53 protein-coding genes (1 of these 53 only partly in view) are annotated in these 56,186 nt (G+C 70.2%); 25 read left to right on the forward strand and 28 right to left on the reverse strand.

Going from position 1 to position 56,186, the window contains the following annotated elements:
• Nucleotides 1-30: 30 nt before the first annotated feature.
• From ABD269_RS22435 to gadC, 3 genes are all read right to left on the reverse strand, one after another.
• Nucleotides 31-2,328 carry an NHL repeat-containing protein gene (locus ABD269_RS22435; RefSeq protein WP_344120361.1) on the reverse strand — a complete coding sequence of 766 codons (2,298 nt, stop codon included), beginning with the start codon at nt 2,326-2,328 and terminating at the stop codon, nt 31-33.
• A 435-nt stretch (nt 2,329-2,763) separates the two neighbouring features.
• Nucleotides 2,764-3,633, reverse strand: coding sequence for an alpha/beta fold hydrolase (locus ABD269_RS22440; RefSeq protein ID WP_301894509.1), 870 nt, complete (start codon nt 3,631-3,633; stop codon nt 2,764-2,766).
• A 192-nt stretch (nt 3,634-3,825) separates the two neighbouring features.
• Nucleotides 3,826-5,325, reverse strand: a complete 1,500-nt coding sequence (gadC, locus tag ABD269_RS22445) for a glutamate/gamma-aminobutyrate antiporter GadC (RefSeq protein ID WP_344120363.1) — start codon at nt 5,323-5,325, stop codon at nt 3,826-3,828.
• Between the two features lie 133 nt (nt 5,326-5,458).
• On the opposite strand from gadC, the gene ABD269_RS22450 reads away from it, so the two are divergent.
• Both ABD269_RS22450 and ABD269_RS22455 read left to right on the forward strand, forming a co-directional pair.
• Nucleotides 5,459-5,881 (forward strand): DUF6153 family protein, encoded by a 423-nt coding sequence (locus ABD269_RS22450; protein ID WP_344120365.1) that lies wholly within the window; start codon nt 5,459-5,461, stop codon nt 5,879-5,881.
• Nucleotides 5,882-5,967: 86 nt separating this feature from the next.
• Nucleotides 5,968-7,527 (forward strand): multicopper oxidase family protein, encoded by a 1,560-nt coding sequence (locus ABD269_RS22455; protein WP_344120367.1) that lies wholly within the window; start codon nt 5,968-5,970, stop codon nt 7,525-7,527.
• Nucleotides 7,528-7,604: 77 nt separating this feature from the next.
• On the opposite strand, the gene ABD269_RS22460 is transcribed toward ABD269_RS22455, so the two are convergent.
• The gene (locus ABD269_RS22460; RefSeq protein WP_344120369.1) at nt 7,605-8,138 is read right to left on the reverse strand and encodes a DUF4234 domain-containing protein; all 534 of its coding nucleotides are present in this window, start codon (nt 8,136-8,138) and stop codon (nt 7,605-7,607) included.
• A gap of 169 nt (nt 8,139-8,307) precedes the next feature.
• Here ABD269_RS22460 and ABD269_RS22465 point away from each other — a divergent pair, with 169 nt between their 5' ends.
• Nucleotides 8,308-10,062 (forward strand): NAD+ synthase, encoded by a 1,755-nt coding sequence (locus ABD269_RS22465; RefSeq protein WP_344120372.1) that lies wholly within the window; start codon nt 8,308-8,310, stop codon nt 10,060-10,062.
• 165 nt (nt 10,063-10,227) lie between these two features.
• Here ABD269_RS22465 and ABD269_RS22470 read toward each other — a convergent pair whose 3' ends face one another.
• The 6 genes from ABD269_RS22470 to ABD269_RS22495 form a co-directional block, all read right to left on the reverse strand.
• On the reverse strand, nt 10,228-10,479 hold the full coding sequence (locus tag ABD269_RS22470; protein ID WP_301887846.1) for a hypothetical protein: 252 nt from the start codon (nt 10,477-10,479) through the stop codon (nt 10,228-10,230).
• Complete coding sequence (locus tag ABD269_RS22475; protein WP_301887845.1) at nt 10,476-10,730, reverse strand: DUF2277 domain-containing protein; 255 nt, start codon at nt 10,728-10,730, stop codon at nt 10,476-10,478. Before ABD269_RS22475 ends, ABD269_RS22470 begins: the two co-directional genes overlap by 4 nt.
• Nucleotides 10,731-10,783: 53 nt before the next feature.
• Nucleotides 10,784-12,013 (reverse strand): MFS transporter, encoded by a 1,230-nt coding sequence (locus ABD269_RS22480; protein ID WP_344120376.1) that lies wholly within the window; start codon nt 12,011-12,013, stop codon nt 10,784-10,786.
• A gap of 142 nt (nt 12,014-12,155) precedes the next feature.
• A complete protein-coding gene (locus ABD269_RS22485) occupies nt 12,156-13,097 on the reverse strand; it encodes an endonuclease/exonuclease/phosphatase family protein (protein WP_425572961.1) in 942 nt (313 codons plus the stop codon).
• Nucleotides 13,098-13,403: 306 nt separating this feature from the next.
• On the reverse strand, nt 13,404-14,060 hold the full coding sequence (locus tag ABD269_RS22490) for a TetR/AcrR family transcriptional regulator (protein ID WP_344120379.1): 657 nt from the start codon (nt 14,058-14,060) through the stop codon (nt 13,404-13,406).
• Entirely contained in the window at nt 14,057-15,667 is a 1,611-nt protein-coding gene (locus ABD269_RS22495; RefSeq protein WP_344120381.1) for an MFS transporter, read from the reverse strand. Before ABD269_RS22495 ends, ABD269_RS22490 begins: the two co-directional genes overlap by 4 nt.
• A gap of 157 nt (nt 15,668-15,824) precedes the next feature.
• Here ABD269_RS22495 and panB point away from each other — a divergent pair, with 157 nt between their 5' ends.
• The 3 genes from panB (at nt 15,825) to ABD269_RS22510 (ending at nt 18,628) form a co-directional block, all read left to right on the forward strand.
• A complete protein-coding gene (gene panB, locus ABD269_RS22500) occupies nt 15,825-16,694 on the forward strand; it encodes a 3-methyl-2-oxobutanoate hydroxymethyltransferase (protein ID WP_344120383.1) in 870 nt (289 codons plus the stop codon).
• 84 nt (nt 16,695-16,778) lie between these two features.
• Nucleotides 16,779-17,801, forward strand: coding sequence for an ATP-binding cassette domain-containing protein (locus ABD269_RS22505; protein ID WP_344120385.1), 1,023 nt, complete (start codon nt 16,779-16,781; stop codon nt 17,799-17,801).
• Entirely contained in the window at nt 17,798-18,628 is an 831-nt protein-coding gene (locus ABD269_RS22510) for an ABC transporter permease (protein ID WP_301887838.1), read from the forward strand. Before ABD269_RS22505 ends, ABD269_RS22510 begins: the two co-directional genes overlap by 4 nt.
• A gap of 23 nt (nt 18,629-18,651) precedes the next feature.
• Here the strand turns inward: ABD269_RS22510 and ABD269_RS22515 are convergent, their stop codons facing one another.
• A complete protein-coding gene (locus ABD269_RS22515; RefSeq protein ID WP_344120388.1) occupies nt 18,652-22,125 on the reverse strand; it encodes an AfsR/SARP family transcriptional regulator in 3,474 nt (1,157 codons plus the stop codon).
• Nucleotides 22,126-22,298: 173 nt separating this feature from the next.
• Here ABD269_RS22515 and ABD269_RS22520 point away from each other — a divergent pair, with 173 nt between their 5' ends.
• Nucleotides 22,299-23,105, forward strand: coding sequence for a site-2 protease family protein (locus ABD269_RS22520; protein WP_301887835.1), 807 nt, complete (start codon nt 22,299-22,301; stop codon nt 23,103-23,105).
• On the opposite strand, the gene ABD269_RS22525 is transcribed toward ABD269_RS22520, so the two are convergent.
• Both ABD269_RS22525 and npdG read right to left on the reverse strand, forming a co-directional pair.
• Entirely contained in the window at nt 23,098-23,292 is a 195-nt protein-coding gene (locus ABD269_RS22525; RefSeq protein ID WP_301887834.1) for a hypothetical protein, read from the reverse strand. The genes ABD269_RS22520 and ABD269_RS22525 overlap by 8 nt on opposite strands.
• Nucleotides 23,293-23,592: 300 nt before the next feature.
• Entirely contained in the window at nt 23,593-24,297 is a 705-nt protein-coding gene (gene npdG / locus ABD269_RS22530) for an NADPH-dependent F420 reductase (RefSeq protein WP_344120391.1), read from the reverse strand.
• A gap of 297 nt (nt 24,298-24,594) precedes the next feature.
• On the opposite strand from npdG, the gene ABD269_RS22535 reads away from it, so the two are divergent.
• Both ABD269_RS22535 and ABD269_RS22540 read left to right on the forward strand, forming a co-directional pair.
• On the forward strand, nt 24,595-25,221 hold the full coding sequence (locus tag ABD269_RS22535; RefSeq protein WP_344120516.1) for a hypothetical protein: 627 nt from the start codon (nt 24,595-24,597) through the stop codon (nt 25,219-25,221).
• A 56-nt stretch (nt 25,222-25,277) separates the two neighbouring features.
• Nucleotides 25,278-26,615 carry an MFS transporter gene (locus tag ABD269_RS22540; RefSeq protein WP_425572958.1) on the forward strand — a complete coding sequence of 446 codons (1,338 nt, stop codon included), beginning with the start codon at nt 25,278-25,280 and terminating at the stop codon, nt 26,613-26,615.
• A gap of 144 nt (nt 26,616-26,759) precedes the next feature.
• Here the strand turns inward: ABD269_RS22540 and ABD269_RS22545 are convergent, their stop codons facing one another.
• Nucleotides 26,760-26,987: a hypothetical protein gene (locus tag ABD269_RS22545; RefSeq protein WP_301887833.1), complete on the reverse strand. Its 228-nt coding sequence runs from the start codon at nt 26,985-26,987 to the stop codon at nt 26,760-26,762.
• Between the two features lie 69 nt (nt 26,988-27,056).
• On the opposite strand from ABD269_RS22545, the gene map reads away from it, so the two are divergent.
• From map to ABD269_RS22560, 3 genes are all read left to right on the forward strand, one after another.
• Nucleotides 27,057-27,914 carry a type I methionyl aminopeptidase gene (gene map, locus ABD269_RS22550; protein WP_301887831.1) on the forward strand — a complete coding sequence of 286 codons (858 nt, stop codon included), beginning with the start codon at nt 27,057-27,059 and terminating at the stop codon, nt 27,912-27,914.
• Nucleotides 27,915-28,059: 145 nt separating this feature from the next.
• Nucleotides 28,060-28,722, forward strand: coding sequence for a biliverdin-producing heme oxygenase (locus tag ABD269_RS22555; RefSeq protein ID WP_344120394.1), 663 nt, complete (start codon nt 28,060-28,062; stop codon nt 28,720-28,722).
• A gap of 95 nt (nt 28,723-28,817) precedes the next feature.
• The gene (locus ABD269_RS22560) at nt 28,818-29,291 is read left to right on the forward strand and encodes a hypothetical protein (protein WP_344120396.1); all 474 of its coding nucleotides are present in this window, start codon (nt 28,818-28,820) and stop codon (nt 29,289-29,291) included.
• 168 nt (nt 29,292-29,459) lie between these two features.
• Here ABD269_RS22560 and ABD269_RS22565 read toward each other — a convergent pair whose 3' ends face one another.
• Together ABD269_RS22565 and ABD269_RS22570 are read right to left on the reverse strand one after the other, a co-directional pair.
• Nucleotides 29,460-29,645, reverse strand: coding sequence for a DUF397 domain-containing protein (locus ABD269_RS22565; protein WP_344120398.1), 186 nt, complete (start codon nt 29,643-29,645; stop codon nt 29,460-29,462).
• Nucleotides 29,557-30,492, reverse strand: coding sequence for a helix-turn-helix domain-containing protein (locus ABD269_RS22570; protein WP_344120400.1), 936 nt, complete (start codon nt 30,490-30,492; stop codon nt 29,557-29,559). The genes ABD269_RS22565 and ABD269_RS22570 overlap by 89 nt, the downstream gene beginning before the upstream one ends.
• Nucleotides 30,493-30,625: 133 nt before the next feature.
• On the opposite strand from ABD269_RS22570, the gene ABD269_RS22575 reads away from it, so the two are divergent.
• The 3 genes from ABD269_RS22575 (at nt 30,626) to ABD269_RS22585 (ending at nt 31,444) form a co-directional block, all read left to right on the forward strand.
• The gene (locus ABD269_RS22575; protein WP_344120402.1) at nt 30,626-30,853 is read left to right on the forward strand and encodes a hypothetical protein; all 228 of its coding nucleotides are present in this window, start codon (nt 30,626-30,628) and stop codon (nt 30,851-30,853) included.
• Nucleotides 30,854-31,066: 213 nt separating this feature from the next.
• Entirely contained in the window at nt 31,067-31,285 is a 219-nt protein-coding gene (locus ABD269_RS22580) for a hypothetical protein (protein ID WP_344120404.1), read from the forward strand.
• Between the two features lie 15 nt (nt 31,286-31,300).
• Nucleotides 31,301-31,444, forward strand: a complete 144-nt coding sequence (locus ABD269_RS22585; RefSeq protein ID WP_344120406.1) for a hypothetical protein — start codon at nt 31,301-31,303, stop codon at nt 31,442-31,444.
• A gap of 161 nt (nt 31,445-31,605) precedes the next feature.
• On the opposite strand, the gene ABD269_RS22590 is transcribed toward ABD269_RS22585, so the two are convergent.
• Both ABD269_RS22590 and ABD269_RS22595 read right to left on the reverse strand, forming a co-directional pair.
• Nucleotides 31,606-33,276, reverse strand: coding sequence for an HtaA domain-containing protein (locus ABD269_RS22590; RefSeq protein WP_344120408.1), 1,671 nt, complete (start codon nt 33,274-33,276; stop codon nt 31,606-31,608).
• 581 nt (nt 33,277-33,857) lie between these two features.
• Nucleotides 33,858-34,103: a hypothetical protein gene (locus ABD269_RS22595; protein WP_344120410.1), complete on the reverse strand. Its 246-nt coding sequence runs from the start codon at nt 34,101-34,103 to the stop codon at nt 33,858-33,860.
• 558 nt (nt 34,104-34,661) lie between these two features.
• Between ABD269_RS22595 and ABD269_RS22600 the strand changes: the two genes are divergently transcribed.
• Together ABD269_RS22600 and ABD269_RS22605 are read left to right on the forward strand one after the other, a co-directional pair.
• Complete coding sequence (locus tag ABD269_RS22600) at nt 34,662-35,480, forward strand: helix-turn-helix domain-containing protein (protein ID WP_344120412.1); 819 nt, start codon at nt 34,662-34,664, stop codon at nt 35,478-35,480.
• Between the two features lie 16 nt (nt 35,481-35,496).
• Nucleotides 35,497-35,706 (forward strand): DUF397 domain-containing protein, encoded by a 210-nt coding sequence (locus ABD269_RS22605; RefSeq protein ID WP_344120414.1) that lies wholly within the window; start codon nt 35,497-35,499, stop codon nt 35,704-35,706.
• 202 nt (nt 35,707-35,908) lie between these two features.
• Here the strand turns inward: ABD269_RS22605 and ABD269_RS22610 are convergent, their stop codons facing one another.
• From ABD269_RS22610 to ABD269_RS22645, 8 genes are all read right to left on the reverse strand, one after another.
• On the reverse strand, nt 35,909-36,079 hold the full coding sequence (locus tag ABD269_RS22610) for a hypothetical protein (protein WP_344120416.1): 171 nt from the start codon (nt 36,077-36,079) through the stop codon (nt 35,909-35,911).
• A 62-nt stretch (nt 36,080-36,141) separates the two neighbouring features.
• Nucleotides 36,142-36,303 (reverse strand): hypothetical protein, encoded by a 162-nt coding sequence (locus ABD269_RS22615; protein ID WP_344120418.1) that lies wholly within the window; start codon nt 36,301-36,303, stop codon nt 36,142-36,144.
• A 59-nt stretch (nt 36,304-36,362) separates the two neighbouring features.
• Nucleotides 36,363-40,382: a hypothetical protein gene (locus tag ABD269_RS22620; protein WP_344120420.1), complete on the reverse strand. Its 4,020-nt coding sequence runs from the start codon at nt 40,380-40,382 to the stop codon at nt 36,363-36,365.
• A gap of 194 nt (nt 40,383-40,576) precedes the next feature.
• Nucleotides 40,577-41,668 carry a hypothetical protein gene (locus ABD269_RS22625; RefSeq protein WP_344120422.1) on the reverse strand — a complete coding sequence of 364 codons (1,092 nt, stop codon included), beginning with the start codon at nt 41,666-41,668 and terminating at the stop codon, nt 40,577-40,579.
• Between the two features lie 77 nt (nt 41,669-41,745).
• Nucleotides 41,746-42,306 (reverse strand): RICIN domain-containing protein, encoded by a 561-nt coding sequence (locus ABD269_RS22630; protein ID WP_344120424.1) that lies wholly within the window; start codon nt 42,304-42,306, stop codon nt 41,746-41,748.
• Nucleotides 42,307-42,334: 28 nt separating this feature from the next.
• Nucleotides 42,335-42,862, reverse strand: a complete 528-nt coding sequence (locus ABD269_RS22635; RefSeq protein WP_344120426.1) for an RICIN domain-containing protein — start codon at nt 42,860-42,862, stop codon at nt 42,335-42,337.
• A gap of 42 nt (nt 42,863-42,904) precedes the next feature.
• Complete coding sequence (locus ABD269_RS22640; RefSeq protein ID WP_344120429.1) at nt 42,905-44,470, reverse strand: AbfB domain-containing protein; 1,566 nt, start codon at nt 44,468-44,470, stop codon at nt 42,905-42,907.
• Between the two features lie 1,001 nt (nt 44,471-45,471).
• Nucleotides 45,472-46,854, reverse strand: a complete 1,383-nt coding sequence (locus ABD269_RS22645; protein ID WP_344120432.1) for an HtaA domain-containing protein — start codon at nt 46,852-46,854, stop codon at nt 45,472-45,474.
• Between the two features lie 114 nt (nt 46,855-46,968).
• Between ABD269_RS22645 and ABD269_RS22650 the strand changes: the two genes are divergently transcribed.
• From ABD269_RS22650 to ABD269_RS22680, 7 genes are all read left to right on the forward strand, one after another.
• On the forward strand, nt 46,969-48,003 hold the full coding sequence (locus ABD269_RS22650; RefSeq protein ID WP_425572959.1) for a heme/hemin ABC transporter substrate-binding protein: 1,035 nt from the start codon (nt 46,969-46,971) through the stop codon (nt 48,001-48,003).
• A gap of 34 nt (nt 48,004-48,037) precedes the next feature.
• Complete coding sequence (locus ABD269_RS22655; RefSeq protein ID WP_425572962.1) at nt 48,038-49,087, forward strand: FecCD family ABC transporter permease; 1,050 nt, start codon at nt 48,038-48,040, stop codon at nt 49,085-49,087.
• A 127-nt stretch (nt 49,088-49,214) separates the two neighbouring features.
• Nucleotides 49,215-50,060: a heme ABC transporter ATP-binding protein gene (locus ABD269_RS22660; protein WP_425572960.1), complete on the forward strand. Its 846-nt coding sequence runs from the start codon at nt 49,215-49,217 to the stop codon at nt 50,058-50,060.
• A gap of 148 nt (nt 50,061-50,208) precedes the next feature.
• Nucleotides 50,209-51,339 (forward strand): iron uptake system protein EfeO, encoded by a 1,131-nt coding sequence (efeO, locus tag ABD269_RS22665; RefSeq protein WP_344120436.1) that lies wholly within the window; start codon nt 50,209-50,211, stop codon nt 51,337-51,339.
• A 15-nt stretch (nt 51,340-51,354) separates the two neighbouring features.
• A complete protein-coding gene (efeB, locus tag ABD269_RS22670; protein ID WP_301887807.1) occupies nt 51,355-52,638 on the forward strand; it encodes an iron uptake transporter deferrochelatase/peroxidase subunit in 1,284 nt (427 codons plus the stop codon).
• A gap of 34 nt (nt 52,639-52,672) precedes the next feature.
• Nucleotides 52,673-53,644 carry an iron uptake transporter permease EfeU gene (efeU, locus tag ABD269_RS22675; RefSeq protein WP_344120440.1) on the forward strand — a complete coding sequence of 324 codons (972 nt, stop codon included), beginning with the start codon at nt 52,673-52,675 and terminating at the stop codon, nt 53,642-53,644.
• Nucleotides 53,553-54,503, forward strand: coding sequence for an SCO2278 family lipoprotein (locus tag ABD269_RS22680; RefSeq protein WP_486387817.1), 951 nt, complete (start codon nt 53,553-53,555; stop codon nt 54,501-54,503). The genes efeU and ABD269_RS22680 overlap by 92 nt, the downstream gene beginning before the upstream one ends.
• A 28-nt stretch (nt 54,504-54,531) precedes the next feature.
• On the opposite strand, the gene ABD269_RS22685 is transcribed toward ABD269_RS22680, so the two are convergent.
• Nucleotides 54,532-55,260 carry a bifunctional DNA primase/polymerase gene (locus ABD269_RS22685; RefSeq protein ID WP_301887804.1) on the reverse strand — a complete coding sequence of 243 codons (729 nt, stop codon included), beginning with the start codon at nt 55,258-55,260 and terminating at the stop codon, nt 54,532-54,534.
• Nucleotides 55,261-55,379: 119 nt separating this feature from the next.
• Entirely contained in the window at nt 55,380-55,988 is a 609-nt protein-coding gene (locus ABD269_RS22690; RefSeq protein WP_301887803.1) for a TetR/AcrR family transcriptional regulator, read from the reverse strand.
• Between the two features lie 126 nt (nt 55,989-56,114).
• Here ABD269_RS22690 and ABD269_RS22695 point away from each other — a divergent pair, with 126 nt between their 5' ends.
• Nucleotides 56,115-56,186, forward strand: partial view of a DUF6243 family protein gene (locus tag ABD269_RS22695; protein ID WP_344120444.1) — the 5' portion only. Its footprint extends 111 nt past the window's final position; the window shows 72 of its 183 coding nt (coding positions 1-72); its start codon is at nt 56,115-56,117; its stop codon lies off the right edge, out of view.

The following is a 56,186-nucleotide window of genomic DNA, read 5'->3' on the forward strand; positions in this document are numbered from 1 at the left end:
CGGCACCCCTCATGGCACGGGATCCGGGCGCTACGCCTCGACGGTGACGGCGGCCGCTCCGGAGGCGAAGGCCGGGCTGCCCAGCTGGAAGCCGACCGACACCACGCCGAGCGGGGCCGCCGGGTCGACCTCCAGCTCCGGGTAGAGCGTCGCCGTCTTCCCCGGGTCCAGCTCCAAGGCGGAGGCGCGGACGGTCAGGGTGCGGCTGTCGGCCGACCGCTCGGCGACGTTGACGGTCTCCCTGGGTGCGTCGTCCTGCCGGGTCATGACCAGCCGGTTCTCCGTGAACCGCAGGCCCTCCGGAGCGGTGAGGACGATCTGCTGGGTGCCGATCCGGCTCTGCCCGGTGTTCGTCACCTTGAAGACCGCCGGATACACCCACTGCTGCCCGCGCCGCACCTTGGCCCGGTCCCGCTGGAGCTGCTCCACCCGGGCGCTCCCGGCGGAGGCGCTGGTGACCTTGGCCGCGATCTGCACCGGCTGCCGCTTGCCGATGGTCGCGGAGCCGTCCGTCCGCAGGCCCGGGGCGGAGCCGGGCAGGGCGAGGAGCGGGATGGAGTAGACGAAGGAGCCGGTGTCGGTGGGGGTGGTGTTCAGGTGCGGATTGGCCGCGATGATCAGCGTGCGCCCGCCGTCGATGACCTGGAAGTCGAGGTCGCCGGAGATCACCCCGTGGGAGGCGGTGTGGTACGCGTAGACCGGCTTGCCGGTGAAGACGAATCCGGTCGGGGCGGTGTAGCGCTGGATGACGACCCCGGGGTTGACCGGACGGCTGGTCGGCGACAGGAAGCGCAGGTCGACGCGCGCGCTCTGGCCCGGCGCGGCCTCCGGGACGGTCTCCTGATAGATCGTCAGTGCGGTCTCGTCCCCGACGGGCGCGGGCACCACGATGGAGACGGGCAGCGTGTAGGTGTTGTCCTTGAGGTTGAGCTCGCCGCCGTACTGGATCTCCAGCGTCGACTCGTACGTGCCCGGGATCAGGCCGTTGGGAGCGGTCACCCGGAACACCCCGTCCAGCGAACCGGCGTTGGGGAAGAGCTGTGCACCCGTGAAGGTGCGGGTGAGGCGGCGGCCGCTGGTGCCGGGTCCGCCGAGCAGGCCCTCCGCCAGGGTGAGGACGACGGTCACGTCCCCGCCGTCGACGGTCGCCGGACCCCGGCTGCGGATCCGGGCACCGAGGTCGAACTCCTGGCCGCGCGGCACGGAGACGGGGTGCACGACCTCGCCGTAGAGGTCGGCCGCCGGGGGCGTGGGCGGTACGACGGCGGCGGCGCCGTAGACCTTGCGGATGCGGTGGTTGGAGTAGTCGGCGATGTACAGGGACCCGGCGGTGTCCACCGCCACGCCGATGGGGCCGTACAGCCGCGTGCCCACGGCCGGACCGCCGTCCGCGACATAGCCCGCGACGCCGTCGCCCGCGACGGTCGTGATGATGCCGTCCGTGTCGACCTTCCGCACCCGCTGGTTGCTGTACTCGGCGATGTACAGGGACCCGGCGGCGTCGACCGCCACGGCCCCGGGGACGTTGAGCCGCGTGGCGACGGCGGGGCCGCCGTCCGAGACGTAGCCCGCGACGCCGTTGCCGGCGACCGTGGTGATGATCCCGTTCGTGTCCACCTTCCGCACCCGGTGGCCGCCCCACTCGCCGATGTAGAGGTTTCCGGCCGCGTCCACCGCCACCCCGGTCGGGGTGCTGAGCCTGGTGGCGATGGCGGGGCCGCCGTCGGAGACGAAGCCCGCCTGACCGTTGCCCGCCACCGTGGTGATGATCCCGTTCGGGGACACCTTCCGCACCCGGTGGTTGCCGGCCTCGGCGATGTAGAGGTTCCCGGCCGCGTCCACCGCTACGCCCTGCGGGCTGTTGAGCTTGGTGGCGACGGCGGGCCCGCCGTCGGAGACGAACCCGGCCTGACCATTGCCCGCGACGGTCGTGATGATCCCGTTCGGGGACACCTTCCGCACCCGGTGGTTGTTGGTGTCGGCGATGTAGAGGTTCCGCGCGCCGTCCACCGCCAGACCGATGGGGTTGTTGAGCGAGGTGCCCAGCGCGGGCCCGCCGTCCGAGACGAAGCCCGCGGTGCCATTGCCCGCGACCGTGGTGATGATCCCGTTCGGGGACACCTTCCGCACCCGGTGGTTGCTCTGGTCGCCGATGTAGAGGTTGCCCGCCGCGTCCACTGCCACACCACGCGGGTAGTAGAGGCTGGTGCCGGCGGCCGGGCCGCCGTCGGCGACGTATCCCGCGGTGCCGGTGCCGGCCACGGTGACGATCGTGCCGTCGGGGTAGGGCGATGCGGCTAAGGCGGACGCGTTGGCGTTCGTGGTCATCACGGTCTCCTGTCAGGGTGGAGTGGGCTGCTGCGCAGGGGAATTCCGGGCATGCCTCGGGGAATCGGGAACGCGAAAGGAGAAACCGCCGCGCTCCAGCGGCATCGACTACGGCAAAGACGCGCAGGGGCCGCGGAGTTCGGGAGGATGACACCCCGAATTCGGCCCGGGATCGCGGTACTCCACGCCTCGCACCATCGCCCGAAAATTCACTCGACGAATCCGCCGTCCTTGATCAGATGCATGACCACCCGAAATCCACGAACTCCGCAGCCGTACAAGGAGAATCGAGCGGTGACCACCGAGTCAATACGGCCGCCTCGGACACGGGCGAACATCGGCCATGAATACCGGCCAGCCAACGCACGCTATTTCGCCAGTGGTTGAAAGGGGAGCCCGGGTGCGGCGCCCATGAGCGACCGCACCCCCTGCCCCTCAGGTGCCGTCGGGCACCATCGGCATGGCCAGCACCGCCGCCGCGATCGACTGCGGGCGGTCGTACATCAGCAGGTGGCCCGCCGGTGCCACTGCCTCGAAACGGCCGTCGAGGCGGGTCGCGAGGGCGCGCTGGCGCTCCAGCCAGCGGCGCTCGACGGCGGAGCCGGTGCCCGGGGAGGCCGCGAGGACGGTCACCGGCACGGGCGGCATCGGGTGCCGGTCCCGCAGCTCGTGGAGCTCGGCGGCCACGTCGCGGTAGCGGGCGTTCTCCATCAGCAGGGCGCGCAGCACCCGGCCGGTTCCGTAGGTGCGGCGCACCAGCTCGGCGGAGGCCGGGTCCTGGCGGGTGACCGAGGCGGCCCGGACCGTCAGCTTGCGCAGGGAGGGGCCCAGCGCGCGGGGCAGCCCCGTGGCGGCGAGCACCAGGCCCCGGGCGTGCGCGGCGGTGGTGCGGAGCTCACGGGCGGGTGCGGGTCTTGGCTCGTCCTCCACGCTGCTGTCGACGAGGACGATCCCGGTCGTGCGCTCCGGGTGCAGCCGGGCGAACGCCTCCGCGTGGAAGCCCGCGAGGGAGTGCCCGACGACCGTCGCCGGTTCCTTCAGCCCCAGGGCGTCGAGGACGCCCGCTATCCGCGCGGCCTCGCCCGCGGCGGTGGGCGGTTCCAGGGGCGGCGCGCTGAAGCCGAGCCCCGGCCGGTCGAAGCGGACGACGGTGCGGTGGTCGGTGAGCAGCGGCACGACGGGTTCCCAGTCGAACCAGCCCATGCCGAGCCCCGCGCTCAGCACGCACACGGGCCCCGACCCCTCGCACACCACGTGCAGCGGCACCCCGCCGACCCTCAGCATGTGCCCTGGTGGCCGCTCCATACCGTCCACACTGTCCCCCTTGTCGCCGTCCGTCCACACCGCGCCCGCCGGGAAGACACCCGCCGGCCGGGGGCGGAAGCCCACCGGCCGGAGCGCGACGAGACGACCGTACCGGCGCGCGGCGGGTGCCCGCGCCACACCCCCTCGGCCGACCGGCCTGTTCGCCACGTACACGCAGTCGGGGGCGGGTCGTCACACCCCGGCGTCCGCCTTCGGCCGCTGCGGTGCGCCCTGCTCCGGTTCGCGGTGTTCGGGCGCCACCCAGTGCGGCTTGCGGAACTTCAGCAGGGCGAGCGGCGCGAGGAAGCCGATGACCAGCAGGCCGCCTCCCACGGTGAGGACGTAGCGCCACAGCGGCCCGCCGCCGAACTGGTCCGGCGGGACGAAGCCGATGCACATGGCCGCGAGCGACGCCGCGAAGCCGACGCCCGCGACCAGCCGCACAGCCGGGACGCGGAAGCCGCGGGGCCGGTCCGGCTGGGTGGTGCGCAGCCGGACGACGGCGGCGAACATCAGCAGATAGACGACCAGATAGATCTGGGTGGTGATCACCGAGAAGATCCAGTAGGCGCTGGAGACATCGGGGATGAAGGCGTAGAGCAGCGCGATGAGCGTGGTGAGCACGCCCTGGGCGACCATGATGTTGCGCTGCACGCCGTGCTTGTTGAGCTTCTGCAGGACGGGCGGCAGATAGCCCTCCTGCCGGGCGACCATCAGCAGGCCCTTCGAGGGGCCCGCCAGCCAGGCGAGCATGCCGCCGAGCGCGGCCACCACGAGCATCACGCCGACGACCTTGGTCAGCCAGCCCACGTGGAAGTGGTCGAAGAAGCCCTGGAACGCCTGCATCACGCCCGCGGTCAGGCTGAGGTCCTCACCCGGCATCACCCAGCTGATGGCGAGCGCCGGGAGGATGAAGATCAGCAGGACGAGTCCGGTGGCGGCGAAGACCGAGCGCGGGAACTGCCTGCCGGGTTCGCGCAGCGAGGCGACGTGCACGCCGTTCATCTCCATGCCCGCGTAGGACAGGAAGTTGTTGACGATCAGTACGAGGCTGGCGAGCCCGGTCCACGGCGGCAGGAAGTGGCCGCTGTCCATGGGTGCGGCGGAGGCGTTGCCCTGGCCGAGGAAGACCAGCCCGAGCACGACGAGGACCGCGCCGGGGATCAGCGTGCCGATCACCAGGCCCGCCCCGGCCAGCCCGGCGACCGCCTTCGTGCCGCGCGAGGAGATCAGCACGCCCGACCAGTAGACGACGACGATGACCAGGGCGATGTAGAGGCCGTTGTCGGCGAGCCTGGGGTCGATGACGTACGCGAACGTGCTGGCCACATAGGCCAGCAGGCTCGGGTAGTAGGCGATGGTCATCGCGAACTGGCACCAGACGGCCAGGAAGCCGAGCGGCTTGGAGAGCCCTTCGCTCACCCAGCGGTAGACGCCGCCGGTCCAGCCGGAGGCGAGCTCGGCGGAGACGAGCGCGGTCGGCAGCAGGAAGACCACGGCGGGTACGACGTAGAGGAAGACGGCGGCGAGGCCGTAGATCGCCATGGACGGCGAGGGCCGCAGGTTGGCGACCGACGCCGTGGTCATCATCGCGAGGGTCACCCACGAGATGAACTGCGGCTGGGTGGCGCCCGGGGTGGCGGCGCCCGTGGCGAGGGGACGGTCGTCCCTCACCTGGTCCGTGATGGTCATGTGAGGTGGAGCGTCCTTTATGCGGGCGTCGATCGTGTGCGCCCCAATGATCCCATCAACGGCGCCTGGAGGAGGTATACCCCGAGGGGGTAAGGTGCGACGGAGTTGTCGCAGGGGCCTCGGGAGACGCGTGATGGACGGACAGCGGAAGGCCACCGCCTGGTGCGGGCGCCTGCTGCTGTTCGCCGCGCTGCTGCTGGGCATCGTGACCATGCACACGCTGGGTCACCCGGCGGGGCACGGCGGGAGTCGGGGGACGGCGTCGCACGCGATGGCGCCGATGACAGGCGATCCGGCCGTCGCTCCGCACACGACGACCGACCACCGCGCCGCCTCCGTCGACGGCGAGAGCCACGGCATGGACCCTATGTCCGTCTGCCTCGCCGTACTCGGATCCGCCCTGCTGGCGCTCGTTTCGCTGCTCGGCGTGGCCGCGCTGCGGCGCCTCGCCCCGGCCCTGGCCGTCGTCCGCGCGCGGCTGCTCGCCGTCCTCCGGCCGATCCCTCCCCCGCCACGGCACAAGGCCCTCGCCCGGCTGTCGGTACTGCGCGTGTAGCAGCGCGTGCCGCTGCGCTTCCGCGCGCAGTGGCACGCGCCGCGACCACGTCCCGCAGGACCCGACACCACGAGGTGCCTTTCCCCATGCGTTCCACCACCCGCCGCGCCGTGCTCGGCGCGGGGCTCGCCGCTGCCGGAAGCGGACTGCTCGCCGCCTGTTCCGGGGGCTCGGACAGCGGCTCGTCCGCCGCCACACCCTCCGCCGACTACCTCGCCCCGGACGGGCGGGAGGTCGCCGCCGCCGAGGCGAAGCGCGGCACCGGGCCCGTACGGAAGGTGACCCTGACGGCCACCCCGGCCCGCCTCGACCTGGGCGGGCTCACGGTCGACTCCTGGGCGTACGGCGACCGGCTGCCCGGCCGGGAGATCCGGGTCACCGCCGGTGACACGCTCGCGCTGACCCTCGCCAACCACCTGCCCGAGGCCACCTCGCTGCACTGGCACGGGCTGGCGCTGCGCAACGACATGGACGGCGCCCCGGGCGTCACCCAGCGCCCCATACGCGCGGGCGCGTCGTTCGACTACCGCTTCACCGTCCCGCACCCCGGCACGTACTGGGTCCACCCGCACTCGGGCGTCCAGCAGGACCGGGGGCTGTACGCGCCGCTGATCGTGGAGGACCCCAAGGAGCCGCTCTCCTACGACAAGGAGTGGGTGGTCGTCCTGGACGACTGGGTCGACGGCGTGGACGGCAGCACGCCGGACGCGGTGCTCGCCGAACTCAGCAGGGGCATGGGCGGCATGGACCACGGCGGGCACGGCATGTCGAAGATGCCGGGCATGGCGATGAGCACCGGGAAGCCCGGCCCGTCCGGCCCGCCCCGGATGATGATGGGGGCGGCCAGTCCGCTCCTCGGCGGGGACGCGGGCGACGTCGCCTATCCGCACTACCTCGTCAACGGGCGCACGCCGGACGCCCCGGAGACCTTCACCGCGAAGCCGGGCGACCGGATCCGGATCCGTTTCCTCAACGCGGGCGGCGACACGGCCTTCCGGGTGTCTCTCGGCGGCCACCGGATGACGGTCACGCACACGGACGGCTTCCCCGTCGAGCATGCGGAGACGGACACGCTGCTGCTGGGCATGGGCGAGCGGTACGACGTGCTGGTCGAGGCGGGGGACGGGGTGTTCCCGCTGGTCGCGCTGGCGGAGGGCAAGAAGGCCGCGGCGCTCGCCGTGCTGCGTACGGGCGGGGGCGCCGCGCCCGACGCGTCCGTACGCCCGCGGGAGCTGGACGGCACCCTGCTGACCGCCGACCGCTTGAAGGCCGACCGGAGCGTGCTGCTCAAGGACCGCCGCCCCGACCGGACGCTCACACTCCGTCTCACCGGCGGGATGGCGAAGTACGACTGGGCGATCAACGCGAGGAAGTACGCGCCCGGCCGGCGCTATCCGGTGGCGGCGGGCGAGCGGGTCCGGCTCGTCTTCGTGAACGACACGACGATGTGGCACCCCATGCACCTGCACGGCCACACCTTCGCGCTGCCCGGCGGCGGGCCGCGCAAGGACACCGCGATCGTCCGCCCGGGGCAGCGGCTGGCGGTCGACTTCGACGCCGACAACCCGGGGCTGTGGATGCTGCACTGCCACAACGTCTACCACGCGGAGTCCGGGATGATGACGGTCCTCGGCTACCTGCGCTGACCTCCGACCGACCGAAGAACCGCGGGGCCCGCGTCCGGTACCGGACGCGGGCCCCGCGGGCTGTCGTACGGCGTGGCTCAGACGGCCAGCGGCACCTGGGTGCCGGGCTCGACCTTGCCGTAGTGGTCGACGACCTTGTTCAGCTCGAACTGGTAGTAGAGCGCGTGGAAGCCGATGAACGCGAGCAGCAGGCCGATGCCGCCGCTGCACGAGGGCGTCAGGCCCGCGGCGCGCTGGGCCTCGGAGATGCGCCCGCCCGTGTTGAAGACCGAGACGAGCGGCGGAATGAACAGGAAGGCGCCCAGCGTGATCGCCAGCACCGACATGGCGGGGTTGATGTGCCGCCGGCTGTCGAACTGCGCCATCTCCTTGTTGACCTTGTAGTGCCAGACGATGCTGTAGATGCCGAGGGTGATGATCGGCAGACCCAGCCAGGCGGCGAAGGGGTTGCGGCGCTTCATCGCCAGGCCGTAGGCGGCGGGGCCCGGGGCCGGGTAGCCCATCGGCGCCTGCTGCGGGTAGCCCGAACCGTACGGGTTCTGAGGCGGCACGGCCGGGGGGTAGGGGCTCTGCGGCGCGGGCTGGCCCCACTGCGGCGGCTGCGTGCTCAACGCGGTCTCCTAGGAAGAACTTCGACAAGACATGCCTGAGGCATATGCCTCAGGCAGATGGCGAAGCTTGTCACAAGATCACATGCGCCCGCCACGATATGGCGCCGCTCACAGCGCACTCACAGCGCTCCTCATAGATCGCGTCAGACAGACGATTACACTGGACGTCGTGGCTCAACTTCGTCTCGCTCTGAATCAGGTCGACTCCTGTGTCGGCGACCTCGCCGGGAACGCCGAGTCGATCGTCCGCTGGGTGCGGCACTCCGCCGAGCAGGGCGCCCATCTGGCGGCCTTCCCCGAGATGGCGCTGACGGGCTACCCCGTCGAGGACCTCGCGCTGCGCTCCTCCTTCGTCGAGGCCTGCCGGGAGACGCTGCGCGCCCTCGCCGCCCGGCTCGCCGCCGAGGGCCTCGGCGAACTGCCGGTCGTCGTCGGCCACCTCGACCGCAGCGAGGAGACGCAGCCCCGGCTGGGCCGCCCCGCGGGCGCGCCGCGCAACGCCGCCGCCGTGCTGCACCGGGGCGAGGTGGCGCTGTCCTTCGCCAAGCACCACCTGCCCAACTACGGCGTCTTCGACGAGTTCCGCTACTTCGTGCCCGGCGACACCATGCCGGTGGTGCGGGTGCACGGCGTCGACGTCGCGCTCGCCATCTGCGAGGACCTGTGGCAGGAGGGCGGCCGGGTGCCCGCCGCCCGCTCCGCCGGCGCCGGTCTGCTGCTGTCGATCAACGCCTCCCCGTACGAGCGCGAGAAGGACGACACGCGGCTGGAGCTCGTCCGCAAGCGCGCCCAGGAGGCCGGCTGCACGACCGCGTACCTCGCGATGACCGGCGGCCAGGACGAGCTGGTCTTCGACGGGGACACGATCGTCGTCGACCGCGACGGCCAAGTCATCGCGCGCGCCCCGCAGTTCGAGGAGCGCTGCGTGGTGATCGACCTCGACCTGCCGGCCGCCGCGGCCGAGGCGCCGGCCGGGGTGGTGGACGACGGCCTGCGCATCGACCACGTCGTGCTCTCCGCCGACCCGCTCCCGCCGTACGGGGCGAAGTGGCCCGGCACGGTCGCCGAGCGGCTGGGCGACGCCGAGGAGGTGTACGAGGCGCTGGTCACCGGCCTGCGCGCGTACGTCACCAAGAACGGCTTCCGCAGCGTCGTGATCGGGCTCTCCGGCGGCATCGACTCCGCGCTCGTCGCCGCCATCGCGTGCGACGCGCTCGGCGCGGCGAACGTCCACGGCGTGGCCATGCCGTCCCGCTACTCCTCCGAGCACTCGATCGCCGACGCCGAGGAGCTCGCCCGGCGCACCGGTCTGCACCTGCGGACCGTGCCGATCGCCCCGATGTTCGACGCGTACATGGGGGCGCTGGGGCTCACCGGGCTCGCGGAGGAGAACCTCCAGTCGCGGCTGCGCGGCACGATGCTGATGGCGGTCTCCAACCAGGAGGGCCACATCGTGCTCGCGCCGGGCAACAAGTCCGAGCTGGCCTGCGGTTACTCCACGCTCTACGGCGACTCCGTCGGCGCGTACGGGCCGATCAAGGACGTCTACAAGACGTCCGTCTTCCGGCTCGCCAAGTGGCGCAACCGGGCGGCCGAGGAGCGCGGCGAGACCCCGCCGATCCCGGAGAGCTCCATCACCAAGCCGCCGAGCGCCGAGCTGCGGCCGGGCCAGGTGGACACGGACTCGCTGCCGGACTACGACGTGCTGGACCGGATCCTGGAGCTGTACGTCGACCGGGACCGCGGCCGCGCGGAGATCGTGGCGGCGGGCTTCGACGCGGAGCTGGTCACGCGGGTGCTGCGGATGGTCGATGCCGCGGAGTACAAGCGGCGGCAGTATCCGCCGGGTACGAAGATCTCCGCGAAGGGTTTCGGCAAGGACCGGCGGTTGCCGATCACCAATAAGTGGCGCGAGACGTTGTAACGGGGCCTCGGACGCCGGACGGGCTGAAATCAGCCCGTCCGGCAATTTCTCAGTAGTGACCCGGCCCGTTCGCCTCCGGGCAGACCACTACCGAGCCGTCCGGCTGTGCGATGAGGCCCTTGCCCTCGCAGTGCTGGCACGGCTGCTGCTGGCGTTCGTCACCGCTCATGTCTGCTCCCCCCGTGGGATCTTGAAGACGTGCCCGCATCCTTCATAGGTGATCCGCCCGCCCGCGAGCGTGCCCGGCTCCAGCATCACGGACGACGGCAGCCGGCCGCACGCGGGACACGTGGGGAATCCACTGCGCACCGGGATGACGACCGGCACCCCGGACGACATCTCCAGGTGGATGCCGCCCCGCACACAGAACTGGCGGATCTCTGAAACCTGTCCTTCGGTGAGCGTCGGCTGTGTCATGGCCTGACGGGACCACTCCTTCCCTTTTCGCTTCGGGGCCGCGCGCCGCCGCGCACCTCAAGCCCGTCGAGCAGCGCCTTCGTGGCCAGCGCGACCGCGTCCACGGCGTGCTCGAACACCGCCTGGTTGTGCGCGGCGGGCGCCCGGAAGCCGGACACCTTCCGTACGTACTGCAGGGCCGCCGCGTGGATGTCCTCGTCGCCCACCTCGGGCGTCACCGGCGGTCTGAGCGTCTTGATGCTGCGGCACATGCTCCCAGTGTGCCGCGCACCACTGACGGCCCGCCGCCCATGGCCAAGGGCTGTCAGTGACGGATGCCGGCGGATTCCGGTGCCCGGTCGCCCTGCCGCTCGCCGGAGGCGACCACCCGGGAGCCGCCCGCGGTGGTGGGGCGGTCGCGGTCCAGCAGGCCCGCGGCCACCGCGACGGCCAGGCCGACGACGGCGAGCGCGGCGCCGACCAGGGTCGGGGAGGTCCAGCCCCAGCCGGCGGCGATGGCGACGCCGCCCAGCCAGGCGCCACCCGCGTTGGCCAGGTTGAACGCCGAGTGGTTGGAGGCGGAGGCCAGTGTGGGCGCCTGCCGCGCCTTGTTCATGACCAGCATCTGGAGCGGTGTGGTGGTCATGAAGCCGACCGCGCCCAGGATCACGACGGTGACGAGCGCCGCCCACTTCACGTGGACGGTGAAGTCGAAGGCGACGAGCACGGCGGCGAGCGCGGCCAGCGATCCGTACAGCGTGGGGCGCAGCGCCCGGTCGGTCAGCGGTCCGGCGACGAGCGCGCCGAGGGTCATGCCGATGCCGAAGAGGGCGAGCACGATGGTCACGGAGGATTCGGCGAAGCCGGTGACCTCGGTCATCATCGAGGCGAGGTAGCTGTAGACGGCGAAGACCCCGGCGAATCCGAAGACGGCGGTGAGCAGGCCGAGCAGCACCTGCCGGTCGCCGAGGGCGCGCAGCTCCTGGCCGAGGCCCTCGCCGCGCTCGCGCGGGATCCGCGGGACGAGGGCGGCGAGCGCGGCCATGGCCACCAGCCCGATGACCGCGACGACCAGGAAGGTGGCGCGCCAGCCGAGGTGCTGGCCGAGCAGGGTGGCGGTGGGGACGCCGACGATGTTGGCGACCGTGAGGCCGAGGAACATCGTGGCGACCGCCCGCGCCTGGCGGCCCTCGCTCACCAGCCGGGAGGCGACGACCGCTCCGACGCCGAAGAAGGCGCCGTGCGGCAGGCCCGCGAGGACCCGGCCGGCGATGAGCAGTCCGTAGGTCGGGGCGAGCGCGGAGGCGAGGTTCCCGATGGTGAAGAGCGCCATCAGGAGCACCAGCATGAGCTTGCGCGGGACGCGGGAGCCGAGGGCGGTGAGCAGCGGGGCGCCGACGACGACCCCGAGGGCGTAGGCGGAGACGAGGTAGCCGGCGGTGGGGACGGACGTGCCCAGGTCGTCGGCGACGTTGGGCAGCAGCCCCATCATCACGAACTCGGTCGTGCCGATACCGAAGGCGGAGACCGCGAGGGCGAGCAGCGCCAGGGGCATGAGGGGACAGCCTTTCGAGGGGGTGTGTTCCTGCGGGGACGTGGGCCTGCCGCCCACGGAAAGTTCCCCCGAAGAACAAAGCCTCTCAGGCAGTTGTTCCCACTGTCGTTCCCTTTTGCGAACGATCAGGTGAACAGGTCGGTCAGATCTTCATCCGCGCCGCCACCGGCAGGTGGTCGCTGCCCGTCTTGGGCAGGGTCCAGGCGGAGACGGGGTCCATGCCGCGCACCATGATCTGGTCGATGCGGGCCATCGGGAAGCTCGCGGGCCAGCTGAAGCCGAAGCCGTCGCCCGCGGCGCCCTGCGCGGAGCGCAGCTGCGAGGTGATGGGGGCGAGCGAGCGGTCGTTCATGGTGCCGTTGAGGTCGCCGAGGAGGAGGACCTTCTTCTCGGGCTCCTTGGCGATGGCCTCGCCGAGCGCCTCGGCGCTGTTGTCGCGCTGTCCGGCGGTGAAGCCCGCGTTGAACTTCACGCGCACCGACGGCATGTGCGCGACGTAGACGGCGACGGGGCCCTGCGGCGTCTTGACCGTGGCGCGCAGCGCCCGGGTCCAGCCCATGCGGATGTCGACGGGCTGGACGAGCTGCAGCGGGTACTTGCTCCAGATGCCGACCGTGCCCTGCACGGAGTGGTACTTGTAGCTGCTCGCGAGCGCCTGCTCGTACGTCGGGACGGCCGACGCCTTGAGCTCCTCCAGCGCGACGACGTCGGCGCCGGAGGCGGCGACGTCCCTGGCGGTGCCGGCCGGGTCGGGGTTCTCGGCGTTGACGTTGTGGGTGGCGACCGTGAAGTTGCCGCCCTTGCCGGACTTGTCGGTGAGCAGCCCGCCGAAGAGGTTGACCCAGGCGACCGCCGGCAGCAGCAGGGCGATCAGCGCGGTCGCGGAGCGGCGCAGCACGGCGAGGACGAGCAGCACCGGTATGCCGAGGCCGAGCCACGGCAGGAAGGTCTCGGTGAGGCTGCCGAGGTTGCCCACCCGGTTGGGGAGGTGGGTGTGCAGCAGCATCAGCAGGCCGAGGAGGGCGGCGATCGCGGCGACGACCAGGCCGCGCCGCCAGACGCCCGGGCCGCGCCACTGGCCCATGAGGCGCCGGGCCCGGGCGCCGGCCCGCTCCGGACCGGTCCCGTCTCGGCCCGTCTCCTGCATGTGCGCCTGCGCCATCGACTGCCCTCACTGATCATCCGCTGTGGCCCCCGCACGACGATAGGTGATCACCGGTGCCGGGACGTTCCGTCCGCCCCGGGTGGGGCGTCGGTCTGGAGGACGTGTGTGCGGCCCGCCCGGGTTCCGGTGGGCGGGCCGTGCGGGCGGGCTGTGACACAACGGGCATATTCGAGCGCGCACCGCTGTCCCGCGGATCTTCGCGGGCCGCGGCCGGGCCGGGCGCGGTCAGCCGGCGGGCCGCTCCGCCCTGGGCCGCGCGCCCTCCATGACAGCGTCGACGATCTCCTCGGCCAGCCCCTCCGGCAGGTCGTGCCACTCGTGGAGCATGGCCCGGGAGAGCATCGGGCTGACGAAGAGGTCGGAGAGCAGCTGGACGTCGACGTCGGAGCGGAGCTCGCCGGTGGTCATGCCGCGGCGCAGCACCGCGTGGACCGTCTCGCGCCGGGCGAGGATGACCGTCTCGTGGTACTCCTTCCAGAGCCTGGGGTGGGCCTGGACCTGGCTGATGACCGTGCGCAGGACGGCGGAGGAGCGCTTGGCGAGGCCGCGCCTGCGTAGCATTTCCAGGAGGACGACGAGGTCGTCGCGGGCCGAGGTGCCGGGGAGCTCGGGGTCGGCGTCCTCCATGGAGCGCAGGACGTCGAGCATCAGCTCCTCCTTGCCGGACCAGCGCCGGTAGAGGGTGGCCTTGCCGACACCCGTCTCGCGGGCGATCCGCTCCATCGACAGCTCGCCCATGGTGACGCCCTCCTCGAGGAGGCGCAGGACGGTCTCGACGACGGCGGTGTCGACGGCGGCGTTGCGCGGGCGGCCGCGCCGCTCGGCGGGCAGCGCCGCCGCTGCCGGCGTGGTCGTCGTACCGCCCTGTGCCCGGTCGGTCATGCGCCCGCCCCCGCCTGTTCCTTCTGAGCGTCCGGCCGGGTGTCCGCGCCGTCCGTGCGGGTGGCCTTGCGGCCGGGCAGGAAGAGCGCGACGACGGCCGCGCCGAGCAGGGCGACGGCCGTGGAGCCCATGACGGTGACGTGCATGGCGTGGATGAAGGCGTCGTTGGCCGGGCCGATGAGCGCCTTGCCCTGCGGGCCGAGCTTCTCGGCGACGCCCAGGGTGGCCTCGATGGACTCGCCCGCGGCGTGCCGCGCGGAGTCGGACAGGCCGGGGACGGCGTCGAGCTCGCCGGAGATGCCGTCGCGGTAGGTGGTGGAGAGCACGGAGCCGAGCACCGCGACCCCGAGCGCGCCGCCGACCTGCCGGAAGGTGTTGTTCACGGCGGAGCCGGAACCGGCCTTCTCGCGGGGCAGCGACTGCATGATCGAGACGGTGGCGGGCGGCATGATGTGCGCCATCCCCGTGCCCTGGAGGAAGAACAGCACCTCGAGGACCCAGATCGGGGTGTCGGTGCCGAGCAGCAGGAAGCCCGCCGTGGTGGCGGCGACCAGCAGCATGCCGACGGTGCACACGGCCTTGGCGCCGTACTTGTCGACGACCAGGCGGGCGCGCGGCGCGAAGAACATCTGGGCGGCGGCGAGCGGCAGGAGCAGCAGGCCGCTCTGGAGCGGGGTGTAGCCGCGCACGCTCTGGGTGTAGAAGACGATGAAGAAGGTGGTGCCCATCAGCGCGAAGAAGACCAGCGAGATGGAGGAGACCGCGGCGGAGAAGGCGGGGTTGCGGAAGTAGCGCACGTCGATGGCCGGGTGGTCGCTGCGCCGCTCGTGCAGGACGAAGGCCACCAGGACCACCAGTCCGCCGAGGACCGTGCCGTAGACCTCGGGCCGGGTGAAGTCGGCGAGCTGGCCGCCCTTGATGATGCCGTAGACCAGCAGGACGAGGCCGACGACGGACAGCAGCACGCCGACCGGGTCGAGGCGGCCGGGTCTGGGGTCCTTGGAGTCGGGGACGAGCAGCACCATCGCGATCAGGCCGACGATCACGATCGGGACGTTCACGAGGAAGACCGAGCCCCACCAGAAGTGGTCGAGCAGGATCCCGCCGGTGATCGGCCCTATGGCGATGGCGAGCCCGACGGCCCCGGCCCAGATGCCGATGGCCTTGGGCTGCTCCTCGCGCTCGAAGACGTTCATGATGATGGCGAGGGTCGCGGGCATCACGAACGCGCCGCCGAAGCCCATCACGGCGCGGAAGGCGATCAGCTCGCCGGACGAGCCGGAGAAGGCGGAGAGCACCGAGCCGACGCCGAAGACGACCATGCCGAAGAGCAGGACCTTCTTGCGTCCGAGCCGGTCGCCGAGCAGTCCCGCCGTGAAGAGTATTCCGGCGAAGACCAGGGTGTAGGAGTTGATCGCCCACTCGAGCTGGCTCTGTGTCGCACCGAGGCCGGTGGGCGCCGGGGAGGCGATGGTCTTCATCGCCACGTTCAGGATCGAGTTGTCGAGAACCACGATCAGGAGGCTGAACAGCAGCACGGTCAAAATCGCCCACCGTCTGCGATGGACCGCCTCGGGAACCCGGCGGGCCGGGATATCAGTCGACATGCGGAACAGCGTACGTTCCTTTCGATACGACCCCGTCTCGTATTGGAAAGTCTTTGCGAAGGACCGCTCTGGTCTGCCCGCGCGGGCCGTGTCAGCATGGAGGTGATCCGGGGACGCCGTCAGGGCGCCTCGAGACGACTTCACAGGAGCCACCGCCATGACGCATGCCCCGAACACCCCAGACAGCAGCCCCGCCAACCCCAAGGCGCTGTACGGAGGGAAGAGTTCCCGGCGGGTCACCGTCCGCGACATCGCCGCCGCCAAGGCGCGCGGCGAGAAGTGGCCCATGCTCACCGCCTACGACGCGATGACCGCCTCCGTCTTCGACGAGTCCGGCATCCCCGTCCTGCTGGTCGGCGACTCCATGGGCAACTGTCACCTCGGCTACGAATCCACGGTGCCCGTCACCATGGACGAGATCGCCGTGCTCTCCGCCGCCGTCGTACGCGGCACCCAGCGCGCCCTCGTCGTCGCCGACCTGCCCTTCGGCTCGTACCAGGAGGGCCCCGTCCAGGCGCTGCGCAACGCCACCCGGCTGGTGAAGGAGACGGGCGTCGGCGCGATCAAGCTGGAGGGCGGCGAGCGCTCCGCCGAGCAGATCAAGCTGCTCGTCGAGGCGGGCATCCCGGTGATGGCGCACATCGGCCTCACCCCGCAGTCCGTCAACGCCTTCGGCGGCTACCCGGTCCAGGGCCGCGGCGAGGAGGCGGCCCAGCAGTTGCTCCGCGACGCCAAGGCGGTCCAGGACGCGGGCGCCTTCTCGGTCGTCCTGGAGCTGGTCCCGGCGGAGCTCGCCGCGGAGGTGACGCGCACCCTGCACATCCCGACGGTCGGCATCGGCGCCGGTCAGGAGTGCGACGCGCAGGTGCTGGTGTGGACGGACATGGCGGGCATGACGTCCGGCCGCGTGCCGCGCTTCGTGAAGCAGTACGCGCAGCTGCGCGAGACGCTGGGCGAGGCGGCGCGCGCGTTCGGCGCGGACGTCGTGGGCGGCGCGTACCCGGCTGAGGAGCACGCCTTCCACTAGCCGGCCCGGGGGCGAGAGGCCCCTGTCGGCGGCCTGTCGGCGGACTGTAGGTGCGTTGTCAGTGGGTGCTGCGACTGTTGACCCATGACGCGAAAGAACACCTCGGGAAGCGGCGGGAACGCCGTCGAAGTCCGGGGCCTGGTGAAGCACTTCGGTGCGACCAAGGCCCTGGACGGGGTCGACCTGGACGTGCGCGAGGGCACCGTCCTCGGCGTGCTGGGCCCCAACGGCGCGGGCAAGACCACTCTGGTCCGCGCCCTGTCCACCCTCATCAGGCCCGACGCGGGCACCGCCCGCGTCGCGGGCTACGACGTCCTCACCCAGCCCCGGCAGCTGCGCCGGGTGATCGGGATGACCGGGCAGTACGCCTCGGTGGACGAGAAGCTCTCCGGATTCGAGAACCTCTACATGATCGGGCGGCTGCTCGACCTCTCCCGCAAGGACGCCCGGCGCCGCGCCGACTCGATGCTGGAGCGCTTCTCCCTCACGGAGGCGGCCAAGCGGCCCGCCATGCAGTATTCGGGCGGCATGCGCCGCAGGCTGGACCTGGCCGCGTCCATGATCGGCCAGCCGGCGGTGCTGTATCTGGACGAGCCGACCACCGGCCTCGACCCCCGCACCCGCAACGAGGTGTGGGAGGAGGTCCAGCGGATGGTCACCGAGGGCGCCACCGTCCTGCTCACCACGCAGTACATGGAGGAGGCCGAGCAGCTCGCGCAGGAGCTGACGGTCATCGACCGGGGCCGGGTGATCGCGGGCGGCCGGGTCGACGAGCTCAAGGCGAAGGTCGGCGGCCGCACCCTGGTGATCCGGCCCGCCGACCGCGGCGAGCTGCCCCGCATGGTGGGCGCGCTGGCCCAGGCCGGGCTGGACGGCATCACCGGCGCGAGCGCCGACGAGGCGGAGGGCACGGTCAGCGTCCCGCTGCTGAGCGACGAGCAACTGACCGCGGTGATCGGCCTGTTGAGCGAGCGGGGCTTCGCCGTCGCCGACATCAGCACCCATCTGCCCAGCCTCGACGAGGTGTTCCTGGCCGTCACCGGCCAGAAGGCATCCGCCCCGGCGGAGCAGGACGACACGGACGCACTCCAGGAGGTCGCCGCGTGAGCAGCGCAACGGCAACGGCGGGGGCGCCCGTGAAGGCCGCCGCCGGCGAGGGACGGATCGGCCCGCGGGCCAACCTCCGCCACATCGGGGCGCTCGCGCGCCGCAACATGCTCCAGATCAAGCAGGACCCGGAGTCGATGTTCGACGCCGTGCTCATGCCGGTCATCTTCATCCTGCTGTTCACCTATGTCTTCGGCGGCTCCATCGGCGGCAAGGGCAACGAGCGGGAGTATCTGAACTACCTGGTCCCCGGCCTGATGGCGATGATGGGGATGAACATCTCCATGGCGGTCGGCACGGGCATCAACGACGACTTCAAGAAGGGGGTGATGGACCGCTTCCGCACCATGCCGATAGCCCGGTCCTCGGTCCTCGTCGCGAAGATCGTCGTCGAGGTCGGCCGGATGCTCATCGCGACGGCGATCCTGCTGGGCATGGGCTTCGCCCTGGGCCTGACCGTCAGCACCTCGGTGCTGCACCTGCTGGCGGCGGTGGTGCTGTCCATGGTCTTCGGCGCCTCCCTGATGTGGATCTTCATCCTGCTCGGCCTGACCATGAAGACGCCGCAGGCCGTCCAGGGCATCGCCATGATCGTGCTGATGCCCCTGCAGTTCGGCAGCTCCATCTTCGCGCCCACCACCAACATGCCTGGCTGGCTGGAGGGCTTCACGGAGTACAACCCGCTGTCCAACCTCGCCGACGCCGCACGCCACCTGATCAAGGGCGGCCCGGTGGCCCACTCGGTGTGGATGGTCCTGGCCTGGTCGGTCGCCATCACGGCCGTGACCGCGCCGCTGGCCGTCTCCCGGTTCCGCAGGAAGACCTGACCCGGCGGGCCCCGGGCGTCGCGTCATACGAGGGCGGTGGCCTCCTCCAGGGTGAGGCCGCCGCCCTCGGCGTACGCACGCTCGTAGGCCGCGTCGCCCAGCACCGGGCGGGCCCCCGCCTCCGCGCGCTCCATGACCTCGCGCTCCAAGGACGTCGGAGGGAAGTCGACGGGACGCAGCCCCTCGGAGGCGCCCAGCAGGCGGGCCGCGGTGACGGCCCCTTCCGCACCGCCCAGTTCGGCGTGCGCCAGCGCCGCGTACTTCAGCTGCACCACGGCCAGCTGCGGCACGACGAGCTGCGCCAGCGGGTCCTCGGTCATCACGAGCCCGGTCCGCAGCCTCGGCAGCGCCTCCGCGGGCTTGCCCTCCAGGACGTCGAGCCAGCCGATCTGGCCGTGCATCATGCTCTGGAAGACCGCGAGGACACCCTTGGAGAAGTCGGCCATCAGCTCGTCGAAGATCTCCCGCGCCTCCACCGTGCGGCCGCCGCGGGCGATGCAGGTGGCGAGCTGGACCCGGGCGAATGCCGACGCCTCCGGGTTGGCCTTGTCGGCCTCCCCGATCGCCTGGCGGAGCAGCCGCTCGCCCTCCACGGCGTCGATGGCCCCCGACTCCATCAGCGCCTCGGCCATCCGGCCACGGAGCGCGGGCACCTCGCCCGGCGCGCCGAGCGCCAGCACCTCGTCGACGGCCTCGCGGTAGGCGTCCGCCGCGAGCGTGAACTCGCCCCGCCGCTCGTACGCCTCGCCGCGCCCCGACAGCGCCTCGGCCACGCCCCAGGCGTCCCCGAGCCGCCGGAAGATCTCCAGGGCCTCCTCGGCGTCCCGCGCGCCCTGTTCGAGCCGCCCCTTGCGGTCGTTGAGGATCTTGGCGCGGAGCTGGAGGCTGTGGGCGAGCTCCCATTCGTAGCCGAGCTCGCGGCAGCGCTCCACACCCGCGTTCACGGCCGCGTCCATGGCCTCGAAGTCGCCGGACAGCATGATCGCGAAGAACCACATGAAGCCCGGCACACGGCAGTTCTGCGGCTGCCCCTCGCCGTACGCCTCCAGGACGCCGCGCACCCGCCGCCGGGTCTCGGGCGTGCCGATCAGCTGCATATTGCTCTCGACGTTGGCGAGCGCGATCATCCGCACGCAGCGCCGGGCCTCGACCAGCAGCTCGGGTGACATCGGAGGCGGGGCGTCGGTGCAGCCCACATACAGCGGAGGGGCCGGCTCCACGGGGTCGGCGAAGGGGTCGGGACCCAGGGCCGCGGCCGCCTCCGCCCAGCTGCGGACGTCGCTGCGGTGGTCCCGCAGCTGCCAGAACCAGGCCAGGGACAGCACCATGCACAGCGCCTCCTGCTCGTCCCGCGCGGCGACGGCGCGCCGCAGCGCGGAGCGGAGGTTGTCGTGTTCGAGCTCCAGCCGGTCCAGCCAGACGCGCTGCGCGGGCCCGCGCAGCAGCGGGTCGGCGGTGCGCGCGAGCTCCCGGTAGGCGACCAGGTGGCGGCGTTCGACGGCGGCGCGCTCCCCGGCCTCGTCCAGCCGCTCGGCGGCGTACTCCCCCACGGTCTCCAGCAGCCGGTAGCGCATGTCGCCGCCGGTGGCAGGCGCGGCGACGACCAGCGACTTGTCGACCAGCGAGCCGAGGAGCGCGGCGACGTCCCGCGACCCGACGGCTCCCCCCGAGCACACCTCCTCGGCCCCGGCGAGGTCGCAGCCGCCGGAGAAGACCGACAGCCTGCGCAGGACGGCCCGTTCGGGCGCGTCCAGGAGATCCCAGGACCAGTCGACGACCGCGCGCAGGGTCTGCTGTCTGGGCAGCACCGTACGGCTGCCGGAGGTCAGCAGCCGGAAGCGGTCGTCGAGGCGGTCGGCGAGCCCGCGGGGGGTGAGCATCCGGAGCCGGGCGGCGGCCAGTTCGATGGCCAGCGGCAGCCCGTCCAGCCGCCGGCAGATCTCCGCGCACGCCTCGGGGTCGGCCTCGACACGGAAGCCCGGGCGGGCCGCGGCGCCCCGGTCGGCGAGCAGCCGCAGCGCGACGGGGTCGGGCAGCGGCTCCACGGGCCGCACCAACTCGCCCGGTACGGCCAGGGGTTCGCGGCTCGTGGCCAGCACCGTCACGTCCGGGCAGTGCGCGAGGAGCGTCTCGGCGAGCCGGGCCGCGGCGTCGACGACATGCTCGCAGTTGTCGAGCACGAGCAGCATGCGGCGCGGCGCGCAGTGCTCTGCGAGCCGGTCCAGCGGGTCGAGCAAGGCGGCCTCGGCGGCCCGTATCCCCTCGGCGGTGGTGCCGCGCACGACGGTCTCGCGCGCGCCCAGCGCGGTGAGCACGGCCTCGGGCACGGTGCCGGGGTCGTCGACGGGCGCGAGCTCGGCGAGCCAGACGCCGTCCGGCCAGCTCCCGTCCACGGCGGCGGCCGCCTCGGCGGCCTCCTGCGACAGCCGCGTCTTCCCGGCCCCGCCGGGCCCGAGCAACGTCACCAGCCGATGCCGCCCGAGATCGCCCCGTATCAGCTCCAGCTCCCCTTCCCGCCCGACGAAGGAGGTGAGCCGGGCCCGCAGGTTGCCGTGACGGGCGGGGCCGCCGTCCGGCGCGGGCAGGCCGTACGAACCGGGGGGCGCATGGGGCGCGGGGGTTCCATGGGGCACGCCACCCGGCGCGGGGCCGCCTTGCGGCGCGGAGGCTGCGCCCGGCACCTCGGGTGCGGCACCCGGGCCCAAGGCACCCCAGGGAGGGTACGGCTCGCCCGGCGCCGTCGCGCCGCCCCGCACGGAAGCCGCCGGCACCTCGTCCACACCCGCCAGCAACTCCGCGTGCAGGGCGCGCAGTTCGGGGCCCGGGTCCGCGCCCAGGCTGTCGGATATCGCCGTGCGGACCGTCTCGTACGCCGCGAGGGCCTCCGCCGGGCGGCCCGCGGCGCGCAGGGCGCGGAGGTGGAGGGCGTGGAGCGGTTCGTCCAGGGGGTGGTCGGCGCAGAGCTCGGCCAGTTCGGGCAGGATCCGCTCCGCGCGCCCGAGGGCGACCTCGGCGGCGAGCTGCCCGCGCCGGGCGTCGAGGCGGCCGGCCTCGTAGCGCCCCGCCAGGGCCGAGCGGCCGGGCAGGTCGGCCAGGACGGGTCCGCGCCAGAGGGCGAGGGCCTCGCCGAGCAGGGCGGCGGCCCGCTCCGGGTCGGCTGCGGCGAGCGCCGCCGCACCTTCGTCGGCCAGCCGCCGGAAGCGGTGGAGGTCGACGTCGCCGGGTTCCGCGCACAGGCGGTAGCCACCGTCCGCGGAGGCCACCGCGTCGGCGCCGAGCGCGCGCCGCAGCCGGCCGACGAGCGCCTGGAGGGCCCCGGCCGCGTCGGCGGGCGGTTCTCCGTCCCAGACGGCGTCGATCAGCGCCTCCGTGGTGCGGATGCGCCCCGGGTGCAGGGCGAGCGCCGCGAGGAGAGCGCGCAGCCTGGGGCCGCCGACGGCGGTGGGACGACCGTCGTCGGAATGGGCCTGGGTGGTGCCGAGGATGCCGTAACGCACGGACCCATTCTCCCCCGGCCCGTCCACCGGGTTTTTTCACCGCCCGCCGCAGGCGTTGCACCGAGGGGGCGGGGAGGAAGTACGGTTCGCCCCGTACGTTCGTACACCCGGGGCATTCCCGGCAGCACTGGAATTCCCGGCAACACCGGCCAAACCTTCAGGAGCGCACACCTATGTCGACAGCGACCCGCGGCGAACGGCGCGTGAGCCCCGTCTTCCTCGCCCTCGTCGCCATCATGGCGGTCTCCATATGGGCGGTGTGGACGGACTTCTCGGCGAGCCCCGGCTTCGCCGTCTTCCTCTTCATCGTCTCGGGCTGGATCGTCTCGCTGTGCCTGCACGAGTACGCGCACGCGCGCACGGCCCTGTTCGGCGGCGACATCTCGGTGGGGGCGAAGGGCTATCTGACGCTCGACCCGCTGAAGTACACGCACGCCGTGCTGAGCATCGTGCTGCCCGTGATCTTCGTGATCATGGGCGGGATCGGCCTGCCGGGCGGCGCGGTGTTCATCGAGCGGCACCGCATCAGCGGCCGCTGGCGGCACAGCCTGGTCTCGGCGGCGGGCCCGCTTACCAACGTCCTGTTTGCAGCCGTCGTCGCGGCGCCCTTCTGGCTGGGCGCGATGGACGGCGTGCCGGACCACTTCCGCTACGCGCTGGGCTTCATGGTGCTGCTCCAGGTCACCGCGGCGATCCTGAACGCCCTGCCGGTGCCGGGCCTGGACGGCTATGGCGTGATCGAGCCGTGGCTGTCGTACAGGATCCGGCGGCAGGTGGAGCCGTTCGCGCCCTTCGGCCTGCTCGCGGTCTTCGGCTTCCTGTGGATCCCCGAGGTGAACCACGCCTTCTTCGACATGATCAACTCGGTGCTGCGCGGCCTGGGCGTGACGGAGTGGGACACCTACTGGGGAAGGCAGCTGTTCCGCTTCTGGCAGGGCACGCCGGACATCCCGCGCATCAGCGACCTCGTCGTCAGCTGACGCCCGCGCCCTGCTCGGCGGCGCGGTCGTTCTTCGCCTTGCGCACGTAGTACCAGGCGATGTTGGACGAGACGCCGAGCAGCAGGACCCAGACGATGCCGAGCCAGCTGCCCTGGGCGAACGAGACGACGGCCGCCACCGTCGCGAGGACGCATACGGCGATGGCGTAGAGGGCGAGGCGGGGCATGGGGGACGGCTCCTGTCCGGGGGCGCGTGTGCGTACGTTCCCTATTGTCCCCCACGCATCCGCTGCGCTTTGCGGGCGGCTCGTAGTTCTGTCCGTTGTCCGTGCCGCCTGCGGCGGAGCGCCCTGCGGGCGCGGCCTCAAGCGCCGGCCGGGCTGGATTTTGGGGCTCGTCACCGTTGCCACGGTGCGGGGCCGTGCCGCTCCGGGTCGACGCGGGACTGCTTCGCTTTACGTCCCGCGCCGACCCTGCGCGTCCCGCCCCCTCCCGCCGGTGGGTGGCCTTCCAGCCCGGAGGTACGTCTAGACGTCGGTCACGCGCAGCCCGGCGTGTGCCTTGTAGCGGCGGTTCACGGAGATCAGGTTGGCGACCAGCGACTCCACCTGGTGGGCGTTGCGCAGCCGGCCCGCGAAGACGCCGCGCATGCCAGGGATGCGGGCGGCGAGGGCCTGGACGATGTCCGTGTCGGCCCGCGCCTCGCCGAGCACCATCACGTCGGTGTCGATCTCGGCGATCTCCGGGTCGGACAGCAGCACCGCGGACAGGTGGTGGAAGGCGGCGGTGACACGGGAGTCCGGCAGCAGGGCGGCCGCCTGCTCGGCGGCGCTGCCCTCCTCCGGCTTCAGCGCGTAGGCGCCCTTCTTGTCGAAGCCGAGCGGGTTGACGCAGTCGATCACGAGCTTCCCGGCGAGCTCCTCGCGCAGCGACTCCAGGGTCTTCGCGTGGCCGTCCCACGGCACGGCGACGATCACGATGTCACTGCACCGCGCGCACTCGCTGTTGTCCGCGCCCTCGATGCCCAGGCCCAGCTCCTCGGCGGCGGTCCGCGCACGCTCGGCGGCACGCGACCCGATGATCACCCGCTGCCCGGCCTTCGCCAGCCGGTAGGCGAGCCCGCGCCCCTGGTCACCGGTACCGCCGAGCACACCGACGGTCATGCCGGAAACGTCGGGCAGGTCCCAAGGGTCCTTGGCGGGGGCCTTCTTCGTGTCGTCAGAAGTAGTCATGCGGGCGATCCTGTCACGTGGCTGCGGAGCGGGCGCCTCCGGCGGGAGGGTGCGCAATCCAGCCCGTGGGGGCACCTCCCAGCGGTAGCTGGGGGAGTTTGAGGACAGCGCGCGGAGCGTGCTTCGGGGTCTGGGGCGGAGCCCCCCCCACGCGGCGGAGCCGCAAATCGACACAGCCGGGAAGGGGCGGGGTAGGGGAACAAAGCCCGCCGCAGGCGCAACGCCGAGAAGCCCGTACGGGTGAGAGCGAAGCACTCGCACACCGACGCCGCCCCCACCCCCGCCAAAATCAACCCCATGGATGCCGTACGCGTCGCACTCCTCCGCGAAGTCCTCGCCGGAACGGAATGGCTCCAGTCCACCCGCCGCTTCGCAAGCACGCTCCGTACCTCGGTCACCCGCCACCACGGCGGCCTGCTCCTCGTCGGCACCGCGGAGTACGAACCCTGGCACCTGGCCGCCCACTTGGACGACGAGGCCGCCTGGTCCGGCCTGCCCGAGCTGTCCCCCACGCTCGTGCGCCACCGGGTCCCGCCCGGCGTCCCGGCGCACCTGTCGGTGGGGCTCGGCCGGCTCGCGGCGGCCCGGCGGGGGGAGACGCTGCTGGTGGTGACGGCGCAGCGGCCCGGGGAAGAGCTGCTGGAGCGGGTGCACGACGTGCGCCGCGGCGGGGCGACCGTGCTCGCCCTGGACGGCACCCCCGACGGTGCGGACTCCGAGCTGTGCGCCCTCGCCCACGACCGGCTGACCGTACCCGCCTCGCCGTCCTCGACGGCGACGGAGCTCGACCTCGACACCGTGCAGCACCTGGTCAGCGCGGCCGCCGGGGAGAACAGCCTGCCCACGCCGCGCGGCCGCCGCTTCCGCGACCGGCTCGCCCGGCTCGCGGACCAGCTGACGGCCCCACCGCCGCCTCGCTGGTAGCCAGTCGAACAAAAACGGTTTGCTCCCTCTGGCCCGATTACGGACCATGGTCTCCCGTGACTGCGCAAGACCCCCCTTCCGAACCCTCCGCCCCTTCCGTCCCCGAGCCGGGCCGCCGCCTGCGCGCGCTGCTGCCGGACCTGTCCCCCTGGCACGCCTCCCCCGACTTCCGCCGGATGTGGCTGGCCGGGCTGGTGACGGTCTTCGGCACGTTCCTGACCTTCATCGCGGTGCCCCTCCAGCTCAAGGAGCTGACCGGTTCGGCACTGGCCGTCGGCGCGGTCGGCGCGGTCGAGCTCGTCCCGCTGATCGTCTTCGGCCTGTACGGCGGAGCGCTCGCCGACGCCCTCGACCGCCGCAAGCTGATCCTGTGGACCGAGGCCGGGCTCGGGGTCCTGTCGGTGATCCTGCTGCTCAACACGCTGCTGCCGGACCCGATGATCTGGCCGCTGTACGTGGTGGCGGCGCTGACCAGCGCCCTGAGCGGGCTCCAGCGCCCCGCGATGCAGGCGATCGTGCCGCGCATCGTCGCGCACGACCAGCTACCCGCGGCCATCGCCCTGAACTCGATGCGCTGGCAGATCGGCGCCATCGTGGGCCCGTCCCTGGCCGGCCTGATCATCGCCTTCGCGGGGCTCCCCTGGGCGTACTCGCTGGACATCGCCTCGTACGCGATCTCCGGCCTGCTGCTCCTCCGCCTCGCGCCCTCCCCCGCCGCGCGCGAGGCGGAGAAGCCGTCGCTGCGCGGCATCCTGGAGGGCGGCCGCTACGCGTGGAGCCGCAAGGAGCTGCTCGGCACGTACGCCATCGACATGGCCGCCATGCTGTTCGCCTTCCCCACCGCGATCTTCCCCTTCCTCGCGGACGACCTGGGCGCGCCCTGGGCGCTGGGCCTGATGTACGCGGCCGGCGCGGTCGGCTCCCTGGTCGTGAGCCTGACCAGCGGCTGGGTCTCACGCATCCACCGGCACGGCCGGATGGTCGTGTACGCGGCACTCGGCTGGGGCGCGGCGATGGCCGTCGCGGGCTGGATGCACAACGTCTGGCTGGTGCTGCTCTTCCTCGCGGTGGCCGGCGGCTGCGACATGGTGAGCGGCCTCTTCCGCTCCGCCATCTGGGACCAGACCATCCCGGACGAACTCCGCGGCCGCCTGGCCGGCATAGAAATGCTCTCCTACTCCCTGGGCCCCCAGATCGGCCAGGTCCGCGCGGGCGGCATGGCCTCCCTTACGAACGCACGGACGTCGGTCTGGGCGGGCGGCGTGGCATGCGTGGCCTCGGTCGGCTTGCTGGCTCTCGCCCTCCCGAAGCTGATGGCTTACGACGGGCGGACGGACGAGCACGCGGTGCGGCTGCGTGCGCGCAAGGCGGCGGAGGTGGCGGAGGCCGCGTAGCCGCCTGCGGCGGGCGGGCTGGATCCACTGGTTACGGTTCGCGAAATCCAGCCCGTCCGGCGTTTGAGGACGCGCCCGCAGGGCGCTCCCGCCGCTGGGGGCACCTCCCAGCGGTAGCTGGGGGAGCAAGCGACCCGCACCCACCTACTCGCCCGACGGCCGCCCCCCGTTGTCGTTCCAGCGAGGATCCTCCTGCCACTCCTCATTGCGCTGCCGCGCCGTCTCCATCGCGTGAGCCGCCTCCTCACGCGTCTCGTACGGCCCCATCCGATCCGCGGCCCGGCACTCCGGCCCCTCCTCCACCGCGCCGTGCTTGAGGCAGTAGTACCACTCGCCCGCCTTGCCGACCGCGCGCTTCTTGAACAGTGCCATCAGGTCTCCCATTGCTCTTCGAGCTCTCGCCCACATGCTCCCCGATGCGCCCTGGATACACTCGCTGACATGTCTGGCCAGTCGCTTCTCACTCCGGGGACGCTCTCCCCCATCCGCCCCGTACCCGCCTCGATCCCGCGGCCCGAGTACGTCGGCAAGGACACTCCGACGCCGTACGACGGCCCCGAGGTCCAGAGCGCCGAAACGATCGAGCGGATGCGGATCGCGGGCCGCATCGCCGCGCGGGCGATGGAGGAGGCGGCCAAGCTCATCGTCCCGGGCGTGACGACGGACGAGCTGGACCGGGTCGCGCACGAGTACATGTGCGACCACGGCGCCTACCCCTCCACGCTCGGCTACCGCGGCTTCCCCAAGTCGCTGTGCGCCTCCGTGAACGAGGTGATCTGCCACGGCATCCCGGACTCGACCGTGCTGCGCGACGGCGACATCGTCAACCTCGACGTGACGGCCTTCATCGGCGGCGTGCACGGCGACAACAACGCCACCTATCTGTGCGGTGACGTGGACGAGGAGTCCCGCCTGCTGGTCGAGCGGACGCGCGAGGCGCTCAACCGGGCGATCAAGGCGGTCAAGCCCGGCCGCCGGATCAACATCATCGGCCGGGTCATCGAGTCGTACGCCAAGCGCTTCGGCTACGGCGTCGTCCGCGACTTCACCGGGCACGGCATCAACTCGTCCTTCCACTCCGGCCTGATCGTCCCGCACTACGACAGCCCGCACCACGACACCCTGATCCAGCCCGGGATGACCTTCACCATCGAGCCGATGCTGACGCTGGGGACGTACGAGTACGACATGTGGGCGGACGGCTGGACGGTCGTCACGAAGGACCGCAAGCGGACCGCGCAGTTCGAGCACACGCTGGTGGTGACGGACTCCGGGGCGGAGATCCTCACCCTCCCTTAGGGCGCCCGGGGGCGGTAAGGTTTTACCGACAGCACGTCGGGAAACCATTGACTTAGGTAAGCCTAAGTAGAGACAATCGGTGAGGTCGGCGCGCCCCCGCGCGCTCGTCCCGCCGCTCCCGCCCCTCGGTCTCCGGAGGTCCGCCTTGGACGCGCCCGCCACCACGCCGTTCTCCACGCTGATCCGCACCGCCTCGCACGAGCAGCACACGGAGGCCGAGAACTCGTCGTTCATGAGCGACATGCTCGGCGGGCGGCTCGGCGTCGCCGCCTACCGCCGCTATACGGAACAGCTCTGGTTCGTCTACCGCGCCCTGGAATCCGCCTCGGCGGCCCTCGCGGACGACCCGGTCGCGGGCCCCTTCATACGCCCCGAGCTCGCCCGCACACCCGAGCTGGAGCGCGACCTGACCCACCTCGGCGGACCCGACTGGCATACGGACCTGGAACCGCTCCCCGCGACCGCCGCGTACGCCGCCCGCGTAGAGGAATGCGCCCGCACCTGGCCCGCCGGCTACGTCGCCCACCACTACACCCGCTACCTGGGCGACCTCTCCGGCGGCCAGATCATCCGCGGCACCGCCGAAAAGACGTGGGGCTTCGCCCGCAAGGGCGACGGCGTACGCTTCTACGTCTTCGAGGGCATCGGCAACCCCGCGGCATTCAAGCGGGAGTATCGCGAGCTTCTCGACGCACTGCCGGTGGATGACCTGGAAAAGCAGCGCGTGGTGGACGAGTGCAAGCGCGCTTTCGCGCTGAACACCGGGGTGTTCCTTGAACTGGGCCGGGAATTCCCGCTGAGCGCGTAGCCCTTCTGCGATTGCGGGCGCGGCCAGGGGCCTGGACTTCGGCGCCATGGCGGCGGTCTCGGACATAGCGGGCACGGGCCCGTAGGCTGCGGACGGTGACCTACGACATCATGCTCCTGCGGGTTCTCCCGGGCCGCACCTTCGACGAGACCCTGGAGGAGATCAACTCCACCTACGACCCGGACGCCGACCTCGAGCCCATGAACCTGACCGGTGACCAGCGTGCCGTTTGGGACAGGCTCATACAGCGGATATCGCGAGAGGTGGGACCGGTCACCACCGAGGAATACCCCTACAGCCTGACCCTGTGGCGTGACGGGCCCGCCGGTCATCTGCAGCTGGACTACGCGGGGGACTCGGCCGACATCGAGATCCCCTACCGCTATCCGGGACGACAAGCACTGCCGATCATGGCGGAGGCCTACCGGATCGCGCGGATGGTCGAGGAGGAGAGCGGCCTCGAAGGCTACGACTACGAGGTCGATCAGCCCGTCCGGACCGGCGATATCAACACAGCGGCAGCCAGGCTCGGCGGCATTGCCCATTGGGCGCAGGAGAACCTCACCTGACGCTTGCGGTGGGGCGCCCTGCGAAGCATCTGTCCGTGATCGGGTGCGGGTTCATTGCCGCCTGCGGCGGGGGCGCCCTGCGGGCGCGGCCTCAAACGCCGGCCAGGCTGGGGGCGAAGCCCCCGGTGGACGTCGTCACGACGCTGCGCCGCGCTCTCGGCTAGGGGGTCAGAACTCGGTGAGCGTGTCGCCCCGGACGGCGGAGATGAATGAGGACCAGGCGCTGGGCGGGAGCACGAGCACGGGGTTCTGCGGGGTTTTGCTGTCACGGACGGGGACGACGCCGGAGGCCGTGAATGCGGGGGCCCATTCGACGCAGGTTCCGCCGTTCCCGTCGCTGTAGCTGGACTTCACCCATATCGCGCGGGTGAGGTCGAGGGTGGTGCTCATATTCGTACGCCTCCATGACATGCCGGATAAGAGATAGAGAGCCATCGAGCGACAGGGCGTTGGCGCGCATCCGCTCATAAGTCCCGCGCGCTTCGGCGACCGCTTCCGATTGGTCATGCACTTGCCCCTGCACAAAGCTCTCCGCGTACAGGACTTCGGTTCTGTCCTGCTGCCTGAGCAAGATAAACGGCGTTCCCCTGGGAGGAGCTCCACCGAAGGGGAGAACCTGGACCGTGATGCGCGGGTGCTCGGACACCGCCACCAAGTGCCGGAGTTGCCCACGCATCACGTCAGCGCCGCCCAGACCGGACCACAGCACAGCCTCATGCAGGATGACCCAGAACGATGGGGGCTTGGACCCATCGAACACTTCCCGGCGCCGCATGCGGTCCTGTACGCGCTGCTTGATCTGTGCCGTCGCATCGCCTGGACGGGCCGCCCGGTATAGGGCTTCGGCGTACTCGGGAGTTTGCAATATGCCTGCCACCAGGACGGGCGAGTAGTCGCAGACATCAGCCGCCTCGCGCTCCAATTGGAGATACGGGATCATCCACACCGGGTTGCCCGCGTCCGCCGCTCGCTGACGCATCCGCGCGTAGACCCCCGGCGTACCGAAAACCTTGTCGCACTGCTCGGCGAACTGGGCGCTGGCCAGCTGCTGCCCTGTTTCGACCTTGCTGACGTAAGGCTGTTGGCAGCACAGCTTGTCGGCAAGCGCTGCTTGCGACCACCCGCGCGCCTCACGGGCGTACTTGATCTCCTCGCCGAACGCCCTGACTGGCGACTCCGGCGAGCCCGACTCGTCGCTCATGTGTTCAACTCCCCATATTCCAGCCCTGTTTGGAATGGCTGGAGCCCTGGTCAGCGTACCGGCGCCGGTGGAATCTGAGCTTCACGGTTGATGCCCGCTCCCCAAGAGCGAGACACACGGAGGCTCGAACGCGATGACGGAGACGACGGGTGCGGCGCTCTGGACCGGCTACCGGTCCGGCGCCCTGCTGGTGGACAAGACCACCGATCGGCTGGGCGTGTCCCACGCATTCGACGGCGAGAAGTACACGCTCGCGGGGGTCGGGAGCACCGAGAGGTGGACGGTACCAGCGGCGGCCGTCCGCCTGGCCACTGATGAGGAGCGCCGCACCCTCGGACTCGGCCCGCGGAGCGTGGACTGATGCCCACGCCCTTGTTCTCCCTGCCGCACTCCGGTGGGCAATGGATGGCCACATCAGCGCAGCACCCTTAGACCGCCCGTCCGGCCGTCGCTGGTCACGACACCGGCCGGACGGGTGCACCACCGCATGACGGCGCGGGATGGCGCCATCAAGTCGCCGACCAGCGAAATGAATTGCGGTTCCCGCCACTCCCGAGCTGACACAGTGAGAACCATGAACAACGGCAACGGAAAGTGGCCCGACGCCTACCGGTCCGGCGGGCCGCAAAAACCCCCTGTGAAGTGCGTCAAGTGCCAGAACCCCGACAAGGTCATCACCACAAAGGCGATGAACCCGCGCACTGGTGAAATGCAATGGCGGCTCACATGCCTGGACTGTCGGGTTGCCTGGCCGATGGACCAGCACGGAGGGGAACCCGACGAGTACATGTAATCGCATGGAGGGATCATGAACGGTCGACAGTTCCGCAACGCACTCCGGTGGCTCCTGATCCTGGCGAACACCAACTGCCCGAGCTGCAACAGCCCGCTCGTGTGGACACCCGACGGCCGTAAGTTCATCTGCCAGAACTGCGGCAACGAGTGGACGTAGGCTTCGGCCCGCACCCGGACGACGTGATCCGCACCTGCTGAACAGCAGCAGGCCCCGCCTGGTCACACACCGGGCGGGGCCTCAACCCCAGAACACCCCGTTACGAGCTTTGGGAAGAGGCGGGGCTGGGGAACAAACGTCGGCGCCCCGCCACTCAGACGTCAGCCCTGCTGGTTCACCCGGCGGCGCCGCGCCGCGTACACCACGCCGCCACCGACGGCGATCAGCGCGGCCGCGCCGCCGAGGAGCGGGCCGGTGGGCGTGTTCGCACCGGTGGACGCGAGCGAGCCGGACGCGGTGGTGTCGGTGGTCGTGCCGCCGGTCGTGGAGCCGGTGCCACCCGTGGTGGACGTGGTGTTGGTTGCGGTCGTTCCGGTGCTGCCGGTGGTGTCCGTGCTCTTGTCGGAGCTCTTGTCCGAGCCCGTATCCGACGGCACGCCAGGAAGCTTCGCACCATTGACTGTTGCGACGTTGGCCGTCAGCGGGTCCAGGGCGTCGCCTTCCTTGGCGATGTCCCTGCCCCCGAACTTGAACGCTGCCCCCGCGCCCTCCGCCAGCTTCGCCGGAAGCTTCGAAAGACCCAACACCCCGTCCTTGAGCTCAAGGGGATCCACGACCGTCAGCTCCGCGAGCGTGACCTTGTTATCGAGGACGGTGTCCTTCTCGGACGTGACCTTGGCGCTGACCTTGCCGGTCTTGCCGGTCACGTTGAGCTTGAAATCGGTGAATTGGAGGTCCAGTTTGCCCCCGTGGCCAATGAAGCGGACCGCGCCCTTGAACGTGACATCAAGCTTCGACGCCTTGGCGTCGTACGCACCCTCGCCCTTGGTGAAGCGGTATCCCCCCTTGAAGCGCTCCGCGCCACCGGAGACCGTGGCCTTGCCGTTCGAATCGTCGACGTACTTACGAAGGGTCTCCGACAGCCCCCAGTCGAGGTTGCCGTCGACGACCTTGGTGTCGGCCTTCTGCCCACCCGCCTTGTGCTTCTCCCCGCCGTCCTGGCCTTCGTTGCCGCCGGCCTGGCCCGCACTATCGCCGCCCTGGTTCGCGCCACCGTCCGACTGGCCGCTCGCCGCCGACTTCGCCGAGAAGGTGATCGGGTCGAGGGCATCACCCTTCTTATAGGGCTTCACCTCCTTCTCGCTGTCCGGCTTGTCCTGGTCCGTGTACTCGAACGCCTTCGCCCCGGCCTCCGTCAGCGTCGCCGGTATGTTCAGGAAGGTGTGGACGCCACCCGTGACGCTCGGTTCAGCGTGCCCAAGGGTCGCGATGGCCACGCGAACAGTCGCGCCGCCCTTGGTGACGTCGGCCTTGATCTCACCGTCCTTCGTCTTGGTCGGGGTGACGATCTCCAGGTGCGAGAGCTTGACATCGAGCTTGTAGGCACCATCTGCCTTCCGGTGCCCCTGGAAGTGCACGCCGCCCTTGAAGGTCGAGGTGATCGCGCCGCTCGTCCCGTCGCGAGTGCCCTTCTCCTGGACGAACGTAAAGTTGCCGTTGTCCTTGGCCTGCTCGACGTCGGTGCGGGCGATCTCCCCGTCCTTCTTGATGTCGTCGCGGAGCGACTGCTTCACCCCCCACTCGAGCTTGCCGTCCTTGAGCTCCTGCCCCGCCTTCGGCGCCTCGCTCGACGGCGGGACCTCAACCGACTTCGGGGCGGCGCCGCCCGCCGTCGATGTATCGGCTGAAGCCGACGCCGGAGCCGACGCCTCGCCCTGCTGCTGAGCACTCGGCGCCTCCGCCGCAAACGCAGGCGCAGTCAGCACAGTCGCCCCAAGGGCAGTCGCCGTGGCCAGCGCGGCGAGCGCGGCACGGCGTGCGGTGACGGTCATGTTTGGTTCTCCTAGAGAAACTTGAGACAACTGGGATCAGAGTTTGACCTCCATGACATCAGGTCGCCGGGGACCGGGGAAGGCCCGGGTCGGCCGTGACGCATCGAGGGATGTCATGGACGACATCGGGCAGGACGGTCATTCGCCTGAAACGGAATCAGATGCCCCCGTTGTGGGCGCCGCCCGACGCTGCTGGATCACCAAGAAAACCGCGCCCGCCACCATCAGTGCACCCACCCCCGCAACCACAATCGGAAGCACGGGGGAAGGAGTCGGAGGAGAAGGACGGCCGACACCGGCTCGGTGGTTTTCAGCACGCGGCACATCTCGAAGCCACGCCCGCGCACCGTGGGAAAGTGCGCGGGCGTGGCCGGTCGGTATGAGATGTTCCGACGTCCCCTCACGGGGTCATCATGCGTGCGCCTCCCAGATGTGAACGCCCATGGCCTCGGTCATCTTCACGACCGTCTGACGGTCGCCGTCCGCCAGTGCTTGCGCCCTCTTTCGCTTGATCTCCCAGCACCCCTGACACCGAGGGCGCCGGGGCTCGGACGGGGTTCCGTGTTCGGTGACCTTGTCGCTCATGACAGGCCCCGCTCTCGCCTGCTCCGGTCGTTGACCTCGGTCACCTTCACCCGCAGCCCATCACTGACGGTGGCCGGACGGACGTCACAGGGGAACGCCTCCCACTCCCGCCCACCAACGGGGGGCCGCAACGCCAGCCGCCCATCGGCGAAGGCCATCACCTCACCGATGCGATCCCGCCGGACGTCGACGACCAACGCCCCGACGTCGGGCACCCGTGCGGCGCCCTCGCCGGCCGTCATCGACTCACCTCCGCGCCGCGCGGCTGCCGAGGTCGGAAGTCGATTCCGTGCGCCGTGACCCACAGGAAGTGGGTGCTGCTTTCGATGGGTGGAACCGCGAGTTGCGGCGCGCTCGGCGCCGGGTTCACTGATAGTGAGGCGGGCGCCTTCACCGTCTGGACGGCGCGACAGGCTTGAGGGTCGAAACCGGAGGTGCCAGGCGCGGAGACCGCTCTCAGCCGCCCGAACCATCGGCAGATAAGGTCGTACATGTCAGCGCTCCTATACAGCGTTGGCCATGCCCCGGGGCCGTGTCAGCGGCCGCCGGGGTCTGTCGTTTGGGCATGACGCCACCAAGATCACCCCTGTGTGACGGATTCGTCGCACGGAGCAACCGTTGAGGCCAGGATGCACCCACACGCCAGGCGCACGCAACAAGTGAGAACGCATACATTGCAAACGCGGACTCGCCTTGCAGCACAGGGGGGTTGACGGACAGAATCTCGAAGCCTCGGTGCAGATTGAAGGGTGGAGGGCATGCCAGCCAGACGGCAGACGCCTACGATCCGACTCCGGCGCTTGGCCGCGGAGTTGCGTCGGATACGCACTGGAGCGGGACTGACCCGGGAACATGTCACAGAGCACACGGGCATCAACGCAGCAACGCTCTACCGGATCGAAACGGCGCGCGCCCGGCCGCAGCGGCGAACTTTGATCGCCCTGCTCGACCTGTACGAGGTGCCCGAGCCCCGCCGTAGCGCGGTCCTGCTGCTCATCCAGGACGTGGGCAGCCAGGGAGGGCTGCGGGCGATCCACAGCGAACTCCGCGACGAGTACGTCGCATACATCAGCTTCGAGGCCGAGGCGCGGGAGGTGCGCAACTACGAATCCCTGTTCATCCCTGGACTACTCCAGACCGAGGGCTACGCCCGCGCCGTGATCAACAGCGCGTTCCCTACAGCCGCCGCCAGGGAAATCGAGCATCGAGTCCAAGCCCGGGTTGAGCGAAAGGCCGTTCTCTCAAAGAACGAACCGTTGCAGATGCGGGCGGTTATGGACGAGGCGGCCTTACGGCGCATGGTCGGCGGCCCAAGAGTCATGCGCGAACAGATGCAGCACCTCACAGCGATGGCCGAGGAGCCGCATATTGCGCTTCAGATCATCCCGTTCAGTGCCGGAGCACATGCAGGGATGCCCGGCTCGTTCGTACTGATGAGCTTCCCTGACGTAGAAGACCCTGAGATTATCTACGTCGACAGCATGGCCGGTGACCTCTTCCTCGAATCCGAAACAGAGGTGCGTCGGTACGAGGCGATCTTCGAAAGGCTCTGCACCTTGGCTTTGAGCCCTGACGCCACGTCGCAATTGATCGCCACACTAGCCAAGGAGGAGCAGTGATAGGGGAGATACCGTCATGAACACGGTCAACCTCTGCGAAGTCATATGGAGAAAGAGTTCCTACAGCAGCGGCGAAGGGCAGTGCGTCGAGATCGCGTTCCTACGTGAGGTGGTGGCGACGCGTGACAGCAAGACGCCCCATGGTTCAGCGCTCATCTTCAACGCCGACACGTGGTCGGCATTCACGGCCGGGGTCAAGGCGGGAGCCTTCCGAGGCGCACTTTGATCGCACCGCGTCGGCAAACGATCGCGGGCAGTGCAAGCGCAACCGACCCGCACCAGCCAACGGGCGCGCAGCTGTAGCCGCAATGCCGCACCGCAAAGCAACACCAGGCTCGTACGGTCAGGAACCGGTGGCGGCCAAGTCGAACTGAGGAGGTCCCACCGGGCCAAATCCGATGGGACCTCCTCGACTGCGACGGTCAAAATCAGCAGCCCATCGCCGCCCTCAGCACTCGGGCGATCTCCAGATCCACGTCACGTGCACTGAGCCGGGCCGGATCAAGCCGATCGTCGGTCATGCCGGCGCGGAACATCCTGCCAGCGATGACGGATCGGTCACCCGAAGGCCAAGCCAGGTCCTTGGTGTTGTCGATCAACCTTCAGTTCCGTCCCGGGCTCCGACTTCCAGGCCTCAGGGCCTAACCACGGCGTTTGCCGCTCACTCGACCCACTCGATCTCCCACTGGGACGACTCGACGAACGATTCGAGTGCCGCTATGTCCTCCACCCAGTAGTCACCCCCGTCCGTCGGTGCGGATAGATCATTGACGAGGAAGATATAATATCCGCCCGTAGCATTGGAATCGTCGTGGAGTTTCACGAAATAACCCTCGTAAAACCCTGACAGAATATGCCCGTATCGCTCCAATTCGATTTTCGTCATTTACGACTCAGCGAGAGCGGCACATGGTTGTTGGCCAATGGCTTATTGGCTTCGTCAAAGATCTCGAAGTGCACGTGCGGCACGTCAGGCCAGTGACCTCCGGCAAGCGATGCGGGATCAATTCGGAACCCGCGGCGGCCGTCAGCGCTCCGGAAGATTCCCCTACCATTGCTCATGTCACGTGCACCCTCGCCAAGGAATTCTCGCCCAGTTGCCATAGCATCCTTCATGGTGATCGCGTACTGACTAATGAGGCTCGACTTCCGCTTATGGAACACAATGTCGACATTACCCTCGGCAGTGGACTTCGTCTCGTTGATTATGTCGTTTCGAACGGCGCCTTCACCGCAGTTGGGCATCGAGTCCGGCGTGGCGTCGGCCAGCACATTGTACGCGCGAGTGGTCAACGAGTGGTCGACCCCAGCATCCTTGCTCTGCCTGAGGATTCGATCGCCCGCTAGCGTGAAGCTGACGCGCTTGAGCTTTTTAGGTCCGGGCTTATCCCGATTGGACTGAACGTCACAGTCGGGGATTTTCTTCCGGACCTCCTTTATGATCTCCTCGGTTTGCTTTACGCGCTTCTTCGCATCGGAAGACTTCTTCAAAAGTTTCCCGATACCCAAAAGGCGCTTGGCGGCGGCGTAGAGTTCATCCAATTTCCACACGGCCTTGGCCAGCTTGGATGCAGGGATGAGCTGGATCAGCGCGGTGACGCAGCTTACGACGTCGAATTCACGGATGCATTTTTTGATCTCTTCGCGCGGGATGAATTCAAGGAGGATTTCGCTGCCGATGTCGATCAAGTAATCATCGATCGTCTTATCGGCAATCTTCCGGTCCTCCTCGTACTGCTCCGGAGAAATGCCGTGTTCTCTGAGCTCTTTCTCTTCCTCCGGGGTCAGCTCGGAGCCAATGCCCTCGCCGTCCTGCTTGACCGCTTCTTCGCGAGCCTTGCGTTCCAGCTCGCGCTCGTAGTCCTCGGCCTTCTTGGCAGCTTCGTCGGCCTCACGGGCGTATTTCCCGGCGTTCTTCGCTGCTTCCTCGGCCGACTTGGCGTGCTCTTCGGCAGAGTCGGCCAACTTGCCGGCGTCGGTGGCGTCCTTCTTCGCCTGGGTCGCGGCGTCCTGGGCGACGGTCGCTTCCTTCTCGGCCAGGGTGGCGGCGCTGCTGGCAGCGGTGGCCTGGTTCTCCGCGTCGGTTGCGGCTCCTCGTGCCCGTTCCGCCTCTGCCTCGGCCTGAGTTGCGGCATTGCGTGCTGCCGCCGCGTCCGCGTAGGCCTCGTTGGCGGCCTGGACGGCCTCCTTCGCGTCGGCCTGAGCCTGGGCGTCGGCCTGGTTGGCGCGCGCAGCGGCCGATCTCGCCTTGGCACCGTCCTCTGCCGCCTGGGCAGCAGACTTCATCGCTGCGGCCGACGAACGAGCCGCAGCCGCTGAGGAGCGCGCCGCGTTCGCGGCGGCCTTGAACGCCGGAGCCACCTGTGCGTTGGCCCGGTTTGCAGCTGTCTCGGCATCCTCCGCGGCCTTGACCGCCTCCGCAGCCTTGGCATCGGCCGAGGCGACCTGCTTCGCCCCTGTCTCCTGAGCGGCCTTGGCCACCTCGGTCGCGAAGTCGGCGTCGACATCCGTGCCGGAGAAGGGAGCGGTCAGGTTGATGGCGGTGTTGGCCGGGTCGGCGATGCCGGCCGCCGTGGACCTGGCCGCTGCGGACGCCTGCACCGCAACACCGGCCTGGAGCTGCGCCATCGCGGCTTCGCGGGTCGCGCCGTCGGCCTCGTCCCTGGTCCGGTTCGCGGCCTGCAAGGCACCGTTGGCCTCGATCGCGGCCAGCCCGGCCAGCCGGGCCGCCTCAAACGAGGCAATGCCCGCACGGGCCTCCTGAGCGGTGGCTTCAGCGGCCTTCGCGTCGGCCCGCTGCGCCGAGGCGTGCGTGGCGGCGGCCTCGGCTGTGGCCTTGTTCGCCGCCGCGTTGGCGGCGGAGGCGGCGGCCTCCGCGTTGTTCGCCGCGGCGTTGGCCTGCGCAGCGTGTGCACCGGCTTCCGCGGCAGCGGCCCGGGATCGGGCGGCTGCTCCTGCGGCCTCGGTGGCTGCGGCGCGGGACCTCGTGGCCGCACCACCGGCCTCGTCAGCAGCGGTACGGGCTCGGTCGGCCGCCTCGCCGGACGCCTTGGCATCGAGCCGCGCCGCATCCGCGTGAGCGCGCGCCAGGGCACCTTCCTCTGTCCCCTTGAGGGACGCCGCAATCGCCTCGTCGGCCTTGACCCGGGCTTCTGCGGCCCTGTGCTCCTGCTCGGCGTCGAACGCCTTGTTCCTGGCCTCGCGAGCCTTGGTCTCCTCGCCACGGGCCCGTTCGTCGGCGCCGGCGGCCTTTCCTTCCTGCTCGGCGGCGGCCGCCCGCTTCTCTGCCGCATCGGCGGCGGCCGCCTTGGCATCCGCACGCTTGGCAGACGCGGTACGGGCCTCGGCCTCCGCGCGTGCCTTCGCCGCCGCTGCGTTGTCCCGCTCGCGCTCGGCCCGGGCGCGGGCCTCGGACGCCAGGGCACGTTCGTGCTCGGCGGTCTTGCGCTGCTCGGCGGCGATCTTCGCCTGCCGCTGGGCCTCCACCCGCGCTTCGCGGGTCTTCTTGGCATGGTCCCAGGCCGCCGCCTCAGCCTTCTCGGCGTCGATGCGGGCCTGCTTGCTTCGAGCGGCCGCGGTCTCAGCGATCTTCGCCTGCTTGCCCGCGGCATCGGCCAGGCGTCCTGCGGCCTTGGCGTGCTCCTCGGCGTTGGCCCGCCACTGCTTCGCCTGCTGCTCGTGCAACTCGGCCTGGTTCTTGGCGTTGAGCCCCGCCGCGTCTGCAGCCGTGGCGTCCACCGCGTGCTGCGCGGTCTCGCTCGCCTTGACCGCCGCATCGGCTGCCGCAGCGATGCCCGCCGCGACCTCGGCCCACTGGACGCCATGAGTCAGTCCGGTCTCCACCAGCACGTCGGCCTGTGTCTTGGCCTGCCGTGCCGCGACGTCGGCCGCCTTGGCCGCGTCGCTTGCATACCCGACCTGGCGGGCGACCTCGGCCTTGACCTGGTCGTAGTCGGAAAGCCGCCTGCCGGCCCGGTCGGCGGAGAGCATCCGGTCGGCCTGCCGCGAGGCCGCCGCCGCCGAACTCATCGCGTTGGAGGACATCTTGAGCGCCTTGACGGCGTCTCCGTGCGCGGTGATCAGCTTGGTGCGGGCATCCGCCGCGCGGGCGGCCCTCTCGGCCAGGTCCCGCAGTTTGTCCGCGGCCTCCTGGGCCTCCTTCAGGGCCTTCTCGTGCGCTGCCCGGTCGTCGGCGTCCTTCTGCGCTGCGACCAGGTAGCCCTTCTCCAGGAACTCCGCGATCTTCTGGTCGTCATTGGTGGCCAGCGCGGCCTGGGCGGCCTTCTTCACCTCCGGACCGCCGGCGCCGACCAGCATCTCCACGCGCTTGCGGTTCTCCTCCGCGCGCTTGCGGTCGTTGTCCTCGGTCTTCTTGTCCCGCTGCCGGGCGATGTCGGCACCGAACGCCAGGAAGTCGGCACGGTCCCGGGCCGACCCCTTCAGGACGCGGTCGATTTCCTTCTGAAAGTACGGACCGCCGGTGCCGCGCATCGCCTCGATCTGCTGGCGATTCTTGACGTCGGTGGCGTCCTTCTTCTCCATCGCACGCTTGCGGGCATCGGCCTCGCCGTGCTCCAGGAACTCCCGGATCGCGTTCGGATCGCTGCTCTCCAGGGCCTTCTTCGCGGCCTCCTTGACTTCCTCCTCTTCATCGAACTCAGCGAAGTCCTCTACGAGTTGCCGGTCCCGTTCATCACTGATCTGGTCCAGTTTGGACTTCGGTGCAGCGAGCGGCGCCTTGGCCGTCGCCTGCCGCGCGGCATTCAGACGGTCCAGGGCGGAAAGCGCCGGGGCGCTGAGTCCGGTTGCCTTGGCAGACGAGTCGATGGCGGCAGCGGCCTGACCCGTCAAGCCGCCCAGCAACGCAACAGCCACCGTTATGGAAACGGCCTTGCTCACCACTGCGGGTGCGCCACCACGTAAACCTCCGGCTCTGGGCCGGAATCTTCTGTCCCTCACGGGAGAACCTCCTGCTGGAATGCAAAAGAAAACCCCTGCCCTATGCGTGTGGGCAGGGGGGAATCGGATGAAGAAAGAGAAACCGCGGGAACGGCAGGGGCGCCCGGATGACGGGCTATGCACCTCGCCGTACGGAATCAGCCCCGCATGCGGATCTCACTGTCCTGGGCCCGGTCGAACATGTCCTTCCAGAACGCGGCCGAACCGGCCGCCTCTGTCTGTTCCTTGGCCCAAGAGTCCTGGTTGGCCTCAGCGGGGTCGGCGATGTTCTTCCAGAGCCCGTCCGCGCTCTCCTTGGCGGCCTTGGCGATGTTCCGCCAGCTTTCCGCCTGCGCCTTGGCCGTGTCCTGCTCGGCCAGCCACGCCTTCCGCGCGGCATCGGCGTGCTCAGCCACTGCCTTCCATGCCTGCTCGGCCTCGGCCCGGGCCTTGGCTGTGTCGGCCGCGTTCCTCAGGTCCTGCTCGGCGGCGGTGGCCTTCTCGATCAGGAGCGTCAGTGTCCGATGCCGCAGTACTTCCGCATCCGCGACCCGCAACCGGTAGCCCTCCAGGTCCAAAGCCGCGCCGGCCGACCAGCCGTAGCCGAAGAACTCTGCGACGTCGGCATCTGTGGATCCGGCCCGCAGCGCCCACTGCGCGGCGACCCTCACCTGTTCGCCGGGGTCGCGCTCCGCGAGGGTACGCACGAAGTCCCGTTCCTTTGCCGCGACTTCCTGCCGGTGCTGCGCGTCGGCCTCCCTGGCAGATCGGTCGCGTTGCTGGGCTTCGGCGTAGCCGGTCCTGACGAAGGTCGCCCGGTCGGCATCCGTGCCCTTCAGGGCGCGTTCGGCTGCGGCGCGCACCTCGGGGGAGAACTCTGCGGTGTGGGTGCTCACCACTCGTTCGCAGAACGCCGCGTTCCGGGACCGGGTGGTCCTCATCCGCTGCTTGGCGGCGTCATAGCCGCCGCCGGGTGCCAGCCACTCCGCGATCGCCGCGTCGCCCCGGGAACTGCGCAGCGCGTTCCACGCTGATACGCGCACCTCGGCGGGAAGGTTCGACTTGGCCATCTTGAGGACGCGGTTGCGCGCGTCCTCAGCCGCGGCGGCCCCGATGAGCGAGGGCTGATCGGCTGGCGTGACGATCGGGACGGGGGTATCGGCCCATGACGGCGACGCTCCCGCGAGGGCTCCGCTGATGGTCAGCATGCTGACCATCAGCACCTGCGCGACCCATCGCTGACGGCTCACTTCGGATCTCTCAAAAAATCAACCTGCATTGCAGTGCTCTCACTCCTGGAAGGACGGTGCTGTGGTCACGGCACCGGTCAACTGACCGGCAGGATCCGCCAGAGCTGGGCGGCGGTCTGGTTGCAGTACCACTGCTGCACCGTCGCACCGTTCCCCGTCCCGGCGTCATATACATCCAGACAACGCTCCTCGGTGTGCGTGGGGCGCAACTGGAAGAGCTTCTGTCTCTGATCGACGAGGACCATGCTCCAGCGCATGTTCTTTCCCCCGTTGCAGTCCCATTGCTGGATAGTGGCGCCGGCCTGAGTGCCGCTGTTCTCCACTTCAAGGCACTTGCCGCTGGCCACCGACCGAATCTCGAAGGAGGAGTTATTCGCAGGAATCACTCGCCACTGCTGGCCGTTAGTGCCATCACACTCCCATTGCAAGGCATGCGCACCATTCTTGGTTTTTCCGGGATTAACATTATTGAGGTCCAGACATTTTCCACTGTGCGACGCTTCGAGCCGTACAACCGTCTCCGTTGCGGCGACAGAAAATGAAGTACTCCCCTCGGCATGTGCAGTGGCCGCGCACCCGACAAGCGCGGTGAAAATGGTGCCGACAGCCAGCGCGGCTCGGACGATCCGTGCCATCATGAAATCCGTTTCTTCTCGGTGATGAATGTCAGGACGTGACCGGCTGAACGCGCCAACGCTGGATCGGGTGTTGGATGCAGTACAGGGTTATTGCGTGCGCACCGTCGTTGTCGGAAGCGTCGGGGTCGATGGTCAGGCAATTCTCGGGGGCACTCATGGGCCGCAGTTCGTACAGACCCTTGGCGACCTCGACCAGCACAACCCTCCAACGCTCGTTGGAATCCCCGTTGCACCAAAACTGCTGGACCCCTTGCCCGCCGTTATAACGCATACACCTGCCACTGTGTTTGGCACGCACCTCAAAAGAGGCCGAGCCAGTGGGGGCCAGCTCGAAGATCTGGTTGTCCAGGTCATCGGCGCAGGACTGCTGGACGGCGTACGCCCCGTTGCCGATACGGGCGTTCTCGATGGTGAGGCACTTACCGCTGTGCTCCGCCCGCAGGCGCACAAAGGAGGAGGTGTCGGTGGATTGGTCTGCGTACGCGGTGGTCGTGCCGCCGACCAGCGCAGCGATACCGAGGCCGGTGGCCAGCGCGGCTCGGATGGTCCGGGACATCGTGGGTTCCGTTCTTCTCGTGAGGGCTCGGGGGAAGGCGGGTCAGCGTGCGAGCGGATAGTCGACAAGCCAGGTGGAGTCCCGGTCGAAATCGTTGCCGTACTGGGGGAGCGCGTAGAGCTGACCCTGGAAGGACCGCAGCCAGACGCCCGGCCTGCTCGCCAGCTCGAAGGACTTCCCAAAGCCGTTGAAACCCTTACGGGGACACCAGGTGGCGTCCGCCCGGAATTCCTGACTGCCGTCGTCCCCGGCGACTCGCACATTCTCACCGCCGTGCTGGCTCCTTAGGTAGTAGCCGGGCTTACTCACCGACTCGAAGGAGATGCAGCTGGGATTGCTGGCCAACGCGGGAACGATGACCCAGGTGGCGTCCTCACGGTCGGCCTGCTTGCTGCCGAATTTCATGGGGGCGATGTAGGCGCCGTCCCCGTCCGCGGCGGACCGGCGGAGGTACCAAGCGGAGTCGGTGACGAAACTCGACCAGAAGGACTGCCGTCGCGCCCGGTACTGACTGTCCTCCTTCAGGAACTCGGCCACGTCGTCGTCACTGCCGGCCAGCGCGCCTTTCGCGGCGTCCACCAGACCGGGGTTCACCCCACCGTTCTCCGCCGTGGCCTGGATACGCAAGGCGAGCTTGCGGTTGGCCTCGGCGAGTTTCTTCCGCCGTGCCTCATCGTCGCGCTTGTACGCCTGCTCGGCCCCGGTGTGGATGAACTGCTTCCAGTCCGCCGGGTCGGAGCTACTCGCTGCCCTCTGCCCCGCGGCGTAGAGCTCGGTGCCCCGGAGGTCGTCGGGCGCGACGCGCAGGAGTTCGCGGATGAAGTTGTCGTCGCCGAGGTTGAGCATGGCCTCGGAGGGCGTGACGCGGAACAGTGCGGCAGCGCTCGTGCGGGCAGCCGCTTCCTTGCGGCGCTCGGCCTCCTTGCGGTTCTTCTCCTCCATCTCCTTGCGCTCGTTGGCCATGTCCCGCTGGTGAGCTTCACGGGCACCGTTGACGATGAACTCCCGCCAGGCCGCCGCGTCGCCGGCCAGCGCCTTGGCGGCCGCAGTCCGGACCTCCGGCCCGGCGGCGTCGTGCTTCATGATCGCGCGGATGAAGTTGTCGTCGCTGAGCGCCAGCAGGTCCGGGTTGCTCGGAATACCAACTGCGAGCAGCGCCTGGGACTTGGCGAGCCTGGCCGCGCGCTCGACGTCGGCCTTGTCCTTCTCCCGCTGCTGGTCGAGTTTGTATGCCTGGTGGATGCCGGTCGTGATGAACCGCACGTGGTCCTCGGCCTTGATGCTGGCCATCGCCTCCTCGGCGGCCGTGCGTACTGCTCCCAACTCCTCGCCCGCGTCTCTGGCCTTCTGCCACAGCGCGTGAATGAAGTCGTAGTCGCTGAGCAGGAGTACGTCCGGCTTCGGGTCGAGCCGGACCACGGCCGCCGCTGCGACGCGCTGCTCGTCGTTGGTCCCGATGCTGCCCGCTTCGGCCACCTTGCTCGACGGCACAGCGACGGCGGTGCCCGGTGCGACGACGCCGGTAACGGCTGCCAGCGCGGTGGTCGCGACGATCCCTTGCGTGACGATCTGTCGCATGTTGGCGGAAGTGAAGCGTCTCTTGCGCATACTGATTTCAGTACCCCTCTGCCGCCGCACTCCGGCGACCTGATGTGTGCAGGGCGGAGGCAGTGAAGACCGCCAAACCACCCTGATCAGGGAGTAGCCATGCTCAGCACGCCACTCCCTTTAGACAGAGCGCCGCCGCGACACCCTGCTCCCGTGAATGCCTCCAGCACCGCATCAATTGCGGCACCACCGAAGCTCGCTTGCGATGGCCTCGGCCCACCTCGCCGCAAGCCGCAGCCGCCCCCGCTTCTCCGGCTCTCGGCCCGTCGCGTGTATCGCACGCGCCTACCGTCGGCGTAGGCGTTCAGCGCCTCTCAGCCCATAGCCGCGAATGAACGAAGGAGCTACACAGCCGCCCTGATTGGCGACAGCATCCGCTTTCGAAGGGATGTCTTTCTTCTACTCGCCGAGCGTCCCGACAGCCGAGGCCAATGGCTCGGCGAACCCCAACACGACAGCATCAACGGCTGTCGCCGCGGCCAAATACACAGACTTGCGGTTCACAACTCTCCCCAGCTTTGTGAACAAATTCCCCGGGGCACGCATGGCATGACGGAGTGCCATCACTCCGCCAACCCCCTCCCGCATGCCGACCAGCCAGGCCGGTCTCCAAGACCGTATCCGGCAAATACCGCACACCGCAATGGGCTTCTTCTCGCCACCAGTCCGCGGCATTCCAAGCCGCACGCCTTGGCGGCAGCCCGGGGCGCCAAATTCACCATCCGCCGATTCATCCATGCGAAAAGCGAGGGTCAACGTACCGTAAAACAACGCGAGTTGATAAACCTTCGAGGCTCGCCGCCCGTAACTGCACACGTCGACGCCCGGGGCCGCCAGAGCACTCACCTGGCCAGCAGCGCCGGTCCGTCCACTTGGCCGATTCATTACTACCTGGTCCGTGCCCTATGTGGTGATCAGTCACTGCCGCCACGTAGAAAACGGACTGCCCGGGTCAGCCGTGGCGCATGGGGGGACGTCACGGACGACACCGGGCAGGCCGGTCATTCGCCTGAAACGGAATCAGATGCCCCCGTTGCGGGCGCCGTCCGGCGCCGCTGGATCACCAGGAAAACCGCGCCCGCCACCACCAGCGCACCCACACCCGCGAGCACAACCGGAAGCACCGGGAAGGAGTTGGACGAGGAAGATGCCTCGGCCCGCTCAGGCGCAGGCGCCGCGGAAGCAGAAGGCGAGGGCTTGCCCAGGTTCGGCAGCGGCGGGAGCTTCGCCGTCGCTGCCAGGGGGACGGCGAGCGAGACGGGGTCCATGTCCGCGCCCTCCTTGTACACCCCGCCGAACGCCTTCGCGCCCTCGGCCGTCAGTTTGGCCGGGGCCTCGGTGACGGCGGCGAGGCCGTTCTTCTCGGTCAGGGCGGACGCGTCGAAGGTGACAAGCGGAAGGGCCTTGCCGGCGCCGTTGCCGCCTGTGACGTCCGCCGACAGCGTGCCCTTGCCGTCCTTCACGGCCGCCTTGACCGCGCCGAGGGTGAGGTCGAGGTGTTTGCCGGTGAAGCGGAGGGTGCCGCCGAAGGACGCGTCGAGTGCCTTCTTCTCCGCGTCGTACGCGCCCTTGCCGCGCGGGAAGCGGAACAGCGCGCCGCCGTCCTGGGCGCCGTCGCCCACCTTCCAGGAGCCCTGGGCGATGGGGCCGGAGACGTACTCGCGGAACGTGCGGCGCACCCCCCAGTCGACGGCGGCGTCCTTGAACTCGCCATCAGACGAAGTCGATTCGTGCGTCTCGACGGACGACGCGGCCCCGACGTCGGCGGACATGCTCACAGGGTCGAGCGCCGTCCCCGCCTTGTAGTAGCCGCCGAACGCCTTCTCGCCCTCAGCGGTGAGCGTGGCGGGGACGTTCGTCAGCGTGACGGCGGCGGCATCGTCGCCGCGCAGGTTCACGCCGGAGAGGTCGAGCGAGGCGAAGGGTACGTGGGAGGCTGTGGTGACCTCGCCCGTCCCCCTGGCCTTGCCGGTCATGTCGGCGTAGAGCGTGCCTTTGCCGCCGGAGACGCCGACGGCCGGGTGGCTGAGGGTGAGGTCGAGGTCGTACGAGCCGTCGGGCTTCTTGTGGCCGGTGAAGTGCACCCCGCCCTGGAAGGACGCGTCGAGCGCGCCGCCGTCGGAGTCGTACGAGCCCTTGGCGGAGTGGAAGCGGAACTGGTTGTCGCCCTCCGTCGCCGCCCCGTCCCGGAGCTCCCAACTGCCGTGCGCGGCCGGTCCGGTGACATAGCTCTGGAAGGAGGATTTGATCCCCCAGTCCAGCCGGCCGCCGGATATCTCCCGGGCCTCCGCCGCGTGTGCGGTGGCCATCGGCGTGAGCGCCGCCAGCAGCGCCGTGAGGAGGCCGAGGGCCGGGAGGCGGGCGGGTCTGGACGGGAGCGGCATGAGGGCCCCTTTCGGGCAGGTCAGCAAGCTTCACCACATAGCGATTTAGGTAAGGCTAACCTAAGCTACATCCCATCAGGTCGGAAACCCCCGGCCGGAGCGAAAGGCGGAACCGTGCTTCAACGGCAGTCGGCGGGCCCTCCGATACATACCCCGCGCCGCATCGGCACACTCGTCGCCCTGCTGACTTTCCTGGTCGCGCTCACCGGCCTCACCGCCTGTTCGAAGAGCGAAAGCGGAAGTCCGTCGACGAGCACAGCCGCCGTCGACCGCGTCGAACCGCTCGCGAGCACGCCCCGCCCTCAACTCCCCGCCACCATAAGGTCCGTCGACGGCCGCGACGTGACCGTACACAGCACCGACCGGATCGTCCCGCTCACCGGCGCGCTCTCCGAGATCGTCTTCACGCTCGGCCTCGGCGACCACGTCGTGGCGCGTGACATCACCGCCACCTTCGACCAGGCGAGGAAGCTCCCCGTCGTCACCCGCGCCCACGACGTCTCCGCTGAGGGCGTCCTCTCGCTCAAGCCGACGCTCGTCCTCGCGGAGACCACCACCGGGCCCGCCGAGGCCGTCGACCAGATCCGGGCCGCCGGCGTCCCCCTCGTCGTGCTCGACCCGGCGAAGCGGCTGGACGACGTCGGGCCGCGCATCGACAAGGTGGCCGCCGCCCTCGGCGTCCGCCCCGCCGGTGACGAGCTGCGCCACCGTACCGATCAGCGCGTCGACGCCGCCAGGAAGAACATCCCGCACGACGGCGGGAAGAAGCCGCGGGTCGCGTTCCTCTATCTGCGCGGCTCGGCGTCCGTCTATCTCCTCGGCGGCCCGGGCTCCGGCGCCGACTCGCTCATCGAGGCGGCGGGCGGGGTGGACGCGGGCGAGGAGTCGGGTCTGAAGCGGGACTTCACTCCTCTCACCAGCGAGGCACTGGCCAAGGCGGCCCCCGATGTCGTACTCGTCATGAGCAAGGGCCTCGACTCGGTCGGCGGCGTGGACGGCCTCCTCAAGATCCCGGGCGTCGCCCAGACCCCCGCCGGGATGGACCGCCGCGTCGCCTCGGTCGACGACGGCGTGCTGCTGAACTTCGGGCCCCGCACCGACACCGTGCTCGCCTCCCTGATCGAGCAGATCCACCCGAAGGGGGCCTGACGTGGCCCTCCTGGCCAAGCCGCCCGAGCTTTCCATCACCAGCGACCCACCGCGGCGCCGCCGTACGGGCGTGCTCCTCGCCCTCGGCATGACCGTGGCCCTCCTCGCCCTCTGTCTCCTGTCGGCGGGGCTCGGCGCGTACGACATCCCCGTCGGCGACGTACTCGGCTCGCTGCTCCACCGCACGGGCCTCGGCGGGCACGCGCTGGACCGGGTCGGCGAGAGCGTGCTGTGGAACGTCCGGCTGCCGCGCGTGGCCCTCGCGCTGCTCGTCGGCGCGTCGCTGGGGTGCGCGGGCGCGCTGATGCAGGGCGTGTTCGGCAATCCGCTCGCCGAGCCCGGCGTCATCGGCATCTCGGCGGGCGCGGCCGTCGGGGCGGTCGCCTCGATCGCGCTCGGGCTGACCTTCCTCGGCAACTGGACGGTGGCGGGCTGCGCGTTCGCGGGCGGGCTGGTGACGGTCCTGCTGGTGTACGCGCTGTCGCGGTCCGGCGGCCGTACGGAGGTGGTGACCCTCATCCTCACCGGCATCGCGGTGAACGCGTTCGCGGGCGCCCTCATCGGCCTGTTCCTCTTCCTCGCGGACAGCGCGCAGGTCACCCAGATCACCTTCTGGCAGCTCGGCTCGCTCGCCCAGGCGACGTGGCCGAAAGTGCTCGCCGTGCTGCCGTGCGCGGTGGTGGGACTGGCCGTCGCGCCGTGGTTCGCCCGGAAGCTGGACCTCCTCGCCCTCGGCGAGCGCCCCGCGCGTCACCTCGGGGTGGACGTCGAGCGGCTGCGCCTCGTACTGGTGCTGGTGGTGGCGCTGTTGACGGCGGCCGCGGTGGCCGTGGCCGGGATCGTCACCTTCGTGGGGCTGCTGGTGCCGCACCTGCTGCGCATGGCGGCGGGCCCGGGGCACCGCTTCCTCGTCCCGGGCAGCGCGCTGGGCGGCGCGCTCGTCCTGGTCGCCGCCGACCTCGCGGCCCGCACGGCGGCCCAGCCGGCGGAACTCCCGCTGGGCGTCCTGACGGCGTTGCTGGGGAGCCCATTCTTCTTCTGGTTGTTGCGCAGGACGCGGCGCAGACAAGGGGGTTGGGCCTGATGACTCGCTGCCGACGGAATCAGGCCAGCGACGACCGGGGGTCCGGCCGGGGGTCCGGGGGTTGTCCCCCGGGAAGACACAGCTGGCTGTTGCGGAAAACGCGGCGCAAGCAAGGAGGTTGGGCCTGATGCGTTCCCTCTTCCGGTCCCGTACGCGGCATCTGCCGCTGCCCTCCCCCATCGGGACCGTGCGGGCCGAGGCCCGTGCCCTTCGGGTGCGGCTCGGGGGCCGTACCGTCCTCTCCGAGGTCGAGCTGGCCGTCGCCGGGGGCGAAGTGCTCGCGCTCGTCGGGCCGAACGGCGCCGGGAAGTCCACCCTGCTCGCCGCGCTCGCCCACGACCTGCCCGCGGAGTCGGGCGAGGTGTGGATCGACGGGCGGCCCGCCGGCGCCTGGACGCCCGCCGACCTCGCGCTGCGCCGGGCCGTGCTGCCGCAGTCGGCGGAGCTGTCGTTCCCCTTCCCTGTCGAGGACGTCGTACGGATGGGCCGCGCGCCCTGGGCCGGTACCGACGCGGAGGACGAGGACGACGAGGCCGTGCGGAGTGCCATGGCCGCCGCCGAGGTGACCCGCTTCGCGGGCCGGCCCTTCGCCGCGCTGTCCGGCGGCGAGCGGGCCCGGGTCTCGCTCGCCCGCGTCCTCGCGCAGCGCGCCCCGCTGCTGCTGCTCGACGAGCCGACCGCCGCGCTGGACCTGCGCCATCAGGAACTGGTGCTGCGGGTGTGCCGGGAGCGGGCCGCGGCGGGCGACGCGGTGGTGGTCGTCCTGCACGACCTGGGCCTCGCCGGGGCGTACGCGGACCGGGTCGCCGTGCTGCACCGGGGCCGGATCGCGGCCGAGGGCCCGCCGTCCGCGGTCTTCGACGCGGAATTGCTGAGTCATGTCTATATGCAGCCGGTGGAGGTAATCGATCATCCGCGCACCGGTGACCCTTTGGTGATACCGAGACGGGAGGGACGAGATTTTGCCCCGTGAGAGCAGAATCACGCACCGTTTGGGGAACAGGGTAGGCAAGCCTCAGATAAGTTAGGGCGGCCTAATTAGGCCATGCTGTTTCGGCCATGTCGGCCGAGTTCAGTTCCGAGTTCAGTTCCGCCCTCCTTGAGCATGCCTGGAGCCCCGTATGCGAGTCCTCCGCTCCTCTGCCGTCACCGCCGTCGCGGCGGCAGCGGCCCTGACCGCCGTGTCCGGTTGTGCCGAGAAGTCGGACAGCAAGGGCTCGGACGCCGTCAACGTCACCGCGTCCGACGACAAGTGCGAGCTCTCCAAGACCTCGTTCCCGGCCGGGCACGTCAAGATCAATGTCCAGAACAAGGGCTCCAAGGTCACCGAGGTGTACGTCTACGCCCCGGACGACCGGATCGTGACCGAGCGCGAGAACATAGGCCCCGGCACCAAGGCGGAGATCACCGCCACCATCAAGGCCGGTTCGTACGAGGTCGCCTGCAAGCCCGGCATGAAGGGCGACGGCATCCGTCAGAAGATCACCGTGACGGGCGGCGGCGCCGAGAAGAAGAGCGACCCGGAGCTGGACAAGGCCGTCGCGGAGTACCGCAAGTACGTGCAGCAGCAGGCCGACGAGACGATCCCCGCGGCGCAGAAGTTCGCGGACGCGGTCAAGAACGGCGACCTGGACGAGGCGAAGAAGCAGTACGCCGTCTCCCGCACCGGCTGGGAGCGGACCGAGCCGGTCGCGGAGTCCTTCGGTGACATCGACCCGAAGGTGGACGTCCGCGAGGACGGCCTGGAGAAGGACCAGAAGTGGACCGGCTGGCACAAGCTGGAGAAGTCGCTCTGGGACGACAAGAAGATCTCGGACGACGACAAGAAGCTCGCCGACCAGCTGATGACGGACCTCAAGGACTGGCAGAAGCGCGTCGGCACCGCCGAGATCACCCCGACCAGCATGGCCAACGGCGCCAAGGAACTCCTCGACGAGGTCTACCGGAACAAGATCACCGGTGAGGAGGAGCGCTACAGCCACACCGACCTGATCGACTTCGAGGCCAACGTCGACGGCGCCGAGAAGGCGTACGGGCTGCTGAAGCCGGTCGCCTCCAAGCACGACCCGGAGCTCACCAAGGAACTGGACAAGCAGTTCGACGCGGTGAAGAAGGCGCTCGGCGACTACCGCGAAGGCGACAGCTTCAAGTCGTACGACACGGTCGGCAAGGACGACCGCAAGAAGCTGTCCGACGCCGTCAACGCCCTCTCCGAGCCGCTGTCCAAGCTCGCCGCGGCCGTCGCGAAGTAATCGGGGACGACTTCCATGGCTGACGAGAAGACGACAGAGCAGAAGACCGCGGACGAGAAGAAGGCCACGCCTTCCCGCCGCTCCATACTCGGCTGGGGCGGTGCCGGGCTCGCGCTCGGCGCGGCCGCGGCCGGTGGCACCACCGCGGCCGTGATGCGCAAGGACGACGCCTCGCCCGCCGCCTCCGCGGGCGACGCCGTGCCGTTCCTCGGCGAACACCAGGCCGGTATCGCCACCGCCGTGCAGGACCGCCTGCACTTCGCGTCCTTCGACGTGACCACCACCGACCGTGCCGCGCTGGTCAAGCTGCTCCAGGAGTGGACGGCCGCCGCCGCGCGGATGACGGCAGGTCACGAGGTCGGCGAGGGCGCGATCGGCGACAACGACGAGCTGCCGCCGGACGACACCGGCGAGGCCCTCGGCCTCAAGCCCTCCCGGCTGACCCTGACCTTCGGCGTCGGTCCCGGCCTCTTCGAGAAGGACGGCAAGGACCGCTTCGGCCTCAAGTCCCGCCGCCCGAAGGCCCTGATCGACCTGCCGGCCTTCCCCGGCGACAACCTCGACGCGGCCCGCAGCGGCGGCGACCTGTGCGTCCAGGCCTGCGCGGACGACCCCCAGGTCGCCGTGCACGCGATCCGCAACCTCGCCCGCATCGGCATGGGCCGGGTCGCGATCCGCTGGTCGCAGCTCGGCTTCGGCAAGACGTCCTCGACGACGCCCGACGCGCAGACCCCGCGCAACATGCTGGGCTTCAAGGACGGCACCCGGAACATCGCGGGCACCGAGACCGACCGCCTCGACAAGTACGTCTGGGTGGGGCAGAAGGACGGCCCCGACTGGATGGTGGGCGGCTCCTACCTCGTCGCCCGCCGCATCCGGATGCACATCGAGACCTGGGACCGCACCTCGCTCAAGGAGCAGGAGGACGTCTTCGGCCGGGACAAGGCCGAGGGCGCCCCGCAGGGCATGCAGCGCGAGCGCGACGAGCCCAACCTCAAGGCGATGAAGGACACCGCCCACGTGCGGCTGGCCCACCCGGACAGCAACCACGGCGTGACGATCCTGCGCCGCGGCTACTCCTTCACCGACGGCACCGACGGCCTGGGCCGCCTGGACGCCGGCCTGTTCTTCATCGCGTACCAGAAGGACGTACGGGACGGCTTCGTGCCGCTCCAGACGCAGCTCGCGGCCAAGGACGCCCTCAACGAGTACATCCAGCACGTGGGTTCCGCGGTCTTCGCCGTCCCGCCGGGCGTCCGCGGCAAGGACGACTGGTGGGGCAAGGCGCTCTTCGCGTGATCGACGTTTCAGCGGAAACAGGAGGGAACGCCGTATGTTCGGCAACTACCTGATCGGCCTGCGCGAGGGGCTGGAGGCCAGCCTGGTCGTCTGCATCCTCGTCGCCTATCTGGTCAAGACCGGCCGCAGGGACGCCCTGCGCCCGGTGTGGCTCGGCATCGCGGTGGCCGTGCTGCTGAGCATGGGCTTCGGCGCGCTGCTGCAGTTCGGCTCGCAGAGCATGACGTTCAAGGCGCAGGAGATGCTCGGCGGTTCGCTGTCGGTCGTCGCGGTCGGCCTGGTCACGTGGATGGTCTTCTGGATGCGGCGCACCGCGCGGCACCTGAAGAAGGAGCTGCACGGCAAGCTCGACGCGGCGCTCGCGATGGGCACCACCGCGCTGGTCGTCACCGCGTTCCTGGCCGTGGGCCGGGAGGGCCTGGAGACCGCGCTGTTCATCTGGACGGCCGTGCAGGCGACCGACGACGGCGTACGGCCGCTGGTCGGCGCGCTGCTGGGCCTGCTGACGGCCGTGGTGCTGGGCTGGCTGTTCTACCGGGGCGCGCTGAAGATCAACCTGGCGAAGTTCTTCACCTGGACCGGCGCCATGCTGATCGTGGTGGCCGCGGGCGTGCTCGCGTACGGCTTCCACGACCTCCAGGAGGCCGACGCGCTGCCGGGCCTGGGGAACAAGGCCTTCGACATCAGCGAGCAGATCCCGGTCGACAGCTGGTACGGCACCCTGCTCAAGGGCGTCTTCAACTTCCAGCCGGACCCGACCTGGCTCCAGGTCGCGGTGTGGGCGCTGTATCTGGTACCCACCCTCCTGGTCTTCTTCGCCCCGGGTAGGGTGGCGCCGAACCGAGCCGCCACCAAGGAGTCGAAGTCCCATGAGACGCCGGCCGCCGCACCGTCGACCGCCGACCGCTCCGGCAGTGCTGACAGCGTCGGCGCTGCTGCTGACGGCGACCGGGTGCGTGACGGTGCACGGCGAACGGGAGATCATCCCGTCGGTGGACAGGGCTGAGGCCCCCAAGGTCCTCCAGCGCTTCACGGAGGGCTACAACGAGGCGTACCGCAAGCTCGACCGGGGTGTCATAGCCCGGGTCGAGAGCGGTCCGCTCGCCGAGATCGGCAATGCCGACATGACGACGCAGAGCGCGCTGACGCCGGGCGGCAACCCGAACTATCCGCCCCTCGTCCTCGACGACGCCCGCTTCACGATCCCCAAGCAGGCCGGCTGGCCGAAGTTCTTCCTCGCCGACACCCGCAGCAACCGCGACGGCAACCGCTGGTTCGTGGTCTTCCTGCGCGACAGCGTCAAGGAGCCCTGGCGGGCCGCCTATCTGTCGATCCTCAGCCCCGACAAGGTGCCGGCGTTCGCCACCGACAAGGACGGCTACGCCGAGGCCGTGCCGGCCGCCAAGGGCGAGGACCCGGCCCTGGCCACCGCGCCGAACGCGGTGAGCGCCGCGTACACCGACTTCCTGCGGACCGGCTCCGGGCGGACGTTCGCGCCGGGCCCGCGCACCACCGGGCTGCGCGAGGACCGCGACAAGATCAAGCGGACGCCCACGTTCTGGACGGAGTTCATCGACACCCCGGAGGGCCCCGACGGCTTCCCCGCACCGGCGCTGCGCACCGCGGACGGCGGCGCGCTGGCGTTCTTCACCGCGCACCACCGGGAACGGCGCACCATGGCCGAGGGCCTGCGCCCCGCGATCACCGACCCGCGGATGAAGGCGCTGCTGAGCGGCGACCTCAAGCGGTCGGTGACGTATACGAAGGTGTCGGAGTCGGCGGTCCGAATACCACCCGCCAAGTCGAACGACCGGGTCGTCTTCCTCAACCGCATCGAGGGCGTGACGACGGTCAAGGGCGAGTAGCCCCGGGTGCGCGGACGCGCCCGCAGGGCTAGCGGCTCATCGGCCAGGCCGCGGACTCATGGTGATCCGGCCGATCCCCCGCGTACCGCGCACACGCATCCGTCAGCGCCTCCAGCAGAGACAGCGGATCGGGAAGCGGACGCTCAGGCCCGTACAGCCACTCGACGCCCCCGTCGGACGGCAACCGCGCGGGCGGCAACAGGACATAGCTCCCCCGGCAGTGCCACCGCAGCCCCGGATGCTCGTCCATCGTCTCCGGGTGGCAGTCCAGCTCACAGGGCCACCACTCGTCCTCGTCGTCGGGCGTGCCGCGGGTGGCGGTGAAGAAGAGCATGCGGTCGGGGGTGACGGTGGCGACCGGGCCCACCTCGACGCCGGCCGCCTCCAGGCGCTCCAGGGCCTTGCGGCCGGCCTCGGCGGGGACGTCGAGGACGTCGTGCGCGATGCCGGTGGCGGTGATGAAGTTGGCCTCCGGCTGGGCCCGCAGCCACTTGGTGACCTGTTCGGCGTCGGTGGTGGCGAGGGTCTGCCAGGCGAAGGAGACGGGGTGGCGGCCGGGCGTCGGACAGCCGATGCGCTCACAGGAACAGCCGTAGCCCGACGGGTGCGCGGCGGGGGCCAGCGGGAAGCCGGCGGCTGCCGCGGCCAGGAGCAGTTCTTCGCGGGCGGCCTCGAAGGCCGCTCCGGTACCCGTATCGCCGCCCGCTCCGCTCCTGGGGCGGCGCAGCCACTGGGAGAACCTGCTCTTGCGTTCCATCTATCCCCTCACTTCGACCGCGGTATCCGTCAATGCTGCCACCATCCTGCTCCTGGTGTGACCGTCGGACCTATCCAGGTGGTGTGAGACCGGCCGCTCGCGCACCCGCCGCGCCTCCCTCAGCGCGGCGTGAGGCCGCGCAGGGCGAGGTCGACGACGGTGTCGGCGTAGGCGTGGGTGAGCGGCAGGGTGCGGGTCTGCCAGCGGTGGAAGAGCGGGCCGACCAGCAGTTCGAGGGCGATGCGGAGGTCGGTGTCCGGGTCGACCTGGCCGGCTTCCTGGGCGGCGCGCAGCCGTCGGACGTACGCCTGGAGCTGGGGTTCGAGGACCTTCTCGGTGAGGGCGCGGCCGAGCTCGGGGTCGTTCTGCGTCTCGGCGGTCAGGGCGCGGGTGGGGGCGTCGAGGCGCTGGTCGTTGAGGTCGTCGACGGTGGCGCGCAGCACGGTCTTCAGGTCGGCCTCGATGTCGCCGGTGTCCGGGAGTTCGATGGCGGAGGGGTCGAGGCCCTCGGGGACGCAGGCCTCGAAGAGGACCGCCGCCTTGGAGGGCCACCAGCGGTAGATCGTCTGCTTGCCGACACCCGCGCGTGCGGCGATGGCCTCGATGGTGAGCTTGGCGAATCCGACCTCTCCGACCAGTTCGAGGGCGGCGTCGAGGATCGCGCGGCGGGAGCGCTCGCTGCGGCGGCTGACGTCGGGGCTCTTGGGGGCGGGTGCCTTCTGGGACATGGCCGCATCCTAGCGAGCATCCGCACCGCGCGAGGCGAGACGTATCGTCTTGACAAGCCATCGCACCCCGTTCAGTCTTATGAGTGAAGCGAGACGGCACGTCTCGCCATATCGGGAGGAGATTCCATGAGCCGGGGCAGCGCGGGCAGCATGCTCGGAGTCGGCGGCACCCGCAGCAACCTCTCCCGCGGCGCGCTC

It is taken from the genome of Streptomyces blastmyceticus (genome assembly GCF_039521185.1).
GTDB classification, from domain to species: Bacteria; Actinomycetota; Actinomycetes; order Streptomycetales; family Streptomycetaceae; genus Streptomyces; species Streptomyces blastmyceticus.

Excerpts from the sequence above, each read along its gene's own strand:
- ABD269_RS22450 (WP_344120365.1), top strand. The coding sequence starts at position 5,459 with ATGGACGGACAGCGGAAGGCCACCGCCTGGTGCGGGCGCCTGCTGCTG.
- ABD269_RS22545 (WP_301887833.1), bottom strand. The coding sequence starts at position 26,987 with ATGGCACTGTTCAAGAAGCGCGCGGTCGGCAAGGCGGGCGAGTGGTAC.
- npdG (WP_344120391.1), bottom strand. The coding sequence starts at position 24,297 with ATGACTACTTCTGACGACACGAAGAAGGCCCCCGCCAAGGACCCTTGG.
- ABD269_RS22640 (WP_344120429.1), bottom strand. The coding sequence starts at position 44,470 with ATGCGCAAGAGACGCTTCACTTCCGCCAACATGCGACAGATCGTCACG.
- ABD269_RS22585 (WP_344120406.1), top strand. The coding sequence starts at position 31,301 with ATGAACGGTCGACAGTTCCGCAACGCACTCCGGTGGCTCCTGATCCTG.
- efeB (WP_301887807.1), top strand. The coding sequence starts at position 51,355 with ATGGCTGACGAGAAGACGACAGAGCAGAAGACCGCGGACGAGAAGAAG.
- ABD269_RS22525 (WP_301887834.1), bottom strand. The coding sequence starts at position 23,292 with ATGCCCCGCCTCGCCCTCTACGCCATCGCCGTATGCGTCCTCGCGACG.
- ABD269_RS22485 (WP_425572961.1), bottom strand. The coding sequence starts at position 13,097 with ATGGGCCAGTGGCGCGGCCCGGGCGTCTGGCGGCGCGGCCTGGTCGTC.
- ABD269_RS22635 (WP_344120426.1), bottom strand. The coding sequence starts at position 42,862 with ATGTCCCGGACCATCCGAGCCGCGCTGGCCACCGGCCTCGGTATCGCT.
- ABD269_RS22630 (WP_344120424.1), bottom strand. The coding sequence starts at position 42,306 with ATGATGGCACGGATCGTCCGAGCCGCGCTGGCTGTCGGCACCATTTTC.
- ABD269_RS22570 (WP_344120400.1), bottom strand. The coding sequence starts at position 30,492 with ATGAGCGACGAGTCGGGCTCGCCGGAGTCGCCAGTCAGGGCGTTCGGC.
- ABD269_RS22440 (WP_301894509.1), bottom strand. The coding sequence starts at position 3,633 with ATGGAGCGGCCACCAGGGCACATGCTGAGGGTCGGCGGGGTGCCGCTG.
- efeU (WP_344120440.1), top strand. The coding sequence starts at position 52,673 with ATGTTCGGCAACTACCTGATCGGCCTGCGCGAGGGGCTGGAGGCCAGC.
- ABD269_RS22490 (WP_344120379.1), bottom strand. The coding sequence starts at position 14,060 with ATGACCGACCGGGCACAGGGCGGTACGACGACCACGCCGGCAGCGGCG.
- panB (WP_344120383.1), top strand. The coding sequence starts at position 15,825 with ATGACGCATGCCCCGAACACCCCAGACAGCAGCCCCGCCAACCCCAAG.
- ABD269_RS22495 (WP_344120381.1), bottom strand. The coding sequence starts at position 15,667 with ATGTCGACTGATATCCCGGCCCGCCGGGTTCCCGAGGCGGTCCATCGC.
- ABD269_RS22520 (WP_301887835.1), top strand. The coding sequence starts at position 22,299 with ATGTCGACAGCGACCCGCGGCGAACGGCGCGTGAGCCCCGTCTTCCTC.
- ABD269_RS22595 (WP_344120410.1), bottom strand. The coding sequence starts at position 34,103 with ATGACGGCCGGCGAGGGCGCCGCACGGGTGCCCGACGTCGGGGCGTTG.
- ABD269_RS22575 (WP_344120402.1), top strand. The coding sequence starts at position 30,626 with ATGACGGAGACGACGGGTGCGGCGCTCTGGACCGGCTACCGGTCCGGC.
- ABD269_RS22605 (WP_344120414.1), top strand. The coding sequence starts at position 35,497 with ATGAACACGGTCAACCTCTGCGAAGTCATATGGAGAAAGAGTTCCTAC.
- ABD269_RS22455 (WP_344120367.1), top strand. The coding sequence starts at position 5,968 with ATGCGTTCCACCACCCGCCGCGCCGTGCTCGGCGCGGGGCTCGCCGCT.
- ABD269_RS22590 (WP_344120408.1), bottom strand. The coding sequence starts at position 33,276 with ATGACCGTCACCGCACGCCGTGCCGCGCTCGCCGCGCTGGCCACGGCG.
- ABD269_RS22690 (WP_301887803.1), bottom strand. The coding sequence starts at position 55,988 with ATGTCCCAGAAGGCACCCGCCCCCAAGAGCCCCGACGTCAGCCGCCGC.
- map (WP_301887831.1), top strand. The coding sequence starts at position 27,057 with ATGTCTGGCCAGTCGCTTCTCACTCCGGGGACGCTCTCCCCCATCCGC.
- ABD269_RS22505 (WP_344120385.1), top strand. The coding sequence starts at position 16,779 with ATGACGCGAAAGAACACCTCGGGAAGCGGCGGGAACGCCGTCGAAGTC.
- efeO (WP_344120436.1), top strand. The coding sequence starts at position 50,209 with ATGCGAGTCCTCCGCTCCTCTGCCGTCACCGCCGTCGCGGCGGCAGCG.
- ABD269_RS22435 (WP_344120361.1), bottom strand. The coding sequence starts at position 2,328 with ATGACCACGAACGCCAACGCGTCCGCCTTAGCCGCATCGCCCTACCCC.
- ABD269_RS22660 (WP_425572960.1), top strand. The coding sequence starts at position 49,215 with ATGCGTTCCCTCTTCCGGTCCCGTACGCGGCATCTGCCGCTGCCCTCC.
- ABD269_RS22580 (WP_344120404.1), top strand. The coding sequence starts at position 31,067 with ATGAACAACGGCAACGGAAAGTGGCCCGACGCCTACCGGTCCGGCGGG.
- ABD269_RS22685 (WP_301887804.1), bottom strand. The coding sequence starts at position 55,260 with ATGGAACGCAAGAGCAGGTTCTCCCAGTGGCTGCGCCGCCCCAGGAGC.
- ABD269_RS22535 (WP_344120516.1), top strand. The coding sequence starts at position 24,595 with ATGGATGCCGTACGCGTCGCACTCCTCCGCGAAGTCCTCGCCGGAACG.
- ABD269_RS22475 (WP_301887845.1), bottom strand. The coding sequence starts at position 10,730 with ATGTGCCGCAGCATCAAGACGCTCAGACCGCCGGTGACGCCCGAGGTG.
- ABD269_RS22470 (WP_301887846.1), bottom strand. The coding sequence starts at position 10,479 with ATGACACAGCCGACGCTCACCGAAGGACAGGTTTCAGAGATCCGCCAG.
- ABD269_RS22480 (WP_344120376.1), bottom strand. The coding sequence starts at position 12,013 with ATGCCCCTGGCGCTGCTCGCCCTCGCGGTCTCCGCCTTCGGTATCGGC.
- ABD269_RS22645 (WP_344120432.1), bottom strand. The coding sequence starts at position 46,854 with ATGCCGCTCCCGTCCAGACCCGCCCGCCTCCCGGCCCTCGGCCTCCTC.
- gadC (WP_344120363.1), bottom strand. The coding sequence starts at position 5,325 with ATGACCATCACGGACCAGGTGAGGGACGACCGTCCCCTCGCCACGGGC.